Genomic DNA, 57,485 nt, shown 5'->3' on the forward strand with positions numbered 1-57,485 from the left:
ACCGCTGGCGGTGCTGCTGGTCGGTGCGCAGCCCTATGCGCGGGTCTACGTGCCCGAGCCGCTGCGGCCCGGTGTGCAAGTCGGCGATCGCGCCACCGTGCGCGTCGGTGCGGCAGGGGAGCGCGTCTACGCCGGGCGCGTGCGCATGGTGCGCAGCGAGCCGACGTTCACGCCTTACTACGCGCTCAGCGGCAAGGACGCCGCACGCCTGAGCTATCTGGCCGAGGTCGAGCTCGAAGACGCCGACGACCTGCCGGCGGGCCTGCCGCTGCGGGTGGAGTTCTGACGATGGGCGATGGACCTTCGACGGGCGCAATGCCATCTGCGGCAGCCAGCGATGCCGCGGTCCACGCCCGTGGCCTGGTCAAGCGCTTCGGCGGGCTGGTCGCAGTCGACCATGTCGATCTGACCGTGCCGCGCGCCAGCGTCTACGGGTTCCTCGGGCCGAACGGCTCGGGCAAGTCGACCACGATCCGCATGCTCTGCGGCCTGTTGACCCCGAGCGAGGGCGACATCGAGGTGCTCGGCCTGCGCATTCCCGACCAGGCCGACGCGCTGCGCCTGCGCATCGGGTACATGACCCAGAAATTCTCGCTGTTCGAGGACCTGACGGTGCGCGAGAACCTGGAGTTTCTCGCGGCGGTCTACGGCCTGCCGCGTGCGCAGGCGCGCGCCCGGGTCGACGAACTGGTCGAGCTCTACCATTTCGCCGACCGCCAGGGCCAACTCGCCGGCACGATGAGCGGTGGCCAGAAGCAGCGCCTGGCGCTGGCCGGCGCGGTGATCCACCGGCCGGAGTTGTTGTTTCTCGACGAGCCGACCAGCGCGGTCGATCCCGAGTCGCGGCGCGACTTCTGGGACAAGCTTTTCGAGCTGGCCGACAGCGGCACCACGCTGCTGGTCTCCACGCATTACATGGACGAGGCCGAGCGCTGCCACCGCATTGCGATTCTCGACCGCGGTGTGCTGGTCGCCGACGGTGCGCCGGGCGACCTGGCGGCGGAACTGTCGGGTCGCAGTGTCGAGGTGCGCGCCGCGCAGCCGCGGCGTGCGCAGCAGGTGCTCGCCCGTCTGCCCAACGTGCTCAGCGTCGCGCAGATCGGCAACAGCCTGCGCGTGCTCGCGCGCGACCGCGCAGGTGGAGACGGGGGCTTGGCCGAGGCGCTGCGTGGCGCCGGGCTCGAGGCCGAGGTGGGGCCGGCGACGCCGAACCTGGAGGACGTGTTCGTCGCCGCGACCCGCCGTGACGGGACGGAGGACGCGGCATGAACGCCCTGCGCCGGCTGTGGGCGGTGGTGATCAAGGAGCTGCGGCAGATCCGCCGGGACCGGATCAGCCTGGTGATGATCGTGATGATTCCGGTCGTCGACCTGCTGCTGTTCGGCTACGCGATCAACTACAACCCGCGCGGACTCGACGCGGCGATCGCCGACCAGGCGGTGACCGCGACCTCGCGCGCGGCGGTCATGGATCTCCAGGCGACCGGCGTCGTCGACACCATCGCGGTTGTCGACAGCCCGCAGCAACTGGTCGAGATGCTGCGGCGGGGCGCGATCAGCGTCGGGATCACCATCCCGCCGGATTTCGAGCGCCGCATCCTCGACGGCCGGCCGGCGATGCAGGTGATGGTCGACGGCACCGACACCGTCGTGCAGGCAGCTGCGAACCAGATCGCACAGCTGCCGCTCGAAGACCCTGGCGGCCATCGGGCCACGCGCGCTGCGCCGCCGATCGAGGTCGTGAGTTTCTACAACCCCGAGCGGCGCTCGGCGGTGAGCATCGTGCCCGGGCTGATCGGCATCATCCTCACGATGACCATGACCATGTTCACCGCGATGGCGATCGTGCGCGAGCGCGAGCGCGGCAACATGGAACTGCTAATCGCCACCCCGCTGGCGCGCGGCGAGCTGATGGTGGGCAAGGTGCTGCCGTATGCGGCGATCGGGCTGATCCAGACCACGCTGATCCTGGTGCTGGGCATCTGGTTCTTCGACGTGCCGCTGCGCGGCAGCCTGCTCGACGTCTATCTGGCCTCGCTGCTGTTGATCTTCGCCAACCTGGCGATGGGCCTGCTGATCTCCACGCATGCGCGCACCCAGTTCCAGGCGATCCAGGTGGCGATGCTGGTGTTCCTGCCGTCGATCCTGATCTCGGGCTTCATGTTCCCGTTCGCCGGCATGCCGGACGTGGTGCAGTGGGGCGCCGAGGCGTTGCCGATGACCCAGTTCCTGCGCCTGGTGCGCGGCATCATGCTGCGTGGTGCGAGCATCTGGGAGTTGTGGCCGTCGATCCTGGTGCTGTGCGCGTTCACCGCGGTCACGATGGCGCTGGCGATCGCGCGATTCCGCAAGCGCCTCGACTGACCCGCCGCCGCGGCGCAACAAGACGCACTACGCGGCTGCGGCGTCCTCGCTCAGTCGCACGCGGCCGCGCAGCGAGTTGCTGAGCGCGGCGGTGATCTCGACATCGACGAATTGGCCGATCAGGCGCGCCGGGGCGGGGAAGTTCACCGAGCGCATGTTCTCGGTCTTGCCGGTCAGTTCGTTGGGGTCCTTGCGCGACGGGCCCTCGACCAGCACGCGCTGCACGCTGCCGACCATCCGCTGCGAGATCCCGGCTGCGTACGCATTGATGTGCGCCTGCAGGCGCGTGAGCCGGGCATGCTTCTCGGCCTGGGTCGCCGTGTCTTCCAGATCGGCGGCCGGGGTGCCCGGGCGGCGCGAGTAGATGAAGGAGAACGACTGGTCGAAACCGACGTCCTCGATCAGCTTCATCGTCTTCTCGAAGTCCGCCTCGGTCTCGCCCGGGAAGCCGACGATGAAGTCCGAGGAGATCGAGATGTCCGGGCGCACGGCGCGCAGCTTGCGGATCTTCTGCTTGAACTCCAGCGCGGTATAGCCGCGTTTCATCGCCGACAGGATGCGGTCGCTGCCGGCCTGCACCGGCAGGTGCAGGTAGTTGGCCAACTGCGGCACGTCGCGATAGGCCTCGATCAGCGAGTCGGAGAACTCCAGCGGGTGCGAGGTCGTGAAGCGGATGCGCTCGATGCCGTCGATCTGCGCGATCGTGCGGATCAGCAGGCCGAGGTCGGCCACCTCGTCGTCGCCCATCGGCCCGCGGTAGGCGTTGACGTTCTGCCCCAGCAGGTTGATCTCGCGCACGCCCTGGCCGGCCAGTTGCACGACCTCGACCAGCACGTCCTCGAACGGCCGGCTGACCTCTTCGCCGCGGGTGTAGGGCACCACGCAGAACGAGCAGTACTTCGAGCAGCCTTCCATGATCGAGACGAATGCGCTCGGGCCTTCGGCGCGCGGCTCGGGCAGGCGGTCGAACTTCTCGATCTCCGGAAAGCTGATGTCCACCTGCGGCTGGCCGGTCGCGCGCTTGGCGCGGATCAGCTCGGGCAGGCGGTGCAGCGTCTGCGGGCCGAACACCAGGTCCACGTACGGCGCGCGTTTGACGATCGCCTCGCCCTCCTGGGACGCGACGCAGCCGCCGACGCCGATCAGCACCGGTTTGCCGCCCTGCTTGAGGGCCTTCCAGCGCCCGAGCTGGCTGAACACCTTCTCCTGCGCCTTCTCGCGGATCGAGCAGGTATTGACCAGCACCACGTCGGCTTCCTCGACATCGTCGGTGAGTTCCAGGCCCTCGGCAGCGGCGAGCACGTCGGCCATCTTGGCCGAGTCGTACTCGTTCATCTGGCACCCGTGGGTCTGGATGTAGAGCTTGCCGCGTGCAGGCAGCACCGCACCGGGCGCGGGTGCGCCGTCGGCGGGCAGGACGGGAAGGTCGAGGGTCGGCGCGACGGGCGCCTGGGATGCGGGCTGGGTCATGGCGTGTCCGGGGCGACGGCGCTGAGTCCGGGCCGGATGGCGGGTGGGGCGCAAAGTGTACCGGGCGCGTCGGGCGCTCGGGCCGCCCGTTCACAATCAAGCACTTGGCAACGCTGCCCGAAGACGCGACACTCCGCCGCGTGAAACGGGGATGGGGACGCATCGCGATGCTTGGTCTGCTGGTGGCCTGCCCGGCCGCCGGTAGCACGCTGTATCGCTGCGACAGCGGCGACGGCATCCCCCAGTACGTCAGCAAGCGGGTCTCGGGTGCGAGCTGCCGCGCGGTCGCCAGTGCGCCGGCCGCGCCGCGCCGGGCCGCCACGGCCAAGCCCCAGCCCGGACCTGCACCGGCCAGCGCCGATCGCGGCGCGCCGGCGACCTTCATGGGCGGTGCGACGCCCAAGCCGGTCGCCGCGGCCAGCCCGGCCCCGGCGCCCTCGGCGCCCCCGTTCCGTAGCGGGGGCCAGCGGCGGCTGCAGCAGGGCCAGGTCTATTCCTATGTCCGCGACGGCGTGCGCCATTACAGCAGCACCCGGCCGGCCGGCGGTGCGCAGGTGGCGTCGGTGCGCACCATCCGCTACAGCTTCTTCGAGACCTGCTACGCCTGCGGCGCGGCGCCGGGGGTCAACTTCGGCACTGTGCGGCTCAACCGCGAGGCCTATCGTGACGAGGTCGCGCGTGCGGCCAGCGAGTTCGGCGTCGAGGAAGCGATCGTGCGCGCGATCATGCATGCCGAGTCGGCGTTCAACCCCAATGCGCTCTCGCGCGCCGGTGCGCAGGGCCTGATGCAGCTCATGCCCGCGACCGCACGGCGCTTTGGCGTGGTCAATGCCTTCGACCCGGAGCAGAACATCCGCGGCGGCGTCGCGTACCTGGCCTGGCTGCTGCGGCGCTTCGATGGCGACCTGACCCTGGCCGCGGCCGGTTACAACGCCGGCGAAGGCGCGGTCGACCGCCACAAGGGCGTGCCGCCCTACAGCGAAACCCAGCGCTACGTGCAGCGTGTGGGCACGCTCGCAGAGCGCTATCGCGGGCAGGTCGCCAGCCGCTGAGTGCGGCGCGGGTGCGACATTTCGACCCAATTGTCGCTCGATTCAGGGTTCAGCTACACTGGCACACATCGATGCGGCCGCCCGCGGAACGGGGTGGTCCGTGGCAGCCAGCGCACAGTAGCTACCGAAGTTTTGCGGAGTACCGATGGTCGACGAAGCGGTGATCGGACCTGGCGGCGGGGATGAGCCAGTCAATGTGGGGCGGCGCAGGTTTCTGACCGCGAGCACCCTGGTCGTGGGCGCGGTGGGGGCGGGCATCACGGCCATTCCCTTCATCAAGTCCTGGAATCCCAGCGCACGTGCGCAGCTCGCCGGCGCGCCGGTGACTGTCGACATCAGCGCCCTCGAAGAAGGGCAGCGCCTGATCGCCGAATGGCGCGGCCAGCCGATCTGGATCGTCAAGCGCTCCAAGGCGATTCTCGACGCGCTGCCCACGCTCGACGACAGGCTCAAGGATCCCGAGTCGAGCAACGTCGACCAGCAGCCGGCGTACGTGCGCGAGGCGAACCCGGAACTGCGCTCGATCAAGCCCGACATCTCGGTGCTCGTCGGCCTGTGCACGCATCTGGGCTGCTCGCCGGAGATGGTCGCCGAGATCCGTCCGGCGCCGTTCGACGCCGACTGGAAGGGCGGCTACTTCTGCCCCTGTCACAAGTCGAAGTTCGACATGGCCGGCCGGGTCTACGACGGCGTGCCTGCGCCGACCAACCTGTTGGTGCCGCCGCACCACTACGTCGACGACAGCACGCTGGTCATCGGCGTCGATCCGAAGGGAGCCGCGTGATGGCCAATGTCCTCGTCCGCGGCGCCACCGGCGTCTTCAACTGGGTCAACGAGCGTGCACCGGCACTGATGCCGATGTACCGCAAGCACATGACCGAGTACTACGCGCCGAAGAACTTCAACATCTGGTACATCTTCGGCGTGCTGTCGCTGGTCGTGCTGGTCAACCAGATCCTGACTGGCATCTTCCTGACGATGCACTACAAGCCGAGCGCGGCGGAAGCCTTCGCCTCGGTCGAGTACATCATGCGCGACGTGGAGTGGGGCTGGCTGATCCGCTACATGCACAGCACCGGCGCCTCGCTGTTCTTCATCGTCGTCTACATCCACATGTTCCGCGGTCTGATGTACGGCTCCTACCAGAAGCCGCGCGAACTGGTGTGGATCCTGGGCATGCTGATCTACCTGGTGCTGATGGCCGAGGCGTTCCTGGGCTACGTGCTGCCGTGGGGCCAGATGTCGTTCTGGGGCGCGAAGGTGATCATCTCGCTGTTCGGCGCGATCCCGGTCATCGGCAACGGCCTGACCGAGTGGATCATGGGCGACTATCTGCCCAGCGACGCCACCCTCAACCGCTTCTTCGCGCTGCACGTGATCGCGCTGCCGCTGGTGCTGCTGTTGCTGGTCGTGCTGCACCTGGGCGCGCTGCACGAGGTGGGGTCCAACAACCCCGACGGCGTGGAGATCAAGAAGGGCCCCAAGGGCAACCGCTGGTCGAAGAGCGCGCCGGCCGACGGCATCCCGTTCCATCCGTACTACTCGGTCAAGGACGGCTTCTACGTCTGCTTCTTCCTGATCATCGCGGCGTTCATCATCTTCTTCGCCCCGGCGTTCGGCGGCTGGTTCCTCGAGCACGACAACTTCACCGCGGCCAACCACCTGGTCACGCCCGAGCACATCAAGCCGGTGTGGTACTACACGCCGTACTACGCGATGTTGCGGGTGGTGCCGCACAAGCTCAGTGGCGTGATCGTGATGTTCGCCGCGATCGCGATCCTGTTCCTGATCCCGTGGCTGGACCGCTGCAAGGTCAAGTCGCACCGCTACCGCGGCCCGCTGACCAAGATCATGCTGGCGCTGCTGGCCGTGTGCTTCGTCTGGCTGGGCAAGATCGGCGCCGGCCCGGGCACCGACCCGGTCGAGACGATCATCGGTCGCGTGCTGACGTTCCTCTACTTCGCTTTCTTCATCACGATGCCCCTGTGGACCAAGCTCGACAGGACCAAGGCCGTGCCCGATCGGGTGACGATGCATGACTAACCGACTCATTGCCCGCATCGCCGTCGCGGCGGCCGGCCTGCTGCTGTCGTTCGGCGCGCTGGCCGCGGCCGGCGGACCGGTCCAGCATGCCGGCACGGACCTGGGGGACCGCGCCTCGCTGCAGCGCGGCGCGCAGGCCTACATGAACTACTGCGCGGGCTGCCACTCGCTCAAGTTCATGCGCTACTCGCGCATGGCCCAGGATCTGGGGCTGACCGAGGACGAGGTGATGAACAACCTCAACCTCACCGGCGCGGCCTACGGCGAGCACATCCTGTCGTCGATGCCGGCCGAGCACGCGGCCAAGTGGTTCGGCCAGACCCCGCCGGACCTGAGCCTGATCGCCCGCGTGCGCGGTGCCGACTGGATCTTCACGTATCTCAAGTCGTTCTATCTCGACGAGACCCGGCCGCTGGGCTGGAACAACGCGTTGTTCCCCAACGCCTCGATGCCCAACCCGCTGTGGGAGATGCAGGGCCTGCAGCGTCCGGTTTACGCCGAGGCGACCGAGGGCGCCGATCCGGTGGTCGAGCATCTGGAGATCGCCACCCCGGGCACCCAGGACGCGCAGCAGTTCGACCAGACCGTCCGCGACATCACCACGTTCCTGGAATACGTCGGCGAGCCGGCCGCGCTCAAGCGTCAGCAGATGGGCGTCTGGGTCTTGCTGTTCCTGGTGTTTCTGACCTTCCTGGCCTGGTTGCTGAAGAAGGAATACTGGCGCGACGTCCACTGACGGCTGCCGGCCGGGTGGGTGCCGCCCGGCCCGGCATCGACCCGGTGCCATTGCCGGGCGGCTCACGGAAATGCGAGACTCGGGCACCGCGACAATCGTCTGCGAGGGGCAGGCGGCATCGCGAGGGCTGGCGGAGCCAGTCTTACGGACAGGCCGATGCAGGCCACGGGTGCATCCATGCGAAACGTGCTGACACTGTTTTCCTCGGTCGATGATGTGCTGTGCCATCGGGCACGCCTGGTGCTCGCGGCCAAGGGCGTTACCTACGACATGGTCGTGGTGGACCCGCGCAATCCGTCCGAGGACCTGATCGACCTCAATCCCTACCACTCGGTGCCGACCCTGGTCGAGCGCGAGCTGGTGCTCTACGCGGCCAGTGTGGTCAGCGAGTATCTCGACGAACGCTATCCGCATCCGCCGCTGATGCCGGTCGATCCGCTGTCGCGCGCGCGCCTGCGCCTGGCGATGCTGCGCATCGAGCACGACTGGGTGCCGCAGGTCCAGGCGATCCAGATGGGCAACAAGGCCCAGGCCGAAGCCGGTCGCAAGCGGCTCAAGGAACTGCTGACCGCGTCGGTGCCGCTGTTCAAGGCCAGCAAATTCTTTCTCAATCCGGAAATGAGCCTGGCCGACTGCGCGATGGCGCCGATCGTCTGGCGCCTGCAGGCACTGGAGATCCCGCTGCCCAAGGATGGCGTCAAGGCGATCGAGGACTACGGCAACCGCATCTTCCGCAGCCCCGGTTTTGTCCGCAGCCTGACTCCGCAGGAACGCGCGCTGCGCGCACTGCCCGAGTAGACGCGTGCCCGGCGCCGGCCACCTGCCGGTGCCGCATCTGTGCCCCCAGCCTGCACGAGCCGTTAGACTGTCGCGCATGACGGACCAAGCGCCTGCGATGACCAGCCACCGCCCGTACCTGCTGCGTGCGCTGTACGAGTGGATCGCCGACAACGGCATGACCCCCCATATCCTGGTCGATGCGCGCCGCGCCGGCGTGCGCGTGCCTGCGCATGCGGTGCAGGACGGGCGCATCGTGCTCAACATCGCCGACCGTGCGGTGGCGCGGCTGGAGATGGACAACGACAGCGTGCGCTTCTCCGCGCGCTTTGGCGGCGTCAGCCAGTCGGTCGTGGTGCCGATCGCCGCGGTGCTTGCGGTCTACGCCCGCGAGACCGGGCAGGGCATGGCACTGCCCGAGGACATCGTCGCGTCCGGCGATACGCGCGAGGTGCAGGCCGAGGACGCACCGGCGTCCGCGCGGCCGACCTTCGCATCGGTGGATGGCGGCGCGCCCGAGCGCGACGACGACACCGACGGTCCGCCGGACGACGACACCCCGCCCGAGCCGCGGCGTGGGCATTTGCGGGTCATCAAGTAGGTTTCGAGCACGCCCGGCGTTGCCGGTCGGGCCGCGGCAGCGCGTTCAGGGTAGCGCTGTGGCGTCGCGGCGCGTCGGCCCACTGAACGCGACCAGCCGCTCGCCGCGCAGCACCAGTTGGCCGACATGGCGCTCGATGCCGTCCTCGGAGTACTCGAAGCGGAAACTGCGCTCCACGCGCAGGCGCCCGCTGTCGTCGCGGCGCAGACGCATCGCATAGGCGTGCACGCTCTGGTCGAGCCACTGCACGCCAGCGCGCTCGCAGGCTTCGCGGCCGAGTTGGCCGGCGCGTTCGGCGGCGCCGCGTGCCGCGCTCCACCACAGGAACGCCGCGAAGGCGGCCAGCATCGCGAAGATCATCGTCGGGAAATCGGGCATGCGCGCAATGTGACGGCGCCGGGCGGCGCTTGCAAGCCGCGTGCACGCGGACGTCCGGCAGGGCGGATGGGGCGTGCTCGGGGCCGGCCGGAACAGGCCGGGCCGCTGGGAATCAGGCGTCCTGGAGCTTGAGCGACAGGTCGATCGCCTGCACGTGCTTGGTCAGCGCACCGACCGAGACATAGTCCACGCCGTCGGCGGCGATGGTGCGCAGGGCGTCGAGGTCGACGCTGCCCGATACCTCCAGCGGGATGCGGCCCTCGAATGGCGCAGCGTGTGCGATGGCGACGGCCGCGCGCCGCGTCGCGGCGTCGAAGTCATCGATCAGGATGCGCGTGCAGCCGGCGGCGAGCGCCTCGCGCAATTCGTCGAGCGTTTCGACCTCGACCACCAGCGGCAGGCCGGGGGCCCGGGCATGGGCATCGGCGATCGCGGCGGCGATGCCGCCGGCGGCGCGGATGTGGTTCTCCTTGAGCATCACCGTGTCGTAGAGCCCGATGCGGTGGTTTTGGCCACCGCCCACGCGCACCGCGTACTTCTGTGCCAGGCGCAGGCCCGGCAGCGTCTTGCGGGTGTCGAGCAGGCGCGTGCGGGTGCCGGCGAGTGCGGCGACATGGTGCGCGGTGGCGGTGGCCGTCGCGCTCAAGGTCTGCAGGAAGTTCAGCGAGGTGCGCTCGGCGGACACCAGTGCCCGGCTGCGCCCGGCGAGTGTGGCGAGCACGGTGCCTGCGACGACGTGGTCGCCCTCGGCGACGTGCCAGTCGATGCGCACGTCCGGGTCCAGCGCACGATGGCAGGCGTCGAACCACGGCCGGCCGCAGATCACCGCCTCCTGCTTGCACAACAGCCTGGCGGTGGCCGCGCGGTCGGGCAGCAGGGCCGCGGTCACATCGCCCGTGCCCAGGTCCTCGGCCAGCGCCGCGGCGACGTTGGCGGCGACCGTGTCCGGATCCGGCGGGGCGATGCGGTGCGAGGCGGTGGGCGGGGTCATGGGTCCTGTCCGATGGCGACGGTGGCCGGTCGTGGCGGGGGCGCGGCACCTGCGGCCGGGCCGGTCGTGGCCGGGCGCGCGATCACATGCGAACGCCCGCATCCATCAGGCGCGTGCGCCGTCCTTCGGGAAGTCGGCGATCTGTCCGGTCGCGATGCCGTCCTCGACCAGCAGCACCGGAATGCCGTCGTCGACGCGGTAGACGCGCTTGCGATCGTGGGTGATCAGCGCCTCGCGCAGCGGCGCGTTCTGCGCCGTGCCGTCCTCGCGCTGCACCGTGCCGGCGGCGATCGCCGCATTGAGCGCATCCAGGCCGGCGCGTTCGAGCAGCGACAGCGGCTGGCGGCTGGCGGGGCAGACGAGGATGTCGAGCAACTTGCGGTCCATGGTGCGGGGGTTCCGGGCATGTCGGGAATCGCGGAAGCGTACCACCTCGCATCGCCGACGCCGGCGCAAGCCCCACGCACGACGCCTTCAGGCGGCGCCGTCTTTCGAACTGCGATCCCGCGGCTGCGGAAAGGCCGGGCCCCAGAACCGGGGTCAGGGTGCAATTTCGTCTACCGAAACTGCACCCTGACCCCGGTTTGTTGTCTCGCGAAATTGCACCCTGACCCCTGTTTGTTGGGGGGCTTTGAAGCGCCGTTCCCGCCCATAGGGAAGAACCTCTAAAATGCCCGTTTGAGGCCGGAGCCCGCGCATGTCAGCCAACGTCCAGAGCAGCACGACCGCCCTCGCCGCGTCCGGCGAGCGGAGCACCTCGGGCAGAGCCCCGCTTGTGGGGATCGTGATGGGGTCGCGTTCGGACTGGGAGACGATGCAGCATGCCGCGCAGAAGCTCGAACAGCTCGGTGTCCCGCACGAAGTCCGCGTGGTCTCCGCGCATCGCACGCCGGATGTGCTGTTCGACTACGCCGCCTCGGCGCGCACGCGGGGCCTGCGCGCGATCATTGCCGGCGCCGGCGGCGCCGCGCATCTGCCGGGCATGCTCGCCGCCAAGACCGCGGTGCCCGTGCTCGGTGTGCCGGTGCAGTCCAAAGCCCTCAACGGGCTCGATTCGCTGCTGTCGATCGTGCAGATGCCGGCGGGGGTGCCGGTCGCCACCTTCGCGATCGGCAATGCCGGCGCGGCCAACGCCGCGCTGTTCGCCGCGGCGATGCTGGCCGCTGGCGACGAGGCGGTGGCGGACGCACTGGACGAGTTCCGGCAGCGGCAGACCGAGGAGGTCGCCGCCAATGACGATCCGCGTCGATGAGCGCGCTTGTAGCGTCGGAGCGCGCGCGGGCATGACGACGGTCGGGATTCTGGGCGGCGGCCAGCTGGCACGCATGCTGGCACTGGCGGGCCATCCGCTGGGAGTCAATGTCCTCGTTCTCGACGGCGCCGCAGACGCCTGCGCCGGACAGTGTGCGCCGCTGCTGCTGGGCGGCTACGACGATCCGGCGGCATTGGCCGACCTGGCCGCGCGGGTGGACGTGGCGACCTTCGATTTCGAGAACGTGCCCGCCGCTGGTGCGCGCCGGCTCGCCGCGGACGTGCCGGTGTTCCCCAATCCCGATGCGCTGGCGCTGACCCAGGACCGGCTCGCCGAGAAAACGCTGTTCCGCGAACTCGGCATCCCGGTGCCCGAGTTCGCCGACATCGTCACCCGCGCCGATCTCGACGCCGCGGTCGCGCGGCTGGGCATGCCCTGCATCCTCAAGACACGGCGGCTGGGCTACGACGGCAAGGGCCAATTCCGCATCCGCGAGGCGGCCGACATCGACGCCGCCTGGGACGCGCTCGGCGCCCAGGTGCAGGCGACCGGCCTGGTCCTCGAGGGCTTCGTGGCGTTCGAGCGGGAGCTCAGCGTGGTCGCGGTACGCGGGCGCGACGGCACGTTCCGCACCTGGCCGCTGACCGAGAACCGCCACGTCGATGGCGTGCTGTCGACGAGCCTGGCGCCGGCGTCCGCGGATGCGGCGACGGCGCGCACCGCGACTGCGCATGCCCGCGCGATCGCCGAACGGCTGGACTACGTCGGCGTGTTCGCGCTGGAACTGTTCTGCCGCGGCGATGAGCTGCTCGCCAACGAGCTGGCGCCGCGTGTGCACAACTCCGGGCACTGGACTATCGAAGGCGCCGAGACGTCGCAGTTCGAGAACCACCTGCGCGCCGTGCTCGGCCTGCCGCTGGGCGACACCGCGCCGCGCGGCATGTCGTGCATGCTCAACTGGCTCGGCGCGATGCCCGACGCCGCGGCCGCACTGGCCGTGCCCGGCGTGCACTGGCACGACTACGGCAAGCAACCGCGCGACGGCCGCAAGGTCGGTCATGCGACGGTCCGTGCCGACGATGCGCAGACGCTGGCTCAGCGCCTGTCCGACCTCGGCGAGGCCCTGGGGCGGCAATCACAGGTCGCGCCGGTCGTCGCGCGGCTGGGCGCACGGGCACACGCCGCCGGCTGAGCGCGCCCGCCACCTGCGGGCGAGACAACACGGGGCGACGCGATCGTGTGGTCGAGGGCGCCCCACGACGTCGCCTTGGCGGCTGCCGACGCACCGCTCCGGTGCGCATGACATGCGGTGCGTATCAGATGGGGTGATGGCCCCGGCAGGCGCGCGCGCCCGGCGCGCGTCTGCTCATCTGGGATCGTCGCTGACCACCAGCGGCACGCCGCGGGTCGGGTGTTCGAGCACCAGCACAGGCTGCCGGTACACCCCCTCGATGGTCTCGCGGGTCAGCACTTCGCGCGGGCTGCCGTCGGCGGCGACGCGGCCGTGCTGCAGCATGACGATGCGATCGGCATGGCCGGCGGCGAGGTTGAGGTCGTGCAGCACGACGATGACGCAGGCGCCGTCGTCGGCCAACTGGCGTGCGGTCCGCAGCACGGCCTCCTGGTGCTGCAGGTCGAGCGCGGCAGTGGGTTCGTCGAGGAACACCACCGGCGTGGTCTGCGCGAGCACCCGCGCGAACGCGGTACGCGAGGCTTCGCCGCCGGACAGCGTTTGCACGTCGCGACCGGCGAGGTGGACGATATCGGCCGTCGCCATCGCTGCCTCCGCGATGCGGGTGTCCTGCGCCGGGGCCGGCGGGTGCGGCAGCCGGCCCATCGCGACGACCTCGCGGACACTGAAGGCAAAGCGCACTGCATGGTCCTGGGGCAGCACGCTGCGCTCGCGCGCCAGCGCGCGCGCTTTCCATTCGCGCAGCGGTGCGCCCGCAAGCCGGACATGACCGGCAACGGGTACGAGGTCGCCGGAGGCGACGGCGAGCAGGGTCGACTTGCCGGCGCCGTTCGGGCCGACCAGCGCGGTCAGCGTGCCGCGCGCGAAGCGCAGATCGACGTCATCGAGGATCGCGCGGCCGTCGATGCGCACGCTCGCGCGCTCGATCGCCAGCACGTCGTCGGCGGCATCGGCTGCGCTCACGCGCCGCCCCGCTTGCGGCTGCGCAGTACCAACCACAGGAAGAACGGCGCACCGAGTGCGGCGGAGAACAGGCCCAACGGGATTTCAGAGGGCGGATCGAGGCTGCGCGCAGCGGTGTCGGCCAGCACCACCAGCAGGCCGCCGGTCGCGCCCGACAGCGGCAGCAGCCAGCGGTGGCCCGGGCCGGCGAGCAGGCGCACGAAATGCGGTACGACCAGGCCGACGAAGCCGACCACGCCGGCGAACGCGACCGCCGAGCCGACCAGCAGCGCGCAGACCGCAACCAGCAGCGCGCGCGTACGCCGCACGTCCAGGCCGATGTGCTGGGCCTGGCGTTCGCCCAGCGCGAGCATGTCCAGTGGCGTGGCCAGGCTCGCCAGCGCGACCGCGCCGATCGCGAACGCGGGCACCGCGGCCAGCAGGTCGCCCCAGTCGGCCATCGCCAGCGAGCCCATCTGCCAGAACACCAGCGACTGCAGTTCGTCGCTGCGCGCGATATAGGTGAAGAAGCCGATCGCCGCCGAGCAGCCTGCGGCGATCGCGATGCCCACCAGCAGCAACGTCGCGGTGCCGCCGCCGCGGTCGGGGCGGGCGAGCAAATAGATCAGCGTGGTCGTCACCGCGCCGCCAGCGAACGCCGCGACCGGGATCGTCCAGGCGCCGAGCACCGTAGCACCGAGCACGATCGCCGCCACTGCGCCGAGCGCCGCGCCGTGGGTCACGCCGACGATGCCCGGGTCGGCCAGTGGGTTGCCGAACAGGCCCTGCAGCCCGGCGCCGGCCATCGCCAGCGAGGCGCCGACGATGACCGCCAGCAGCGCACGCGGTACGCGCAGGTTCCAGACCACCGAGATGTCGCGTTGGCTCAGCGTGCCGGCATCGGCCAGGCCCAGCTGGTGCGCGATCACGTGCACCACGTCGCCGGGCGGAATCCGCAGCGGGCCGACGCCGAACGACAGTACGATCACCAGCGCCAGCAGCGCGAGCATGCCGACGAACAACAGGCCGCCGGGCGGCCGCCGGACCTGGCCGGTGCGCCGCGGACGCGCGCGGCCTTCGGCACTCATGCGCCGGGCTGGGCGTCGAGCTCGGCGGCCAGCTCGGCCAGCGCGGTCGCCAGTGCCAGGGCGCCGGTCCCGCTGGCGACGCTGGTCGCCTTGAGCTGCAGGTCGGGCATCACCCAGACGCGGTGGGCGATGCCCGCCGGCGTCTGGCGCAGGCTCGGGTAGGCCTTCCACAGGCCGTCGGGTCCGCCGAACACGCGCAGGTCGTCCTCGCTGACCAGGATCACCTCCGGGTCGGCGGCGATGATGCCCTCGTTGCTCAGCTGCGAATAGTTGGCCACGCGGGCCTCGTCACCGACGTTGATGCCGCCGGCCAGGCGGATGGCCTCGGCCGCCGCGGTGTCGGCGCCGCCGACCGTGGGCGCGCCACCGCCGCCGGTGGCCGAGACATGGATCACCCGCGGGCGGCGGGTGTGGCGCGCGGCGATGCCGGCGGCCTCGTCGAGCTGGGCCTGCACGCGCGCGGCCAGGTGTTCGCCCTCGTCGGCGTGGCCGAATGCGGCGGCGATCTTGCGCACTTTGTCCGGCGCGGGCTGCAGTTCGTCGACGATGATCATCGCGTGGCCGGCATCGCGCAGCGGTTGTGCGAGCTTGCCGTGCCGACGCAGGCTGTTGCCGACGAACAAGGTGCCGTCGAGGCTCAACACGCCTTCGACCCCGGTGGTGCGGTTGAACAGGAAATGGTGCGGCGCCTTGCGCCCGGTCTCGGTGACGCTGTTGACCGGCGCGGCGAACACCTGGTCCGACAGGCCGAGCGCGTCCATGACCATGACGATGTCGTCGTTGCCGACGATCGTGCGGCTGGTGTCGGTGATGGTGACCTCGACGCCGTCGTCGGAGCGGACGGTCGTTGGCAGGTCCTGGGTCGAGCGCGGCACCTGCGGGATGTCGGTGCCGGCGACGCGGCGCCAGCCGTCGGGCAGCGCCGTGTCCGCGACGTCGGGGGCGGCCTGCGGGGAGCCGGCGCCGTCGTCGCCGTTGCGGGCGCAGCCGGCGAGGGCACAGGCCAGGCTGGCGGCGAGCAGGGCCGCATGGCGGATCGTGAGGCGCTGGAACATCGGCCTGTCACCTTGTCGAATCGGATGAAGACGCAGCGGCCGGCGGGAGGCCGGCCGCTGCAAGACGACGATTTTAGCCCCTATCGTCCGTCGGGGACGTCGCGCACTGGCCGCAACGCCTGCGCCAGGGAGCGCAGCGCGGACGTGGCGGTGGGCGACGGCGCGCTGCGATCAGCGAGCCTTGGGTGCGATCCGGCGGATGTGGTCGCCCTTCGGATCCTCGGCGCCGCGCGCCTTGTTGACCGAGTAGACGACGCCGTCTGCGCCCTTGCTGACGTGGTTGGGGAAGCTGCCGCCGTCGAAGTTCGCCACGACCTGGCCGTTGTCGTCGACGACGGTGATCGTGTCGGCACCGCGATTGACGACGTAGGCCAGGCGCTGGCTCGGCTCGTAGGACACGTTCAACGCACCGGCGCCGACGTAGACGTCATGGTCGATCGTGCCGGTCTTGGGGTCGACGATGAGCAAATTGTCGCTGCCCTGCGACACCACCAGCAGGCGCTGGCCGACCGGATTCCAGGCCACGCCGATCGCGCTGCGGGCATTGACCAGCGGGACCACCTTGTCCACGGTGTTGTTGGCGGTATCGATGACCGCAGCTTCCGGCGTGGACATGCTCGCGGTGTAGAGCTTGCCGGTCGCAATGTCCAGATCGAGGCTGGTCGGCGCGAAGGATTCGCCGCGCACGCCGGACTCGATGACGATGTTGTCGAGCTGGGTCAGGCGCTTGGCGTCGAACACCGAGATGAAGTTCTCGCCCGATGCCGTGGCGTAGACGCGGCCACGCTGGGTGTCGACGACGACGTCGCGCGCGTGCGGTACGGCGCCGACCGGGAACTGCTTGACCAGCGACAGGTCGGACTGCCGGTAGACGGCGACCGTGTCCTGGCGGGTGTTGGTGACCCAGACGTTGCCGTTGGCATCGTCGACGCCCACGCCATACACGGCGAACACGCCCCCTGCCGGTGCCGCGCCGGGCGTGGCGCTCGCCACGACCTGCAGCGACTGCGGGTCGACCTTCTGCAGCGCCGATACCGTGACCGGCGGGCGGCCGACTGCGCTGGTCACGAACAGGGCGTCGTTCTTCGCGCTGTAGGCGACCTGGTACAGGCCCTGGGCGAGCTTGGCGCTGCGCACGTCGAAGCGCGCCTCGCCCGACACCGGCAACTGCTGGGAGACCTTCAGCTCGAGGATCGAGGCTGCGTCCGGGCCGCTGGTGCGTACGAGCACCGGGTGCACGCCGACGGCGGCATCGGCCGGGATCGCGACCCGGCCCTTGAAGGCGCCCTGGGCGTCGGCGACGAACGGCTGCGCGTTGAGGACGGTCTCGCCGCGCTGCAGCGTGACCTGCTGGCCGGGCTTGAAGCCGCTGCCGGTGAGCTCGACTTCGCTGCCGGGCAGCACGACCGGGCCGGCGGCGCGGACGGTGCCCTTGAAATCGACGTCGGGCTGGCTGAAGACCTGGGCGCCGGCGAGGCCGGTCACGGCCGACAGGGCGAGGGCGAGGGCGGCCAGCCGCAGGCGGCGGGAAGGCGAGGTTGTCATGACAGACTCCTGGAGCACTGAAAGGACCGGCGGGATGCGGGGCCGGAGGAGGGAAAACACGATGGCTGGGACGCCGGGCGTCGTGGCGATGGCGGACGCCGGCAGTGCCGGCGTCCGGGTCGGGCGGGGCGTGGGCACGGCCACGCCGGAATCATCGGCCGGGGTCCACGCCATCTGCGTGGCTCGGGGTGTCGCTGTGGTCGGCGATGCCGGTGACGACGTGCAGCGTCCACATCAGCGAGGCCCGGAACATCGGGCCGTGGGTCAGTTCGGGGAACTCGCGATAGGTCACCTGCAAGCCGTCGACGGCGGACAGGCGGTCGGCGAGGTTGCGCGCCGAATCCGGCGGTGCGGCTTCGATGCGGCGCAGGTGGACCTGCACGCGCGGGTCCGACAGGTCGCGGTGCGCCACCTGCCGTGTGCGCTCGCCTTCGCCCAGGCCGATCAGCACGCGCGCCCGGCGCCCGGCGTTGTTGGCCACGAACCGCTGCTCGGGCGCACCGAGCAGCGCGCCGTCGCCCCACCACAGCGACGGGCTGCCGGCAGCATAGGTGTCGAAGGCGCCGGTGCGCGTGTACAGCGTATGCAGCGCGAACAGGCCGGCCAACGAATGGCCCCACAGCGTCTGCCGCGCCGGATCGGTCTGCACCCGGCGCGCGACCTCGGGCCGGATCGTGCGCTCGAGGGTCTCGAGCATCGCATCGGCACCGCCGCCGCCGACGATCGTACCGCCGCCGCGAACCGGCCGTTCGCCTTCGAACGGGGTGTAGTCGCGCGTGCGCGACTGCGAATCGATGCGCAGGTCGTTGGGATAGCCGACGAACACCAGTGCGTGCGGGACCGGCTGCGCGGCGAGTTCGGCCAGCAGCGCATCGTCGAACTCGATCAGCGCAGCGTTGCCATCGAGCATCCACAGTGCCGGATAGCCGGCCGCCGGTGCCGGCGCCTTCGGCACCGCGACATGCACGCGCCACGTGCGCTGGCCGTCGCGGCTGGTGATGTCGAAGCGTTCGAAGACGTAGTGCTGCGAGACATGGTCGGCGACGGTCTGGCCGATCGCGCGCGTGGGATCGCGCTGCTGCGCGGCCGCGGTCGACGGCACGGCCTGCAGTGCCAGCAGCAGGCCGGCAGCTGCGGCCAGCGTCGCCAGGCGGATCGGGCGGTGAGCGGGGGGGCGACGGGTGTGCATGGGTGTACGCATCGAGGGCTCAGAACCCGATGTTGGTGCTGACGAACCAGGCGCGTCCAGGCTCGTTGTAGGTGTAGGCGCCCGCGCCGTGGATCTCGTTGGGCGTGCCGAGGTTGACGCCCGAGGCGTTGCCGCGGCGGAAGATGCGCTTGTCGAGCAGGTTGTCGACGCCCAGCGTGACGCTGACCCGGTCGGTGATGCGGTAGCGCCCGCTCAGGCCCACGAGCGCGTAGGGCGGCATGCGGTCGGCGGCGCTGCCGGCGACCGGCCGGCCCTGGTAATCGAGACGCTGCGGCACCTGCTCGCCGTAAAACGTCGCCTTGGCCAGCAGCGACAGGCGCGCGCTGGCGCGCCAGTCGAACGCGGTGTTGATCGTGTACTCGGGAATCGTCGACAGCGCATCGCCGGTGCTGCGGTTCTTCGACTCGAGCATCCAGGTCACATTGGTGTTCCAGCGCAACGTGTCGGCCAGCGGCAGCTCCACGCTGCCCTCCAGGCCCTCGATCACTGCCTTGGGAATGTTGTCCCAGCGGAACACGTCGACGTTGCCGACGCGATCGATCGCGACGTGGCCGGCCTCGACCTTGTCGCGGTAGTCGTTGCGGAACCAGGTCAGGCCGGCCTGCACGCGGCCGTCGGCGAACTGCACGCCCAGCTCCTTGTTGACGCTGGTCTCGGCGTCGAGCGCGTCGTTGCCGACCAGAAAGCACGGGCCGCCACCGCCCCAACAGCCGATGCCCGCGCTGTAGAGCGAATAGCCGGCATTGCTCTGATAGAGGTTGGGCGCCTTGTAGGCGCGGGCGATGCCGGCGCGCAGGGTCCAGGACGGCAGGAATTCGAACGCGGCGCTGACCGCCGGGCTGAGGTTGCCGCCCAGCCGATCATGGTGGTCGTAGCGCAGCGTCGGGGTCACGGTCAGCGCGTCGCCGATGTAGATGTTGTCCTCGACGAACACCGAGGCGATGCGCGCATCGGTGCGGCCGCTCCATTGGGTCGGCGGCACCGGCACGTTCGGCTGCGGATTGCGGTCCTTCAGCCCGGATGCACCGTCCTCGAGCCGGCTGTCGACCCATTCGGCGCCGACCGTCAGCACGTGATCGATGGTGTCGCCGGCCACGGTGTGGTTGACCTCGCCATGCAGGGTGAGCGTGCGCAGGTCGATGTCGCCGAAGCCGCCGTCGACGATGAAGATGCCTTCGGTGCCACCAGCCAGGCCTTCGAGCAGGCGGGTGTTGCGGGTCTTCTCGACGGCGGCGTAGGCCAGCGAGCGGGTGGCCTGACCGTACTCGCCGCGATGGCTGACGTCGAAGGTCCGGCGGTAGAGCCGATTGGTCTCCGCGCCGATCCACTTGAGCACTTCGGGATTGCGGTTGGTGTTCTGGGTGTCGCCGGCGTAGAGGTTGCCCTGGCGGCTGAAGCCGGCGCCCACATCGATCCGGTGGCCGGGCAACACGTCCCACAGCAGTTTGGCCGAGGCGTTGCGATTGCGCACGCCTTCGCGTCCGGCGGGAAAGGTGCCGGCATTGCTGCCGCTGCGTGCCGAGGCGTGATCTCGGTTGATGGCGAAGTCGTCGGATTCGGCCTTGCCGGCGCTGCCCGACAGGCGGAACGACAGCCGGTCGGTCAGCGGCCCGCTCATCTGCAAGCCGGCGCGCTGGCTGCCGCCGTCGACGCCGTGGGTGGGCACCAGCCCGTAGACATTCAGCGAACCGCCGAACTGCGGGCCCGGCGCACGGGTGACGATGTTGACCACGCCGCCGGCCGCGCCGCTGCCGTAGCGTGCCGCCGCCGGACCGCGCAGCACTTCGATGCGCTCGATCTGCTCGGGCGGCACCCAGCCGGTGTCGCCGCGCGAGTCGCGCTCGCCGCGCCAGCCGTAGCGCACCGCGTTGCGGCTCGACACCGGGATGCCGTCGACCAGGATCAGGGTGTTCTCCGGGCCCATGCCGCGGATGTCGATCTGGCGGTTGTTGCCGCGCTGGCCGCTGGTCGAATTGCCGGTCAGGTTGACGCCCGGCAGCGTGCGCAGGAACTCGGCGATGTCGTTGCGCGGCGGCTGGCGCTCGATGTCGTCGGCGAGCACGACCGAAGCGCCCAGCGCCTGGCGGGCGATCTGCTCGGCGGTGACCCGCACGGTGTCGAGCGTCGTCGCGTCCCCCGAGGTCTGGGACAGTGCCGTGAGCGGCAGCAGCGCGGCGATGGCGCAGGCCAGCAGGGCAGGGCGGACGGGCGGACGGGGGCGGGCGGGCATGGGGGATCCGGGAGACGGTGCAGGCGAGGCGCGTGAAGGCATCGTTATTTTATGGTTTATGAGATTGATTCTCAATCGTGACGTCCGGTGCATGGGGCGGACAGGCCGCCCCACGCACGGCGATGGCCGCTCAGAAGCGCGCGGTGGCGCCGACGAACCACGTGCGGCCGCCGCCGTCGTAGTTGCTGCCGTCTTCCAGCGTCGATACGTCGGTGACGTTGCGCACGCCTGCGCGCAGCGTCAGATGGGCGTTGACGTCGAAGCCACCGACCAGGTCCCAGGTGGTGTAGGCCTTGGCGAAGGTCGGGCTGGTGGCCGAGATCAATTGCTCGCCGACATGCTGGGCGCTCAGCGACAGCGCCCAGGCGTCGTCGATGCGCCAGTCCAGCGAGGTGTTGGCAGTGAGCTTGGGCACCACCAGCAGGCTGGCGCCGGTGGTGCGGTTCTTCGACTCGAGCATCCGGGTGGCATTGGTGGACCAGGTCAGGCGCTCGTGCAGCGGCACCACGACGCTGGCCTCGACGCCGCGGGTGCGCGCCTCTTGCAGGTTCTGCGCGACCGTCCACCAGAACCCGTTGACATAGCTGCTGTCGAAGCCGGGCAGGGCGCTGAGCGGCATCTGCTCGATCTTGTCCTCGAAGTCGGTGTGGAAGTAGGTCGCCGCCAGCGACCAGCCATTGCGGTCGAAGCCGGCGCCGATCTCGTAGTTGGTGCTCGTCTCCGGCTCGAGATTCGGATTGCCGGCCATGTAGCAGCCGCGGGTGCCGTCGGCGTTGGGGCGGTAGGTCGGCGAGGAGGTGTCGGTCGTCCAGCCCTCGGGCGAGAGGCTGCGGCAGCCGTTGCCGCCGGACTGGGTCGCCGCGCCGGCCGAGCCCTGCTTGAGGTTGGGCGCGCGGAAGCCGCGCGATACACCGCCGCGCACCGTCCAGTCGCGCGACGCATGCCAGACCGCATAGACGCGCGGGCTCAGGTTGTCGTCGTAGTTCTCGGTGTTGTCCCAGCGCAGGCCCAGGGTCAGCGTGAGGTTCTCGCGCAGCGACAGGTGGTCTTCGACGAACAGCGCCCAGGCGTCGGCCTCGTTCTTCGGGCTGATCCGGCCGCTGCCGGTCCAGGTCACCGGCACGGTGCCGATCGTGTTGACGTTCTGCAGGACCTCCCGCTTCCATTGGCCGCCGGCGTTGAGGGCATGCGGCACGCCCCAGTCGAAGCCGGTATTGAAGACGGCATCGAGCACGGTCTCCTTGGCGTGGTTGCCCACCGCGCTGCCTTTGTCTTCGTAGTCGTTCTGGACCAGGGTCGCCTTGGAGGTCGAGGCGTCGCCGTAGCGACCGTCATGGCTGAGCACGTAGCCGGTGTGCACCAGTTTCGACAGGCCGAAGGCGTTCAGCGCTTCGCCGCCCACGTTGCGCTGCACGCCGCGCGAGGCCTCGAATCCGATGGCGTGGTCGTCGTTGACGCGCCACTGGAGCAGCGCATTGGCGGTCTCGGCGCGCGTGCCGGGGGTCCGCCCGATGCCGGTCCCGGTGTCGGAATCGCGATCGGTCAGGTTGGCGCCGACCCGCAGGCCCAGGCGCTCGGTCAGCGGGCCGCTGAACCGGGCGCCAAGCTGGATCGTGTCGCCGCGGTCGGAGGCATCGGGCCGGCTGTGGTTGTAGGTGGCGGTGCCGCCCCAGGTGGGCGCGATCTTGCGGGTGATGATGTTGATCACGCCGCCCATGGCGTCGGAGCCGTACAGCGACGACATCGGGCCGCGAACCACCTCGATGCGTTCGATCATGTCCGGCGACAGCCAGTCGAGATCCTGTGCGCCCAGATTGTCGCGGTAGTTGACGCCGGACGAATTGCCCTGGCGGCTGCCGTCGATGAGGATCAGCGTGTACTGCTCGGGCAGACCGCGCAGCCGGATCTTGGCCTGCGCGCCCGACAGGGCATAGCCGCCGGTCACGCCGGGGATCGTGCTCAGCAACTGCCCGAGGCTGCCGACCGGCTTGCGTTCGATCTCCTCACGGGTGATCACGCTGATGCTCGCCGGTGCGTCCCGGATCCACTGCTGCACGCCGGTCGCGGTGACCACGACGGTGTCGAAGTCGGTCGCCGCCGGAGCCGACGCGGGGGACTGGGCGGCGGCGGGCTGCGCAAGGACGAGCGCGACCACGGCCGCGAGCGGGGAGAGGGCGAGACGGTGTGACATCGGAACTCCGAAGGGCGTCAGTACTGAATAGGCGGTCTTGCCGGCGCGCCAGCGGCGTCGCGCGCTGGCATGAATATGAATGATACCTGTTTGCGAACGATTCTCAATAACTCTGGCGGCTATGGGTCGTAAATGAGAGTTGGTATCATTTGAGGGCGTCGCGTCGCCCGCTTCTGGTGGTGCCGGCCGGCGCGAGGCGACGGATCCGTCGTCTCCGTCCCCTGTCGCCGGCCCCGCCGGCGGATCGAGATCTGTGCATGTCCGCTGTCCCCGCGTCGTCCCCCCGCGTGCCCGGCCTGTCGGCGCTGGTGTTCACCGCGTTCGCCGGGACGATGGCGATGATGGCCTTCGTTGCCGTCGTCGGACCGGTGGTGCGACTGCTGGGGCTGGCGGAGTGGCATGCCGGTCTGTCGGTGACCGCCGCCGGCGTGCTGTGGATGCTGTCCGCGCGGCGCTGGGGCGCGCTGAGCGACCGTATCGGACGCCGGCGCGTCCTGCTCGCCGGCCTGGTCGGCTATGCCCTGGTCTACATCGCGATGGCCGTCTTCGTCGACCTGGCGCTGCGGCATCCGCCGGCAGTGTTGTTGTCGGTGGTCGCACTGGTGGCGACGCGGGCGCTGGTCGGACTGTTCTATGCCGCGGTGCCGCCGACCGCCGCGGCGCTGGTCGCCGACGCAGTGCCGCCGGGCGGCCGCGGTGCGGTGATGGCGCGGCTGGGCAGCGCGAACGCGGTCGGCATGGTGCTGGGCCCGGCGGCGGCCGGCTGGATCGCCTACCGGAGCATCGCGCTGGCGCTGTACCTGGCGGCGGCGTTGCCGCTGCTGTCGCTGCTGGTGCTGTGGTGGCGGCTGCCCGCGACGCCGGTCGCATCGACGCCGCGGTCCGGCCCGCGTCCGGCGATGTCGGTCGCCGATCGCCGCCTGCGCCTGCCGGTCTACGCGGTGTTCGCGGCGATGGTCTCGGTGACGATCGCGCAGGTCGTCGTCGGCTTTTTCGCGATCGATCGGCTGGGCCTGTCGCCGACCGACGGTGCGCGCGCGGCCGGGCTGTCGTTGACTGCGGTCGGCCTGGGGCTGATGTGTGCCCAGGCGCTGGTGATGCGGCTGCGCGCAGTGCCGCCGGCGCGCTGGATCACGATCGGCGCGCTGATTTCGGCGGCGGGCTTCGCCTCATCGGCGCTGGTGGCCGTGCAATGGCAGTTGCTGCTGGCCTACAGCGTGGCGGCCTTCGGCATGGGCATGGTGTTTCCGTCGTTCCAGGCGCTGGCGGCCGATTCGGTCGAGGCGCACGAGCAGGGCGCGGCCGCCGGCACGATCGCCTCGGTCCAAGGCCTGGGCATGGTCGTCGGCCCGTTGCTGGGCACGCTGTTCTACCGCGTCTCGCCCAGTGCGCCCTATCTGCTGATCGGTGCCGTGCTGCTGGTGCTGTCGGCGGCTGCGGCGTTGCACCCGCGTGAGGCGGCGCGATGACCGAGGCGGCATACACCGCCGGGCCCGAGGCGATCGTCGGCGATGGCGATCAGACTGCGGCATCGACCTGGTTTCGCCTGCTCGGCCCAGCGCGGCGAATGGCCGCCGAAGGCCGGCTGGCATCGCTGCCTGCGGGGCCGACGTCGACGCTCGGCGCCCGGGTGGCTGCGTTCTTCGCCGACGATCGCGCCGGGCCGGCGCTGCTGGTCGGGGCGTTGCCGTTCGACCCGCACGGCGACGATGCGCTGTACCAGCCTGCACGCCTGTCGACGTCCGATGATGCGGTGGCGGCTGTGGCCTGGCCGCCACTGCTGTGCGGCCATGTGGCCGAACCGGCCGCCGAGGCCTACGCGACAGCGGTCGCGCGCTGTCTCGACCGCTTGCACGATGAGGACGCCGCTGCGCCGCTGCGCAAGGTCGTGCTCGCACGCAGCCTGCGCATCGATGCCGCATCAAAGATCGATCCCCTGGCCCTGGCGGCGCGCCTGGGCACCGATGCCAGCGTGACCGCGTATGTCGCGCCACTGCCGGTGGCGGTGGGCGAGGCGCCGGCCTGGCTGGTCGGGGCCACGCCCGAACTGCTGGTGTCGCGGCGCGGCCTGGAGGTCGTCTCGCATCCGTTGGCCGGCTCGGCGCGCCGCATGCGCGACCCGGCGCAGGACACGCGCGCCGCGCAGGCGCTGCTGGATTCGGCCAAGGACCACGACGAGCATCGCCATGTCGTCGAGGCGATCGTCGATGCACTCGCGCCGCTGTGCAGCCGGCTGCAGGCGCCGTCGACGCCGGCGCTGCATGCGACCGCGACGATGTGGCACCTGGGCACACGCATCGTTGGCACCTTGAAGGACCCGTCGCTGTCCTCGGCCGCGCTCGCGGGCCTTTTGCATCCCACGCCGGCGGTCTGCGGCACGCCGCGCGAGAGCGCACTGGCGGCGATCCGTGCACTTGAGCCAGTGGGTCGCGGCTTCTATGCGGGCGCGGTGGGCTGGACCGATGCGCAGGGCGACGGCGACTGGTACGTGTCGATCCGCTGCGCGCGCGTGCAGGCCCGCACGATGCGCCTGTTCGCCGGTGCGGGTATCGTGGCCGGCTCGCAGCCGGCGCTCGAGGTCGACGAGACCGCGGCCAAGTTCCGCGCGCTGCTCGATGCGCTGGACATCGACGACGTGCGCGCTGCCTGATTCGATCGAGGATGCCATGAGCGACACTTCCGCCCCGCAGCGCCTGCCGCTGCGCCAGGTCTGGCCCGATGAGCGGGTTGCGCACTACCGCGCGGCCGGTTACTGGCGCGGCGAGACCTTTCCCGGCTTCCTGCGCGCGCGCGTCGCGGCGCATCCCGATGCGATCGCTGTGGTCGGCGGTGCGGTGCACTGGACCTACGCGCAGCTGTGGGCCGAGGCCGAGCGCATCGCCGCCGGCTTGCTGGCGCAAGGCCTGGCACCGGGCGATCGGGTGGTCGTGCAGTTGGGCAACGTGCCCGAGTTCATTGCGGTGGTCTGCGCGCTGTTCCGCGCGCAGCTGGTGCCGGTGTATGCGTTGCCGGCGCACCGGTTGACCGAGGTCGCGCATTTCGCGCGCAAGGCCGAGGCCAGCGGCTACATCGCTGCGGAGACGTACGAGCAGTTCGATTACCGCACGCTGGCCCGCGACCTGCAGCGCGAGGTGCCGGCGGTACGTCACGTGTGCGTGGTCGGCGATGGCGCGGAGTTCGCGTCGGTCGCCGCGCTCGATGGTGATCGCACCGCGTTGCCGGGCGATCCCGATCCGCAGTCGGTCGCGTTCCTGCAGATCTCCGGCGGCAGCACCGGACTGTCGAAGCTGATCCCGCGCACGCACGACGATTACATCTACAGCTTCCGCGCCAGCAACGCCATTTGCGGGATCGATCGTGGCAGCGTGTACCTGGTCGCGCTGCCAGCAGCGCACAATTTCCCGATGAGCTCGCCGGGCTTCTTCGGCGCGCTGTACGCAGGCGCACGCGTGGTGTTGAGTCCGGGGCCGGGGCCGGATGTGGCCTTCCCGTTGATCGCGCGCGAGCGCGTGACCTGCGTCGGTCTGGTGCCGCCGTTGGCGCTGCTGTGGGCCGATGCGGCCGGCAAGACGGCGCACGATCTGTCGAGCCTGCACGTGGTGCAGGTCGGCGGTGCCAAGCTGGTGCCCGAGGCGGCGCGGCGGGTGATCGCGGGGTTGGGCTGCACGCTGCAGCAGGTGTTCGGCATGGCCGAGGGCCTGGTCAACTACACCCGGCTCGACGATCCACACGAGGTCGTGATCCACACGCAGGGGCGGCCGATCAGTCCCGACGACGAGGTGTTGATCGTCGACGATCACGGCGCGCCGGTGCCTGAGGGCAGTACGGGGCATCTGCTCACGCGCGGTCCGTATACGATCCGCGCCTATCACAATGATCCGGCGGCGAATGCGCGCTCGTTCACCGACGATGGGTGGTACCGCACGGGCGACATGGTCCTGCGCACGGCCGAGGGCAATCTGGTGGTGCAGGGGCGGGCGACCGATCACATCAATCGGGCGGGCGAGAAGATTTCGGCCGAGGAGATCGAGGATCATCTGCTTGCGCATCCGCAGGTGTTCGATGCGGCGGTGGTGTCCATCCCGGACGATTTCCTCGGTGAGCGCAGCTGTGCGTTCGTGATTCCGGGGCAGGCGCGGCCGCGGCCTGCCGAGTTGAAGGCTTGGGTGCGTGGGCGGGGCTTGGCGGGGTTCAAGGTGCCCGATCAGATCGTGTTCGTGGATGCGTTCGGCACGACGGCGGTGGGCAAGGTGAGCCGCCGTGAGTTGCGTGCGCAGTTGCGCGCGCGGTTTCTTGCGGAGCAGGGTGCGTGATCAGGGCGCGTATCACCGATGGTGTGCTTGGCGTGGCCGCCGGTCATCCGTTCGTTGTTGCCGCGTTAGTGGGGCCTCGGCCTGCTGGCCGGCAGCCGCTTTCCCCTCTGTCAGGGCGTCGTGTCCTGACTTGGGTGCGCACTGTCGGTCATCCGTTCGCGGTTGCCGCGTTGGTTGGGCATCGGCCTGCTGGCCGGCAGCCGCTTGTCCCTCGGTCAGGGCATCCTGCCCTGACTCGGGCGCGCACCGTCCCTGGCGCGCTTGGCGCGGCCACCGGCCACCAGTCCACTGCTGGCAACGTTTCGATCGTGCCTCCGGTGAGCGCGGCACTGTCTTTCGCTTCTGCGTTGGATGGGCCTCGGCCTGCTGGCCGGCAGCCGCTTTCCCCTCGGTCAGGGCGTCGTGTCCTGACTTGGGTGCGCACTATCGGTCATCCGTTCGCGGTTGCCGCGTTGGTTGGGCATCGGCTTGCTGGCCGGCAGCCGCTTGTCCCTCGGTCAGGGCACCGTGCCATGACTTGGGCGCACACCCGCTCCGCTTCGCGGATCGGTCCGGCCCGGCGCAGCACGCCGGGCGTTCGCCCGCTCGCGCGGCATGCGCCGCGCAGGCAGAGCGGGCTCACCCATGGCGCGCTTGGCGCGGCCACCGGCCATCAGTCCGCTGCCGGCGACGTGTCGATGGTGCCTTCGGTACGTGCTGATACCTGTGAAGCCGGAAGTGGCCTGACCGAACCGGCAAGCAGGTCCTTGGCCTGCGTGACACTGTCTTTCGAGGCGAATGTCGGGCGTGCACTGACGACTGCAGAAGGATTGAGCGAGTAGACATGGGCCTTCCGACGATTCCTACGTACCCGTTGCCGACGGCGGCCGAGTTGCCGGCCGCGCGTGGGCCGTGGCAACCCGAGACGGGGCGTCTTGCGTTGCTCGTGCATGACATGCAGCGTTACTTCCTGGCGGCCTACGAGGCGCAGGCGGCGCCGATCGCGCCGGCGATCGCCAACCTGGCGCGGTTGCTGGCGCATGCGCGCAGCCGGGGCATTCCGGTGTTCTACACCGCCCAGCGCGGCAATCAGGACCGGCGCGATCGCGGCTTGCAGGCCGACCTGTGGGGGCCGGGCATGCGTGCGACGCCCGAGCACGAGGCGATCGTCGACGCGCTCGCACCGGTCGAGGGCGACCATGTGTTGGTCAAGCATCGCTACAGCGCGTTCCAGCGCAGCAATCTCGAGACGCTGATGCGGGCGCGCGGTCGCGACCAGGTGTTGATCACGGGCGTCTACGCCCACATCGGTGTGCTTTCGACGGCGACCGAGGCGTTCCAGCGCGACATCCAGACGTTCGTCGCCGCCGATGCCGTCGCTGATTTCACCCGCGCCGACCACGATAGGGCGCTGCACTGGATCGCGCGGACCTGCGGCGTTCCGCTGACCACCGACCGGATTCTGGAGCTGTTGCCATGAGCGATCCGCTGACCCTGGCGCGCATGCGCGCCGACATCGCCCGGCAGTTGGGCGAGGCGCCGGAGGACATCGGCGATGACGACAATCTGATGGACCTGGGCCTGGACTCGATGCGCGTGCTCGGGTTGGTGATGAAGTGGGGCGAGTCCGGCCTGCCGCTGGAGTTCTCGCACCTGGCCGAGCACACCACGCTGGCCGGTTGGTGGCGCGTGGTGCAGGGCCTGCAGCAGAAGACCGTCTGATGGCCGAGGCGGTGGAGGCGTCCGTGGTGTCGGTGTCCGGCGATTGGCCGCTGACCCAGGCGCAGTCGGGCCTGTGGTACGCGCAGCGGTTGGCGCCGGACAACCCGGCGTTCAACACTGCGCATGCGCTGTGGATCGACGGGGCGCTGGACGTGGCCGCATTCGTGCGCGCGGCCGAGCAGGCGGCGGCCGAGGCGCCGGCGCTGTCGCTGCGCATGCGCGATACCGCCGACGGTCCGCGGATGGGCGTCGATCCCGCGCATCTGCCGCCATTGGAGGTCGTCGATCTGTCGCACCTGGATGCGCCCGACCGCGCTGCGCGGGCGGCGATGGTGCGCGACCGCGATACGCCGGTCGACCCGACGCGCGACCGGCTGGCGCTGCAGCGGCTGTACGTGCTCGGCGACGCGCGTTTCGTCTGGTATCTGCGCGTGCACCATCTGGCGATCGACGGCTACGGCATGGCGTTGCTGACTGAGCGTGCGCTGGCGCTGTACGGCGCCGCGTGCGGCGGAGATGACGCGGGCGCGCCGTTCGCGCCGTTCGCGGGCGCGATCGCCGAGGACGCGGCCTATGCCGCTTCGGACAAGTGCGGCCAGGACGCGGCCTACTGGCGCCAGACGCTCGCTGGCATGTCGGCGGTCTCCGGCCTCGGCGCGGGGTTCGCGCCGGCCGCGCACGGCTGCCATCGTCTGAGCGTCGGGCTCGACGCCGACCTGCGCGCCGGCCTGCTTGCGCTCGCGCAGCGGCTCGAGCAGCCCTGGCCGGACGTGCTGACCGCGCTGGCGGCCGAGTATTGCCGACGCATGGCCGGGCAGGCCGAGGCGGTGATCGGGGTGCCGTACATGGGCCGGCTGGGCAGCGCGAGCGCGCGGGTGCCGGCGATGGTCATGAACGTGCTGCCGTTGCGCGTGCCGACGATGCCCGGCGCCTCGCTGGCCGAGTTCGTGCAGGCGACTGCGCGTGCGCTGGTGCGCGGGCGACGCCACGGCCGCTACCGCGGCGAGCAGTTGCGCCGCGACCTCGGCCTGATCGGCGGCCAGCGCCGGCTGCACGGTCCGCTGGTCAACGTCCAGCCGTTCTACCGCCCGCCGCGGCTGCATGGCGCGCAGGTGCGACTGGAGATCCTGGGGACCGGGCCGATCGACGATGTGACGATCGGCTTCCGTGGCGATGGGGCGAGCGCGCTCGAGCTGGAGTTCGAGGCCAATCCGGACCTGTATCGCGCCGACGAGATCGCCGCGCACGCGCAGCGGCTGCAGGCGTTTCTCGCCGCGGCCTGCACGGCCGAGGGCATCGACGATATCCCGTTGGCGACGCCGGACGAGGCGCGACGCGCACTGGTGGATTTCAACGCGACCGCGCACCCGTTGCCCGACACGACGCTGGCCGCATTGCTCGAGGCGGCGATGGCGGCAACGCCGGACGCACCGGCGCTGGTCTTCGGCGACACGACGCTGACCTACGCCGAGCTCGATCGCCGGACCCGCGCCCTGGCGCGGGCACTGCGGGCGCGCGGGCTCGCACGGGACGGCGTCGTCGCCGTCGCGCTGCCGCGTTCGCTGGACCTCGTGATCGCCCTGGTCGCGGTGCTACGCGCCGGCGGCGCCTACCTGCCGCTCGACCTCGCGCATCCGGACGACCGGCTCGCCCGCATCCTGCGCTCGGCGCAGCCGCTCTGCGTCCTGGCTGCGCGCGACACCGCGCCCCGGTGGCCCGGCGACGTGTCGCTGTTTGCACCGGACGACTGGCCTGTCCTCCGGGTGACCGAGACGGGAACCGAACCCTTCCCCGCAGGCGGGGGAGGTGGGGCTTCCCGGATGCTGGCATCGACCGCGGCGATCGAGCCCTCCCCCGCAAGCGGGGGAGGTGGGGCTTCCCGGATGCTGGCACCGACCGCGGCGATCGAGCCCTCCCCCGCGAGCGGGGGAGGGTTGGGTGGGGGCGACCGCCTCGGCGCGTCCGGCCCCCACTCGTCGCCTTCGGCGCCGACCTCCCCCGCAGGCGGGGGAGGTGGGGCTTCCCGGATACTGGCACCGACCGCGGCGATCGAGCCCTCCCCCGCGAGCGGGGGAGGTGGGGCGGCCGACGCGCCATTCGTGTCGCCTGCACAGCCCGGCGATGCGGCCTACGTGATCTACACCTCGGGCTCGACCGGCGAGCCGAAGGGCGTGGTCGTCGAGCATCGCGCGATCGTCAACCGCCTGGAGTGGATGCGCACGCACTATCGTATCGACGCGTCCGATCGCATCCTGCAGAAGACGCCGGCGACCTTCGATGTCTCGGTCTGGGAGTTCTTCCTGCCGTTGATCGCGGGCGCGGTGCTCGATGTCGCGCCGCCGGACGCGCATCGCGATCCGGTCGCGCTGGCCCGGCTCATCCGCGAGCGCGGCATCACCACGCTGCATTTCGTGCCGTCGATGCTGGCCGCATTCCTGGCGGCGCCCGAGGCCGATGGCTTGGCCGTGCGCCGGGTGTTCTGCAGCGGCGAAGCGCTGGATGCCGAGCTGCGCGATCGCTTCCACCGCTGCGTACGCGCTGAACTGCACAACCTCTACGGGCCGACCGAGGCCGCGGTCGACGTGAGTTTCTGGCCGGCCTCGCCCGACGACACGTCGCGCCCGGTGCCGATCGGCTTTCCGGTCTGGAACACGCAGTTGGACGTGCTCGATGCGCGCATGCGTCCCCTGCCGCCCGGGGTGGTCGGCGACCTGTACCTGGGTGGCGTGCAGCTCGCGCGCGGCTATCTCGGCCGCGACGATCTGACCGCCGAGCGGTTCATCGCCGATCCGCATCGGCCCGGCGGGCGCCTGTACCGCACCGGCGATCTCGCGCGCTGGCGCGACGATGGCGCCATCGAGTTCCTCGGCCGCAGCGACCACCAGGTCAAGCTGCGCGGGCTGCGCATCGAACTGGGCGAGATCGAGGCGGCGATCGTCGCCAGCGGGCAGGCGGCGCAGACGGCGGTGATCGTGCGCGAAGACCGCGCCGGCGATCGACGCCTGGTGGGCTACCTGCAGCCGGTCGACGCCGGAGCGTTCGATGCGCAGGCGCTACGCACGGCTGTCGCCGCGCAGGTGCCCGACTACATGGTGCCGGCCGCTTTCGTCGCGCTGGACACCTGGCCGGTCACCGCCAACGGCAAGCTCGACCGCGATGCGCTACCGGCCCCGGCGTTCGACACCGGGGCATTCGTGGCGCCGCGCACGCCGACCGAGGTCGCGGTCGCCGGGTTGTTCGCGCAGGCGCTGGGCGTCGCGCGCGTCGGCGGCGATGGCGACTTCTTCGCGCTGGGCGGCGATTCGTTGTCGGCCGTGCACCTGCTGCTGGCGATCCAGCACCAGTTCGGTCGCGATCCGGGCCTGGGCGCGCTGTTCGCGACGCCGACGGTGGCCGGCATCGCCGCGCTGCTCGATGCCGACGCCGCCACGCCCGACCACGGCCTCGGCCCGACGATCGCGCTGGCACGTGGCGACGCGGCGCCCGCGCGCGCGCCCTTGTTCGTCGTGCATCCGGCCGGTGGCATCGCGTGGTGCTACCGGGAGCTGGCGCGCGCGCTGCGTCCGCGGCGCGACGTCCACGGCCTGCAGTCGCCGGCGCTGGACCTGGCGCAGCCGCTGCCGGGCAGCATCAACGCGCTGGCCGACGACTATGCCCACCGCGTGGCCGCGCTGCAGCCGGACGGTCCGCTGCACCTGCTTGGCTGGTCGGTCGGCGGCATCCTCGCCCAGGCGATGGCGGTGCGGCTGCAGGCGCTCGGTCGCAAGGTCGGTCTGCTCGCATTGCTCGACGCCTATCCCAGCGAGTGCTGGCGCGCCGAGCCCGAGCCTGACGCGGTCGATGCGCTGCGTGCGTTGCTGGCGATCGCCGGCTACGACCCGGACCGCCATCCCGACCTGCGCAGCCGCGAGGCGATCGTCGAGTTCCTGCGCCGCGGCGACAGCGCGCTCGGCAACCTGCCGGGCGATGTGCTCGACGGCGTCGTGCGTGCGGTCGTCGATACCAACCGGCTCGTGCGCCTGCACCACCACACACGCTATGACGGCACACTGCTGCACGTGCGCGCCGGCCTGGACCATGTCGACCGGCCGCAGTTGCAGTCGGCGCTGTGGCAGGCGCACGCGGCGCGGGTCGAGGCGGTCGAGTTGCCGTTCCGGCACGGCGAACTGACCGGGCGCGATGCGACGGCGGCGATCGCACCGCTGCTCGATGCGCGGCTGGCGGCATTCGACCCACGCCCCTGAGCGCGGCGTGCGATGTCCTGGCGCGATCGAAAGACCAGGACAAGGACATCGCACGCGCGCGTCCACGAACACTGATTGCGGAGACCTCCCATGCAACTCACAGGATTCGAAGGCCGGATCGCGTTGGTCACCGGCGCGGCCGGCGGCATTGGCAAGGCGGTCGTGGCGCTGCTGCGCGCCAGCGGCGCGACGGTGATCGCGACCGACGTGCGCGCGCCCGAACGCACCGAGGCGCCCGGCGTCGCGCCGATGCATGCGTTCGCGCTGGACGTGACCGACGCGGCTGCAGTCGATGCGCTGGTCGCGCAGGTGGAGGCCGAGGTCGGGCCGATCGACCTCGCCGCGCATGTCGCCGGCGTGCTGTCGACGACCCCGGTGCTCGAAACCAGCGATGCGGAGTGGCGGCGCACGTTCGCGGTCAATGCCGACGGCGTGTTTCATGTCGGCCGTGCACTCGCCCGGGTCATGGCGCCGCGTGGCCGCGGTGCGCTGGTCGTCGTTGGGTCCAATGCCGCGGGCATTCCGCGCCATGCGATGGCGGCCTACGCCGCGTCGAAGGCCGCGGCGACGATGTTCGTGCGCTGTCTGGGGCTGGAACTCGCGCCGCTTGGCATCCGCTGCAACCTCGTCGCGCCGGGCTCCACGCGCACGCCGATGCAGACCGGCATGTGGGCCGACGCCCACGGCGAGGCCAAGGTCATCGCTGGCAGCCTGGAGACGTTCAAGAGCGGCATCCCGCTCGGCAAGCTCGCCGAGCCGGTCGACATCGCACATGCCGCGATGTTCCTGCTGTCCGAGCAGGCCGGCCACATCGCGATGCAGGACCTGTACGTCGACGGCGGCGCCACACTGCGCGCCTGAGGCGTGGTGTCATTGCCCGCTGGTGGGCGATCGGGCTGCGTCGGCGGGCACGACGAAGACGAGCGCCGTGCGCGGCGGCACGGTGAAGCGGCCGCGTGCGGTATCGATTCTGGCCCGCTCGCGCGGCCGCGGATCGGCGGCCTCGGGTGCGCGGTGCACCGGGTGCAGCATCCACGCACGGTCGGCGAGTTCGGGCGCATCGAGGGTGCGTGCCTCGTCGGCGACGTTGATCGCGTAGAGCACGTCGGCAAAGCCGGCGTCGTCCAGGCCGTGGCCATCCAGATGCCCGGCGACGAGCGTCGGGTCGGCATCGGCGCCGGGGAAGCGCAGGCGGGCCTGGACCTGTGCGGCGTCGGGCAGCCGGAACAGCGGTGTACTGGCGCGGATGCGCAGCAGGTCCAGGCTCATGTCGCGCGTGCGCAGCACATCGCCCTGGCTGGGGCGGATGCGCATCGCATCAGCCAGCAGCGGGCGCATCAGCGGCCAGTTGGCGCGGTTGTCGGGGGCCGGCGGCAGGCCGGCGCCGAAGCCGTGGACGGCACCGGTCCAGTCGATGCGGTTGAACCAGTCGCCCGAGTCGAAGCTGTTGCGGTCCAGCGACTTGGAACGCAGCAGCTCGACGCCGGCGTGCAGGTAGGCGATGCCCTGGCTGAACGCGGTGGTGGCGATGGCCAGCACCTGCGCGTTGACGCGTGCCTCGATGTCGGCATCGGCCGGCAGGCGGAACACGTTGATGTCGAACAGCGTCTGGTTGTCGTGGTTCTCGACGTAGTTCACGACCTCGGTGGGCTGGGTCGCAAAGCCGGCCGGCTGGCCGGCATAGTCGACCTGCGCGAGCGTGCGGCCGTCGGGCAGGCGGTAGTCGCGCAGCGTACCGGCCAGACCGACGCGGACCAGCTCGGCCTGGCGCCGCAGCAGCGCAGCGTCGGCGTGACCGTGGATCCAGCCACGGTGGGCGTGCAAGGCCGCGCCGCTGTCCGAGGGCCCGCCGCCGCGTACCGCGTCGCGCGCCCGGTCGCTGAAACTGCCGATGCCGGTGCCGCCCAGCGACTGCTGCGAGGCCTGCACGAAGCGCGCGCCGTCGGCGACCTCGCCGAAGTTCCAGCCTTCGCCCAGCAACGGCACCGTACGTCCGGCGGCCGCGTCCACGCGCGCCTGCAGCGCGAGCATCGCCGCACGCGGCTGGTGGCCCATCAGGTCGAAGCGGAACGAATCGATGCGGTAGTGGCGCACCCACAGTTCGGCCGAATCGATCATGAGCTTGGCCATCATCGCGTGCTCGGTCGCGGTGTTGGCGCAGCAGGTCGAGTGTGCGACGCGGCCGTCGGCATCGTAGCGGTGGTAGTAGCCGGGCACGATGCGGTCGAGCACCGAGTGCCGGTCCTGGCCCCAGGCGCTGGTGTGGTTGTAGACCACGTCCATGCCCACGCGCAGGCCCAGCGCATGCAGCGCCTGGACCATCTGCCGGAACTCGACGATACGCGTGGCCGGGTCCGCCGCGTCGCTGGCCAAGCTGCCTTCGGGCGCGTTGAAGTGCAGCGGGTCGTAGCCCCAGTTGAAGCAGTCGTGCGCCGCGACCGCCATCACCGCGGCCTGCTGCGCCTCGCTGTCGGGCGCAGCGTTGGGCACGTCGGGCGAGCGGCAGCCGACCTCCGGCACCGTGGCCAGGTCGAAGACCGGCAGCAGATGCACATCGGTCACGCCGGCTGCGCGCAGCCGGCGCAGGTGGCGCACGCCGTGCGAATCGGGCTGCGCGAACGCGGCGTAGCGCCCGCGCTGGGCGGCCGGCACGCTGGCGTCGTCGCGCGAGAAGTCGCGCACGTGCAGCTCGTAGACCACCTGGTCGGTCGCGGCGCGCAGCGCGGGCGCGGCATGCGTGTCCCAGCCTTCGGGCTTGAGCGCGGGCGCGTCCAGGTCGAACACGACGCTGCGCCGCGAGTCGGCCGTGAGCGCGACCGAGTAGGGATCGGTGACGCGGTTGCGGACGATGCCGGTGCCTGGCACGAACACGTCGACCAGCCACAGGTAGGACCGGCCCGACAGATCGCCCGGGGCCACTGTCGACCAACTGCCGGTTGCGGCATCGCGCTCGAGCGTGCGGACCGCGGCGGCCGGCGCGTCGGCATCGTCGTAGAGGCACAGTGCGACCGACTGCGCCGTGGGCGCCCACAGCCGGAACGCGGTTCCCGTGGGGCCGGGGTGCACGCCGAGGTCCGGTAGCGTGGTCGCGGCGGCGTAGAGGTCGTCGAGGGCGCCGGCATGCTGGAGTGCGGTCGCGTCGAGGACGCGGCCGTGCACGTCTTCGTGCACCAGCAGGAGCTGGCCGCGATGCAGCGTCGACAGCGCGGCGGCGTCCGCATCGGTCTCCAACGTGACGCCCTCGCCGACGAACGCGAAGCGGTCGATCAACGCCGCAGGCACCGGAGCGGTGCGGACCGCGAGTTCGAGCGCGCCATCGTGGCCCCGCACGGTCGCGCCCGTCAGTGCGGCCAGCGTGGCGCCGGCGGCGTGATACAGCCGGAAGCGGGTCCCCGATGCGGCGACGGTGCCGGGCCAGCGCAGCAGATGGCGATCGAGCCAGTGGGCGCGGGCGTGATCGGGCAGCGCGCGGGCCTGGACGGGGTGCAGCGTGCGCGCGAAGTCCGGCGTGTCGCAGTCGGCCAGTCCGGCCGGGGCGGCGAGGGCGCCGCCGCAGGCCAGCAGACCGGCGGCGAGCATGCCGTACCGCGCGATGCGCGATGGGCGCACGTCCTCAGTCCACCGCAGCGAACAGGGCCGCGTGCGGCGGCAGGCGCAGGTGGCCGGCATCGACTGCACCGGCCGGCAGGCCATGGCCGTCGAGCACACGCAGGTGTGCGAGCTCGGCGGGTAGCGTCCACTCGACCGTAGCGCCCGACAGGTTGAACACCGCCAGCATCCGGTCGTCGCCGTCGCCGCGCACGAAGGCCAGCATCGGCTCCGGCGCATCGACGAAGTGCTGGGCGCCGGCGACCAGCGCCGGCTGGCCGCGGCGCCAGTGCAGGAAGCGGCGCACGGTGGCGAGCACCGAGCCGTCGTCGCGCGACTGCGCCTCGACGCTGCGCGCGCGATGCGCATCGGGGATCGGCAACCACGGCTGTCCGGTGGTGAAGCCGGCACCGGCGTCGGCGGTCCACGGCATCGGCGTGCGGCAGCCGTCGCGGCCCTTGAAGTTCGGCCAGAACGCGATGCCGTAGGGGTCGCGCAGTTGCTCGAACGGCACCTCGGCCTCCGGCAGCCCCAGTTCCTCGCCCTGGTACAGACAGACCGAACCGCGCAGCGCGCAGACCAGGCCGACCAGTTGCCGGGCGAAATCGTCGCTGGGCTGGGCACCGCCCCAGCGCGTGACCGCGCGCTGCACGTCGTGGTTGGAGATCGCCCAGCACGGCCAGCCGTCGGTCATCGCCGCTTCCAGGCGTTCGACCGTGTCGCGGATGTAGCCGGCGCTGAAATCGTCGACCAGCAGCTCGAAGCTGTAGCCCATGTGCAGGCGGCCGGGGCTGGTGTACTCGGCGGTGGTCGCCAACGAATCCTCGGCCGAGATCTCGCCCAGCGCAGCGACATCCCCGTACTCGTCCATCAGCGCACGCAGCCGCTCGAGGAAGCCGATGTTCTCCGGCTGGGTGTTGTTGTACCAGTGGTACTGGAAGGCGTACGGGTTATCGGGTGCGAAGCCACGGCCCACACGCAGCGCTTCGGGCTTGGGCGGGTTGTCGCGCAGTTGTGCGTCGTGGAAGCAGAAGTTGATCGAATCCAGGCGAAAGCCATCGACCCCGCGGTCGAGCCAGAACGTCACATAGTCCAGCGTGGCCTGCTGCACCTTGGGGTTGTGGAAGTTCAGGTCGGGCTGGCTCGACAGGAAGTTGTGCAGGTAGTACTGGCAGCGCCGCGGGTCCCAACGCCAGGCCGGGCCGCCGAAGATCGACAGCCAGTTGTTGGGCGGCGTGCCATCGGGTTTGGCATCGGCCCAGACGTACCAGTCGGCCTTGGGGTTGTCGCGCGATTGCCGGCTCTCCTCGAACCAGGCATGCGCATCGGACGTGTGGCTGAAGACCTGGTCGATCATGACCTTCAAGCCCAGCGCGTGCGCCTTGGTCAACAACGCATCGAAGTCGGCCAGGGTGCCGAACATCGGATCGACGTCGCACTGGTCGGCGATGTCGTAGCCGTAGTCGGCCATCGGCGAACGGAAGAACGGCGAGATCCAGATCGCATCCACGCCCAGGCTGGCGACATGCTCCAGACGGTCGATGATGCCGGGCAGATCGCCCACACCGTCGCCGTCGCTGTCCATGAAACTGCGCGGATAGATCTGGTAGATCACCGCGCCCCGCCACCACCTGCTGTCGCTCATCGCTCTCTGCCTTCTGTCGCCTTCTGTGGCGCGGTGGGACGGTAGACGATGCCGTGTCGCCTGCGAAAGCGCACGTCCCGAGCCTGCGCCATGAATACGTATGCAGGTCGCCGCCGCTGAGCGCGCGCTCGCTACCATGGCTTGGCCTGCGCAGCCTGCGTCGGCGCAGCGGACCTTGGGAGGGGCCTGCCAGCGATGGGCAACCGCAAACCGTCACTGTCGTTCTGGCAGATCTGGAACATGTGCTTCGGCTTTCTGGGCATCCAGTTCGGATTCGCCCTGCAGAACGCCAACGTCAGCCGCATCTTCCAGACGCTCGGCGCCGACATCGAGCAGGTGCCCGGCCTGTGGATCGCCGCCCCGTTGACCGGCCTGCTGGTGCAGCCGGTGATCGGCTACTTCTCCGACCGGACCTGGACGCGGCTGGGCCGCCGTCGCCCGTACTTCCTGTGGGGCGCGCTGTTCTCGACCGCCGCCTTGGTGGTGATGCCGACCTCGCCCGAGCTGTGGATCGCCGCCGGCACGCTGTGGGTGCTCGACGCGTCGCTGAACGTGTCGATGGAACCGTTCCGCGCCTTCGTCGGCGACCAGTTGGCGCCGCGCCAGCGTCCGACCGGCTACGCGATGCAGAGCTTTTTCATCGGCATCGGCTCGGTGATCGCCAGTGCGCTGCCGTTCGTGCTCGCCAAGGCGGGCGTCGCCAATACCGCCGCGGCGGGCGAGGTGCCCGATACGGTGCGCTATGCGTTCTGGTTCGGCGGTGCGGTGCTGCTGCTGGCCGTGTTGTGGACGGTGGTGCGCACGCGTGAGTACCCGCCCGACGTGTTGCGCACATTCGACGACGCGACGCCCGAAGGCGCGCTGCCGGCCGCCGACGCGTCGGTGCCGCCGGCCGGTGGCGGACTCGCCTGGCTGCTGGTCGGCGTGGCCGGCATCGTCGCGGTGGCCGCGCTCGGCCTGGACCGCATGCTCTATGTGCTGGCGGGCCTGCCGCTGGGCTACGGCCTGCTGCGGCTGGTCGCCGCGCGGCTCGCGCCGCAGCGGATGCTGACCACGATCGCTGCCGACCTGCATGCGATGCCCACGACGATGCGCCAGTTGGCGGTCGTGCAGTTCTTCTCGTGGTTCGGCCTGTTCGCGATGTGGATCTACACCACCGCGGCGGTGGCGCAGACCCACTACGGCAGCAGCGATCCGCAGTCGGCGGCCTATAACGATGGCGCCAACTGGGTCGGCGTGTTGTTCGCCGCCTACAACGGCTTCGCCGCGCTGGCCGCGATCGTGATCCCGTGGTTGGCACGTCGTGTGGGCCTGCGCGGCGCGCACCTGGTCAACCTCATGCTGGGTGCGCTGGGTCTGCTGTCGATCGCATTCGTCGACGATCCGCGCTGGTTGCTCGCCTCGATGGTCGGTGTCGGGTTTGCCTGGGCCTCGATCCTGTCGCTGCCCTATGCGCTGTTGTCCGACAGCCTGCCGGCCGAGAAGATGGGCGTGTACATGGGCATCTTCAATTTCTTCATCGTGATTCCGCAGCTGGTGGCGGTCAGTACGCTGGGCTTCCTGCTCGGGCGCGTGTTCGATGGCGAACCGATGCGGGTGCTGATGCTCGGCGGCGCCAGCCTGGCGCTCGCGGGCCTGTGCGTGCTGCGGGTCTCGCGCCCGCGTGGCGCGTGAGCCGCGCGGCCCGACCGGCCGATCTTTCCTCCCGTTCCCACGTCAGGAGCCGCGCGATGCCGCGAACGTCCCTCTTTCTGCTCGCCGCGCTGCTGTGCGCCGGCTGCAGCCATGTCGCGACGCGCGATGCACCCGGTGTCGCCGAGACGACAGGCGTCTACGGCACGCTTGAGCCGTTCGCCGAGCACGCGGTGTACTTCGTGGTCACCGACCGCTTCGTCAATGGCGATCCGAGCAACGACCGCCGCGAGCAGGGCGGGGCGCACCGCACGTTCGACATCCCGGTCCGGTGTCCGGACGGCATCGATGGCAACATCGGCTACCTGGGCGGCGACTTCCGCGGCGTGCTCGACAACGCCGGCTACATCCGCGCCATGGGCTTTGGCGCGGTGTGGATCACGCCGATCGTCGACAATCCCGACGAGGCGTTCACCGGCGGCGATCCGATCGCCTGCAACAGCACGCTGAGCGACCGCGGCAAGACCGGCTACCACGGCTACTGGGGCACGAACTTCTACAGGCTCGACGAACACCTGCCCAGCGCCGATCTCGATTTCCGCGGTTTCACCGACGGCATGCGCGCCGCGGGCCTGAAGACCGTGCTCGACATCGTCGGTAACCACGGCTCGCCGTCGTGGACGATGCCCAGCGCGCAGCCCGGGTTCGGCCAGATCTTCGATGCGCAGGGCAGGCTGGTCGCCGACCACCAGAACCTGCCGCCGCAGCAACTCGACCCGGCGGGCAACCCGCTGCACGCGTTCTACAGCAACGTCGGCCCGGTCGACGCGAAGACCGGTTCGATCTTCGACGGCAACCTCGCCCAGCTCGGCGATTTCGACGCCGCCAATCCTGCGGTCATGGACTATCTGGCTGGTGCCTACCTGCAGTGGATCGACCAGGGCGCGGATGCGTTCCGGGTCGACACCATCGCCTGGATGCCGCATGCGTTCTGGCGCGATTTCGCCGAGCGCATCCGCGCCCGGCATCCGGGCTTCTTCATGTTCGGCGAGGCGTTCGAGTTCGATGCCAACCGGATCGCCGAGCACACATGGCCCGGCAATGGCGGCATCAGCGTGCTGGATTTCCCGATGAAGCAGGCGATGGACGAGGTCTTCGCCAAGGGTGCGGGCTTCGAGCGCTTGGCGCCGTCGTTGCATCTGGAAAACGGGCCGTACGCGAACCCCTACGAGCTGACGACGTTCTACGACAACCACGACATGCCGCGCATGGACGCCAGCGATGCCGGCTTCATCGACGCGCACAATTGGCTGTTCACGGCGCGCGGCATCCCGGTGATCTATTACGGCTCGGAGACCGGCTTCATGCGCGGCCGCGCCGAGCATGCCGGCAATCGCGCCTACTTCGGCCAGGCGCGCGTCGATGCCGCCGCCGCGCATCCGATCCACGCCGCGCTGACAAGGGTCGCGAACCTGCGCCGCACGACCCCGGCCTTGCAGCGCGGGCTGCAGCTCGATCTCGGGCTCGTCGGCGACCATGCTGCGTTCTACCGCGTGCTCGATGTCGACGGTCGTGCGCAGATCGCGCTGGTGCTGCTCAACAAGGGCGAAGCGCCGTGGCAGGCCGAAGTGACCCGCTGGCTCGAGCCAGGAGCCTGGCGCGACGCGCTCGACGGCGGCACGCGTGCGGTGACCGACCGGCTGCAGGCCACCGTGCCCGCACACGGGCTGCGCGTGTTCGTGCTCGACGCGCCGCCGCGGCGCGCCGACCTGCGCGCCCGGCTTGCGCAGGCGATGGAGGGGCGGCTCGGACCTCGGCCCTGAGGCCTGTGCACGGGCGTCTTGCATCCGCCCGGCACCGCAGCGGACACCGGTTCGAGTCTTCGCGTGTGCCGCGGCGCACGCGCCCCGCGACTCGTTGTACCTGAATGCGCGTATCCGGTTGATCGGATTGACTTCAGTCAAGGCGGGAGCGACACCCTGTCGCGGATACTGGCCGCATGACCACCATCGCTTCCGCCTGTCCGCAGGACTGGCCCTTCGACCCGGACCTGCTGCGCCGCTACGACCGGCCCGGGCCCCGGTACACCTCGTACCCGACCGCGCCGCAGTTCCTGCCCGGTTTCGGCGAGGTCGACTTCCAGGCGCTTGCGAGGCGCGGCAACGACGACCCGATCCCACGCCAGCTGTCGCTGTACGTGCACGTGCCGTTCTGCCGCAGCCCCTGCTTCTACTGCGGCTGCAACCGCATCATCACCCGCGACGAGGCACGCGGGCAGGTCTACCTGGACCGCCTGCATCGCGAGATCGCGATGGTCGCGCCGCTGTTCGACGCCGATCGCGAGGTGGTGCAGCTGCACCTGGGCGGCGGCACACCGAACTTCCTCGGCTCCGACCAGATCGCCGAGCTGGTCGAAAGCCTCGGGTCGCACTTCCGCTTCAGCCAGGACCCGGCGCGCGATTTTTCGATCGAGCTCGACCCGCGCTTCGTCACCCCTGACGACATCGGCCGCCTGGCCGAGATCGGCTTCAACCGCGCCAGCCTCGGTGTGCAGGATTTCGACCCGGCCGTGCAGGCTGCGGTGAACCGCATCCAGAGCGTCGAGCAGACGTTGGAGATCATCGAGGCCAGCCGTCGCTACGGCATGCGCTCACTCAACGTCGATCTGATCTACGGCCTGCCCAAGCAGACGCTCGAGGGCTTCGGCCGCACGCTCGACACCGTGATGCAGGTGCGTCCCGACCGGCTCGCGATCTATGGCTATGCGCACCTGCCGGATGTGTTCCGGCCGCAGCGCCAGATCGACGCCGCCACGCTGCCAGCACCCGAGGAGAAACTCGCGCTGCTGGGCCTGGCGGTCGAGAAACTGGCGGCGGCGGGCTACCGCTACGTCGGCATGGACCACTTCGCACTGCCCGACGACGAACTGGCGCGGGCCCAGCGCGAGGGCGGGCTGCACCGTAATTTCATGGGCTACACCACGCACGCGCAGACCGATCTGGTGGGGCTGGGCGTGAGTGCGATCAGCCATGTCGGCGACAGCTTCTCGCAGAACCACCGTGGCCTGAGCGAGTGGGAAGCGGCGATCGACGCCGGCACGCTGCCGATCTGGCGCGGCCTGGTGCTCGGCCACGACGACGTGCTGCGCGCCGACCTGATCCAGCGGCTGATGTGCCAGGGCGAGATCGACATCGGCGCGATCGAGCGCGCCTACGAACTCGACTTTGCAGCCTATTTCGCCGGTGAGCTGGCGGCGCTGGCGCCGTTGCAGGCCGATGCGCTGGTCGAGTGCACGCCCACGACGATCCGGGCCACGTCCAGAGGACGTCCGTTGCTGCGTATCATCGCGATGTGTTTCGACCGGTACCTGCAGAAGCCGAGTGAGCAGCCCCGCTATTCCCGCACGATCTGACGCCGCGCGTCCGGAGTTCGCCCATGGCCGGCCTTGAGCCGCGAGCGCGGCCCAGCCCGATGGCCGACGACGGCGACGAGATCCGCTTCTGCAGCACCTGTGCGTTCTCCTCGGCGTGCCTGGCCGAGGGCTACGACAAGTCCGATCTGCGTGACCTGCATGTGCTGGTCGAACACGTCGGCCCGTTCCGCGAGGGCGACTACGTGTTCCGGGAGGGGGCGCCGTTCAACGCGATCGCCGCGGTGCGCGCCGGGACCATCAAGACCTACGTCATCGACGGCAATGGCCGCGAGCAGGTGCTGGGCTTCTTTCTGCCCGGCGAGGTCATCGGCCTCAACGCCATTCACAGCGCCCGCTACCCCTGCAATGCGGTCGCGCTGGATACGGTGATGCTGTGCAGGTTCTCGTTCCCGATGATGGCCACGCTCGCCGGGCGCATGCCCGGGCTGCAGCGGCACCTGTTCAACCTGCTGAGCCAGGACATCGGCAAGGCCTCGCTGTTGACCGGTAACTTCAGCGCCGAGGAGCGGCTGGCCGCGTTCCTGGTCACGCTGTCGCGCCGTTTCGCGGCGCGTGGCTTTTCGGCCACCCGGCTGCGGTTGATGATGCCGCGCACCGACATCGCCAACTACCTGCGCCTGGCGCCGGAGACGGTCAGCCGCGTGCTGCGGCGGATGCAGGACGACGGCATGCTGCGCGTGGACCGCCGCGACCTGGAGATTCTGCAGCCGGTGGCGCTGGAGGCCCTGGCCCACCACGTGCTGCGCGACTGAGTGCCGGTCGGCCGTGGATGCGGGCGCACAGGCAGCCCCCGGCGACGGGATGGTGTCCCCGCTTCGTTGATGTGCACCAACCGCAGGTCGCGGTCGGGCTGCGATGCGGCCCCGGTCCTTCTGTGCGTGCCGGGGTGAGGATGTCCCATCCACGACGCCTGCTGGTTCAGAGCGATCGCGCTGCAGACGCTGGACGCGAGTGCGACCGTGGACCGGAACACCCGACGCGGACGTTCGAGGCGCCGTCGCGCGGTGGGTTGACCCATGTCAACGACGTTCCGGTGGCGCAGGGCCGAAGATGCCCGCATGAAAATACCTGCATTCCGTCTTTCTCCGCAGTGGTTGACCGTGGCGCCGCACCGGCTGATGTTTTTCATCGGTGCGGGCAATCTGCTGCTGGCCATGCTGTGGTGGGCGGCCTGGCTCGTGTCCCAGCGCGGGTCGCTGGGCGCCGCGATGCCGCAGGCCGCGACCTATCCGGGCTGGCTGCATGCGTTCGTGATGCAGTACCAGGTGCTGCCGAGCTTCTTCTTCGGCTTCCTGCTGACCACGTTCCCTCGCTGGATGGGCCTGCGCGAGGTGCCGCGCTGGCAGTACCTGCCGGTCGGCATCGGGCTGATGGGCGGCCAGGGGCTGTTGCTGTGCGCGGCGATGGGGCTGGAGGTCGCGCTGACGATCGGCCTGCTCATGACACTGGCTGGCTGGGGCGCCGGGTTGTGGCTGCTGACGCGGCTGGTGCTGGCCGAGCGCGGTCGCACCTGGCATGCCTGGTCGTGCCTGGCCGCGTTGTGGTTGGGCATGGCCGGGCTGGTGTGCTTCGCCGGGTTCGTTGCGACCGGCTCGCCCTGGCTGGTGTTCGTCAGCATCAAGCTCGGTACCTTCGGCTTGCTGGCGCCTGTATACCTCACCGTCGCGCACCGGATGTTTCCGTTCTTCGCCGGCAATGCCGTGCCTGGTTACGTCGCTTGGCGGCCGATGTGGTGGCTCGGCGCGATGTGGGCACTGCTGGCCGCGCATCTGGCGCTCGAGCTCGTACACGCCTACGCCTGGTTGTGGCTGGTCGATCTGCCGATGCTCGCTCTGGCTCTGTATACCCTGTGGCGCTGGTGGCCGCGGGGCGCTGCGCCTGGGCTGCTGACGACACTGTTCTTCGGGCTGCTGTGGTGGCCGGTGACGTTCGGACTGCATGCCGCGCAGAGCCTGCTGTATCTGCAGACCGGCACGTTCCTGCTCGGTCGTGCGCCGGCCCACGCCTTGTTCATCGGCCTGTTCGGCAGCGTGCTGGTGGCGATGGTGACGCGCGTCACCCAAGGCCATTCCGGGCGCCCGCTGCGCATGACCGGCACCGCGTGGTGGGCGTTCGTTGGCATCCAGGTCGTCGCCGCGCTGCGGATCTCGGCCGAGGTGCTGCCCGACACGATGCTGTGGCTGGCGGTGTCCGCGCTTGGATGGCTGGTCGTGCTCGGTCCGTGGGTCGCCCGTATCGGCGCCATCTATCTGTCGCCGCGCGCCGACGGCAAGCCCGGATGACGGTCGCAGGGGCGTCGGGCATGCTGCTGCTTTCATCGCCGGCCGTGTCGCGACCTTGGCGCGCTGGCCGGCTTCGCGTCGAGGGTCCGTTTCGATGATCGAGTTCTATCCCCAGATCAAGCACGCGCACATGGGGCTGGCGTTGACCAGCGGCGCGCTGTTCGCGCTGCGGGGTGCGGCGCTGCTTGCCGGCATGCGCTGGCCGAAGGCGGCCGTCGTGCGTTACGCCAGCTATACGATCGACACCGCGCTGCTGACCGCAGCGATGATGCTGTTGACCATCCTGCCTGGCGCGCTTTATGCCAACGGCTGGCTGGCGACCAAGCTGGTGCTGATCGTGGTCTACGTCGTGCTGGGCATTCTGGCCTTCGGCGACAAGCGGTCGCGGCGTACGCGCATCGTGCTCTATGTCGTCGCGTTGCTGACGTTCGGGCAGATCTATTGCATCGCCCGTGCGCATCACCCATTGGGGCTCTTCTACCTGCTCTGAGCGTGCGCCGCCACGGGCGAGACAGGAGCGCTCAAAATCGATGCCACGGCGATGGCCTGCGTGTCTTCGACGATACGCAGACGTCGAGGTCGTCGCGCAAGTCGAGCCATGGGTGGATCGCCGCACCGATGCGCGTGCGCTGTGTCACTGCCGCGCGCGCCTGTCGCGACGGTCAGCATGCGGTCGTGCACGCCCGGTGCGCATCGCCGGCAGAGCGCCTTCGGCAATGAATCCCCGGATTCCCGCGCGCTGCGCATGGGGTCGCGAGCCGGCCTCTTGTCTCACCTTCCCGGCGCGCGGGGGAGGGCGGTGCTATCGGCATGGGTGGGCATGCATTCGGGGCGTGTGGCTTCCGGTGTGTCCGGTCGTGCGGCCACGCCGCCGATCCGACGCAGGCCGCAACAAGACAGGCCACCCCTGCAATGCAGAGGTGGCCCAGGGCGCTGGAGAGAGCGCGTGACTTACTTGTCGGCAGGCAGCGCCAGGCTGGTGCTGGCCTTGATCGGGCCGGCCGGGGCCGGCGTGGTCATCAGGTCGTGATTCCACGTGTCGCCGTCGACCTTGATGTGTGCGGCCGCACCGAGCAGGACGGCCTCGATCAGGTTGTGGTTGAGGTACACATACAGGCCCGGCTGACGGAAGGTGTAGAGCGCGGCACCGGCCGAGCCGCCGCGGATGAACCAGGTCTCCAGATCCTTGGCCGGCGCGTTGTTGAACTTGCCTTCTTCCCAGACGTAGTCGCCGTGGCCCCCGATCAGGTGCGGGCGGCTGTCGCGGTTGGCCTGGGAATGCACCAGCAGCACCGTTTCGCCGACTTTGCTGGTCATTGCGTGCTCACCCGTCAGTGCACCGACGGCACCGTTGAACACGATGTGCGAGGGCGTAAGGCTCTTCATCGTGGCCAACGTGTCGGGCAGCGCCTCGGCATGCGAGCCATAGGTCTTGAAGTTGCCGTCGGCATCGCGCGGGACGTAGAAGTCCGTCTCGCCGACGTAGTAGGCGCGGTCGTAGTGCAGCGGCTTGCCGTCACCGTCCTTCAGGCCGTCGCGGGGCAGCACCATTACCGTGCCTTGCATGCCCGAGACCACGTGCCAGGGCGTCATCGGGCCGCCGGGCGCGCAGTGGTAGACGAACGTGCCCGGACGCGTGGCCTTCCAGCGCAGCACCACTTCCTCACCGGGCTGGATGACCGTCAGGTCGCCGCCGCCCAGCGCGCCGGTGGCCGCATGGAAATCGATGTTGTGCACCATCGAGTTGGTGGCGGGGTTGACCAGCGTGAGTTCGACATAATCGCCTTCGTGCACGACCATCAGCGGACCCGGCACCGAGCCGCCGAACGTCATCGCATGCATCGTGGTGCCCTGGCCGTCGATGACGATTTCCTTCTCGACGATTGGCAGCGTGAACTGGATGACCTTGGGGCCGCCCTTGGCCACCTGGTCGTGGTCGTGGACGAACGGCGGGCGCTTGAGTTCGACATGCTGGCGCGGCAGGTTGGCCAGATCCGGCGCATCGCGCAGCGTCGCGTTGACGAGGTCCTTGGCGTCGACCGCCTGGGCCGGACTGGACAGCAGAGGGGAGGCTGCGAGTGCGATCGCGGCGGCGAGCAGGCTGGTCTTCAGGACATTCATCTGGGGTGTCTCCTTTGTTTCCGTTCGCTTGTTATTGGCGTGGAAACACTATGTGTCCTGGGATTATCTGCCGCCTTGATCGGGATCAAGAATATGTGAGCAAATAATCCATTGTTGATTGTTCAAGTCGAATCAATTGATTTCGATCAGGGGTGGTGTTGATTCAAATCAATCGATTTGGAACGCGATGCCGAGAAGTTGATCTTGGCCGGTCTGGCAGCCCAGTGATCGTGCGGTCCAGGTCTTCGAAGTCGCCGTCATCGAAGCGAAACAGCGAAGAAAGACCGGGGTCGAGAAACCGGGGTCAGAGTGCAATTTAGCCGCGCGAAATTGGACGCTGACCCCGGTTCTTGCGGGGGCGCAGCCATGCGAAGTGGTGCCCAGGGCCGCATTGCGGCGGAGACAAAAAAAAGGCGCCACCCGAAGGTGGCGCCTGGTGTCGCGATTCGGGCCAGGGGCCCGGAGTGAGCGGTCAGGGCTGGACGACCAGCTTGCCGCGCATGATCGCCGAGTGGCCCGGGAACGAGCAGAAGTAGGTGTAGTCGCCACCGGCCTTGAGCGCCGAGCCGGGCAGGGTGATCGTGGCCGTCTGGCCGCCACCGATCAGCTTGGTGTGCGCCAGCACGCGCTTGTCGCCGGCCTGGATGTAGTCGGCGGCAGCGCCAGCCTTGATGCCATCGCGGGCGACTGCATCGGCGTCCGGGGTCGCGGTCAGGACCACGTTGTGGCCCATGGCCGTGACCGGCAGGTTGCCGACGTGGGCGAGTTCGATCGTGACCGTGCGGCAGCTCGCCGACACCGTGGCGGTCCTCTGGTCGAACTGCATCTGGTCATTGCCTTTCAGGCTGACCTTGCAGTTCGGGGTGGCGTGGGCCATGCCGGCGGCACCGAGGAGGGCGAGGCCGAGCAGCATCGTACGGGTGTTCATGGAGCGTCTCCGTTGGGGTCTGGTCTTCTTGCGTGGGGCATCTTCCCGCGTTGTCGACCGCCGCGCCTTGATCTGGATCATTCCTGGCCTTCCAGGTCGCGCCACGGGATGATGCGCTTTCCTGCCGTTCATCCCGGGCGCTTACGGCCCGGCGCACCGCTCATGCCCGACAGTTCGATAGCCGCACCCGGTCCTGCCCTGTGCACCGAGGAGGAGGTGGTCCGGCTGGTCCACGTCTTTTACGCACGGGTCCGCGCGGACGCGCGGCTGGGGCCGGTGTTCGAGGCGCATGTCGAGGATTGGCCGGCCCACCTGGCGCTGCTGATCGACTTCTGGTCGGCGATGTTGCGCGGGACGCGCCGGTTCCGCGGGGCGCCGGTCCAGCGGCACATGCGACTGGACGGGCTCGACGAGGCGATGTTTGCGCGCTGGCTGGCGTTGTTCCGCCAGACCACCGCCGAGTTGGGCCATGCGTCGATGCAGCAGTTGGCCGACGAGATGGCCGAGCGGGTCGCCGCGACGTTCCTGGCGCGCTACCGCGACGCACGCGGCTGAGCGGGCGGCGGCGCGCCGGTCGAGCCGCGCAGCACCAGCCGGCCGGGAATCGTCCGGCTTTCGACCGGCGCCCCTTCGATCTGCGCGATCAGCGTGTCGACCAGCAGCGTGCCGGCCTGGCGCGTGTCCTGCTGCACGGTCGACAGCCCCGGGGTCACGAACGCGGCCAGCGGAATGTCGTCGAAGCCGGCGACTGCGACATCGTCGGGCACCCGCAGGCCCTGCTCGTGCAGCGCCTTCATTGCGCCGATCGCGATCAGGTCGCTGCCGGCAAAGATCGCGTCGAACGGCGTGCCGCGGTCGAGCAGGGCGCGGGCGGCCTCGAAGCCGGACTGCTCGCTGGTGACCGCATCGACCTGCAAGGCAGGCCCGGTGGTCAGCCCGGCCTCGGCCAGCGCCGCGGCCAGGCCGCGGTGGCGCTCCTGGAACTCCGGATAGCGCGCGGAGGCATCGCCGAGGAACGCGATGCGCCGGCGCCCCTGCGCGAGCAGGTGCTCGGCCATTGCCCGGCCGCCCTGGAAGTTGTCGCTGCCGATCGACACCCCCGGTTGGCCCGGCAGCGCCGCACCCCAGCGCACGAAGCGGGTGCCCTGTTCGACCAGTTGCTGCAGCCGGTCGCGGGCCTGGAGGTAATCGCCGTAGCCCAGCAGCAGCAGGCCATCGGCTTTGTGGGAGTCCTCGTAATCGGCGTGCCAGTCGCTGGACAGCTGCTGGAACGAGATCAGCAGGTCGTAGCCGCGCAGCGCGCAGGCCCGGGTGATCGCGCCGAGCATCGACAGGAAGAACGGATTGATCGCGTCGTCCGCCGGTTCTTCGAAGAACAGCAACGCCAGTGTGCCGGACTGCTGGCAGCGCAGGTTGGAGGCGTTTTTGTCGACCTTGTAGTTGAGCTCGCGGGCGATCGTGAGGATACGTTCGCGCGTGTCCCGGCTCACCGACGGGTGGCCGCGCAATGCGCGCGAGACGGTCGGCTGGGACACGCCGGCCAGGTGGGCGATATCGAGGGAGGTGGGCTTGCCTTTGATCGTCATCGCACGCGGTTGCGGCGCTGGGGCCGACCGCATGATGCCACGGCCGCCGCGCGCGCAGCGCCGGTCGAGCGTTCTGGGCTAGAATCGGTTACTGGCGTCCCTCCAGCCGACAGGTGGCCCGCGTTTGCGCCGGCCGAGCGTGCGACATGAGCACTACCCCCTTCCAGCACTGATCGTTCCCGCGGGTCCTTGACGGCGCCCTCGCGGCGCTTTTTTTGTGCGCCGCGCATCGCGTCGGGAACGGCGGTCGCCAGTCTGCGATCGGCCCGCTTTCGCCACCACCACCTCTCTCAGACCCTTTACGTCCATGATCACCATCACGCTTCCCGACGGCAGTCGCCGCGAGTTCGAACACCCCGTCACGGTCATGCAGGTCGCTCAGTCGATCGGCCCGGGCCTGGCCAAGGCCACGGTCGCCGGCAAGGTCGACGGCCGTCAGGTCGACGCGTCCGATCTGATCGACCACGACGCCTCGCTGCAGATCCTCACCCCCAAGGACCCGGAGGGCGTGGAGATCATCCGTCACTCCTGTGCGCACTTGGTCGGGCATGCGGTCAAGCAGCTCTACCCCGAGGTCAAGATGGTCATCGGCCCGGTGATCGACGAGGGCTTCTACTACGACGTCTACAGCGAGCGGCCGTTCACGCCCGAGGACCTGGCGGCGATCGAGAAGCGCATGGGCGAGCTGATCGACACCGAGTACGACGTGATCAAGAAGATGACCCCGCGTGCGGAGGTCATCGAGACGTTCCGGGCGCGCGGCGAGGACTACAAGCTGCGGCTGATCGACGACATGGGCCCGGACATCACCGAGATGGGGCTGTACTTCCACCAGGAGTACGTCGACATGTGCCGCGGCCCGCACGTGCCCAACACGCGCTTCCTCAAGGCGTTCAAGCTCACGCGCATCTCCGGTGCGTACTGGCGTGGCGACTCCAAGAACGAGCAGCTCCAGCGCATCTACGGCACCGCCTGGGCCGACGCCAAGCAGCTCAAGGCCTATATCCAGCGCATCGAGGAGGCCGAGAAGCGCGACCACCGTCGCATCGGCAAGGCGCAGGACCTGTTCCACCTGCAGGAAGAAGCGCCGGGCCTGGTGTTCTGGCACCCCAAGGGCTGGGCGCTGTGGCAGGTCGTCGAGCAATACATGCGCCGCGTCTATCGCGACAGCGGCTACGGCGAGGTGCGGTGTCCGCAGATCCTCGATGTCTCGCTGTGGCAGAAGTCCGGCCACTGGGACAACTACAAGGACAACATGTTCTTCACCGAGTCCGAGAAGCGGACCTATGCGGTGAAGCCGATGAACTGTCCCGGCCACGTGCAGGTCTTCAACCAGGGCCTGCACAGCTACCGCGACCTGCCGATCCGCTACGGCGAGTTCGGCTCGTGCCATCGCAACGAACCGTCCGGCGCGCTGCACGGGATCCTGCGCGTGCGCGGCTTCACCCAGGACGACGGCCATGTGTTCTGCACCGAGGCGCAGATCGAGTCGGAGGTGACCGCATTCCATCAGCAGGCGCTGGCGGTCTACGCGCATTTCGGTTTCCAGGACATCCAGATCAAGATCGCGCTGCGGCCCGAGTCGCGGCTCGGCGATGACGCGACCTGGGACAAGGCCGAGGCCGCGCTGCGCAATGCGCTGTCGGCCTGCGGCGTGGCCTGGGAGGAACTGCCGGGCGAGGGCGCGTTCTACGGCCCGAAGATCGAGTACCACCTCAAGGACGCCATCGGCCGGACCTGGCAACTGGGCACGATGCAGGTCGATTTCATGATGCCCGGGCGCCTGGGCGCGGAGTACGTCGATGAGCAGAGCCAGCGCCGCACCCCGGTCATGCTGCACCGGGCAATCGTCGGTTCGATGGAGCGTTTCATCGGCATCCTGATCGAGCACCATGCCGGGCAGTTCCCCGCCTGGCTGGCCCCGGTGCAGGCGGTGGTGATGAACATCACCGACGCCCAGGCCGACTTCGTCGAGGCGGTGCGGAAATCCCTTGCGAATCAAGGTGTCCGGGTCGAGGCGGATTTGCGGAACGAGAAAATCGGCTATAAGATCCGCGAGCACACGCTGCAGCGGGTGCCGTATCTGCTCGTGGTCGGGGACCGCGAGAAGGAAAACGGCGCAATCGCGGTTCGGACGCGGTCCGGGGAAGATCTGGGCACAATGCCGGTCGGCGATTTCGTTTCGCGCCTCCGCGCGGAGCCGGTGTCAGCATGAGTTCTTCACCGGCGCGGCGCCATCATCGGCCGCGCCGGTCGCCCCGTTGGTTGACGAGCCGGCGGCATGTTCCATTTCGGAGATTGCAGTATTAGCACCCCTGACAAGCAGAATCGGCGTAACCAGGATATCCGCGTACCCCGTGTGCGCGTGATCGGTTCGGACGGAGAAATGATCGGCGTGCTCTCGCGCGACGATGCATTGCGCGCCGCCGAGGAGGAGGGGCTCGACCTCGTCGAGATCCAGCCCAATGCGGACCCGCCGGTCTGCAAGATCATGGACTTCGGCAAGTTCAAGTTCGAAGCCCAGAAGAAGGCCAACGAGGCCAAGAAGAAGACCAAGCAGGTCGAGATCAAGGAACTGAAGTTCCGGCCGGTCACCGACGAGGGCGACTACCAGATCAAGCTGCGCAAGATGCGGGGCTTCCTGGAAGAAGGCGACAAGATCAAGGTCAACATCCGCTTCCGTGGCCGCGAGATGAGCCACCAGGAGCTGGGCCGCGAGATGGCGGCGCGGATCGAGGCCGACCTGGGCGAGGACATCGTCATCGAGTCGCGGCCGCGCCTGGAGGGCCGGCAGATGGTGATGATGATCGCGCCGAAGAAGCGCTGACCGGTCGCGCTCTCGGGCGCGACGCAGGATCCGGCTTGCCTGTCCCGGCCACGGGGCAGGCTCCGAAAGAGGCGCCGCAAGGCGCCTTTTTTGCGTCCCTGGAACGCCACCGCCTGGCCGCTCGGCCTCTGGGCGATCTCATGTCCGTGGCCCAGGCGCACGCGGGCGCCTGCTGCAGCAAGGCCAAGCCGATGATTTGCAAGCCAAAGCGGCGCGCGGCATAATGCGCGGCTCCCGGCCTGTCCGGGTGGTTTGAGCGGTATCAGGACCGGCCGGAATCCCGCGGGGATCGAGGCCTGAACACCGGCATGGGCATGGATGGAAAGCGTGGCGAAGGCCACCGCCCGGTCAGTACTCGTATCCCACAAGGACTCTCGCAATGCCCAAGATCAAGACGCACCGGGGCGCTTCCAAGCGTTTCCGGAAGACGGCTTCCGGCAAGTACAAGGCCGGCCACGCCAATCGCAGCCACATCCTCACCAAGAAGGCGACCAAGCGGAAGCGCAATCTCCGCCAGACGAACCACATTCCGGCGTGCGACAGCGGTCGTCTCGACCGCATGCTGCCGTATCTCTGAGGAGGACTGAACCATGGCACGAGTCAAGCGTGGCGTCCAAGCGCGTCGCCGTCACAAGAAGGTCCTCGGCCGCGCGAAGGGCTACTACAACGCCCGTCGCAAGGTCTTCCGCGTCGCCAAGCAGGCCGTCATCAAGGCCGGCCAGTACGCCTACATCGGTCGCAAGCAGAAGAAGCGCGACTACCGTTCGCTGTGGATCACGCGCATCAACGCGGCGGCCCGTCTGAACGGCATCAGCTACAGCCGCTTCATGAACGGCCTGCTCAAGGCCGGCATCACGCTGGACCGCAAGGTCCTGGCCGATATCGCAGTGCACGATGCCACCGGCTTTACCGCGCTCGCCGAGAAGGCGAAGGGCGCGCTGGCGGCCTAAAGGCCGTCGTCTCCACCGTAAAGCGGTACTGCCGCCGGATCCGTCCGGCGGCCACGTGGGGAAGGGCGCAAGTCCTTCCCCATCGTTTTTTGCGGCATCCGAACGTGCGCCGCCCCGGTTCCGGGCGTCTGCGCGACGCGGACCTTTCATCACTGACGGGCCTGTAGATGAGCGAAATCGAATCCCTGTCGAGCCAGGCGCTGGCCGACATCGACGCGGCGGCCACGCCCGAGGCGCTCGAAGCGCTGCGGGTGTCGCTGCTGGGCAAGAGCGGCAGCATCACCGCCCAGCTCAAGGCGCTCGGCGCGCTGCCCGGCGACCAGCGCAAGGCCGCTGGCGAGGCGATCAACCGCGCGCGCGATGCGATCGGCGCGGCGCTGGCCCGGCGCAAGACCGCGCTCGAGGACGCCGCGCTCGATGCGCGCCTGGCCTCGCAGACGATCGACGTGACCCTGCCCGGACGCGACGCCGGTCGCGGCGGCGTGCATCCGATCAGCCGCACCCTCGAGCGCATCGCCGACATCTTCGGCCGGCTGGGCTACGAACTGGCCGACGGTCCGGAGATCGAGGACGATTGGCACAACTTCGAGGCGCTGAACTTCCCGCCGCACCATCCGGCGCGCGCGATGCACGACACGTTCTACTTCGCGCCTGACGCGGCCGGCGTCGCGCGCCTGCTGCGCACGCACACCTCCGGCGTGCAGGTGCGCTACATGGGCGAGCACCGCCCGCCGCTGCGGATGATCGCCGCCGGCAAGGTCTATCGCTCCGATAGCGACCAGACCCACTCGCCGATGTTCCATCAGGTCGAAGGCCTGCTGGTCGACGAGCACGCGACGTTCGCCGACCTCAAGGGCACGCTCAGCGAATTCGTGCGCGCCTTCTTCGAGCGCGATTTCGAAATGCGCTTCCGCCCCAGTTACTTCCCGTTCGTCGAGCCCGGCGCCGAGGTCGACATCGCCTGGCAGCAGGCCGACGGCAGCACCCGCTGGCTGGAGGTGCTGGGCTGCGGCATGGTCCACCCCAATGTGCTCAAGGCCGTCGGCATCGACCCCGAGCGCTATACCGGGTTCGCGTTCGGGATGGGCGTGGAGCGCTTCGCCATGCTGCGCTACGGCGTCGACGACCTGCGCGCGTTCTTCGAAAACGACGTGCGGTTTCTCAGGCAGTTCGCCTGAGGGCCGGGATCGGCGATGCGTGATCCGTGATCGACACAGACGGATCACGCACGCCGCGCCATCGGGCCACGCCACCTTTTCGAATCACGACTCACTTATGACGAATCACGGAATTTCAGCATGAAATTTTCCGAAAGCTGGCTTCGCCAGCACGTGCGCACCGAGGCATCGCGCGAGGATCTGGCCGCGACGCTGACCGCGATCGGCCTGGAGGTCGAGGACATCGTGCCCTTGGGCGGCGCGCTCGAGGGCGTGGTCGTGGCGCGCATCGTCTCGGCCGACAAGCACCCCGAAGCCGACCGGCTGCAGGTGTGCCAGGTCGACGTCGGCGGCGCGGCGCCGCTGCAGATCGTCTGCGGTGCGCCGAATGCGCGCCCGGGCCTGGTTGCGCCGCTGGCGACGATCGGCACGCGTGTAGGCGAACTGACGATCCAGGCGGCGAAGCTGCGCGGCGTCGCGTCCAACGGCATGCTGTGCTCGGCCAAGGAACTGGGGCTCGATGCGGATGCCTCGGGGCTGCTCGAACTGCCTGACGACGCGCCGGTCGGCCGTCCGCTGGCCGACTATCTCGGCCTGCCGGACGCCACGATCGAGCTCAAACTGACCCCCAACCGCGCCGACTGCTTCAGCGTGCGCGGCATCGCGTTCGACGTCGCCGCCGCCTTCGGCAGCCAGGTCGCGCCGTTGCAGGCGCCGCCCGTGGACATCGCATCGGACGCCGCGTTGCCGGTGACCCTCGATGCCGGCAGCGACGCGCCACGGTACCTGGGCCGGGTGATCGAGGGCGTCGACGCGACGCGTCCGACCCCGGTGTGGATGGCCGAGCGATTGCGCCGCAGCGGCATCCGCCCGGTCAGCTTCCTCGTCGACGTCACCCAGTACGTGATGCTCGAACTCGGCCAGCCGATGCACGCCTTCGACCGCGACCTGCTGGCCGGTCCGGTCGGCGTGCGCCGTGCGCGCCAGGGCGAGACGCTCAAGCTCCTCGACGGCCGCGACGCGACGCTCGACCCGCAGTTTCTGGCGATCACCGACAACGACCGCGTCGTCGCGCTCGCCGGCCTGATGGGCGGCTTCGATACGCGGGTGACCGATGCCACGCGCAACGTGTTCCTGGAATCGGCGCACTTCGCCCCCGACGCGATCATCGGTCGCAGCCGACGCCTGGGCCTGCACACCGATGCCGCGCATCGCTTCGAACGCGGTGTGGACCCCGAGCTGCCGCGCACCGCACTCGAGTACGCGACGCGGCTGATCCTGGATGTCGCCGGTGGCCGGGCGGGCCCGGTGACGGCCGCCGAGCTCGATGCGCATCTCGCGCAGCCGCGCACGATCGCGCTGCGCCGCGCACGGCTGGCGCGCGTGCTCGGGCTGACCGTCGACGACGCCGAGGTCGAGCGCATCCTGCGCGCGCTCGGGCTGGCGGTCGTCCCCGATGCCGAGGGCTGGCAGGTCACTGCGCCGACGCGGCGCTTCGACCTGGCGATCGAGGAGGACCTGATCGAAGAGGTCGTGCGCATCCACGGCTACGACCGCGTGCCCACGACGTTGCCCGGCGGCGCGACGCGCATCGCCGCCCCCAGCGAGACCCGGGTCGCCGAGGCCGAACTGCGTCGCCAACTGGTGGCCCGTGACTGCCTGGAGACGGTCAATTTCGCCTTCGTCGACGCCGCACTGCTTGCGGCCTGGCAGGCCGACGACGGCGCCGTGCCGCTGGCCAACCCGCTCAGCGCGGAACTGGGCGTCATGCGGACCGCGCTGCTGCCGGGGCTGGTCGCGACGCTGGCGCGCAACCTCGCCCGCCAGCAGACGCGCGTGCGGCTGTTCGAACTCGGCAAGGTGTTCGAAAGCGCGGATCGGGCATCGGGAACGGCGGGCGCGCCGGTGGAGACGCTCCGGGTCGCAGCGGCCGTGGCCGGCGATGCGCAGGCCGAGCAGTGG

General features: G+C 69.9%; 47 protein-coding genes (2 of these 47 running past the window's edge). 31 read left to right on the plus strand and 16 right to left on the minus strand.

Translation table 11 applies throughout. From position 1 onward, the window contains the following. The 3 genes in view from ABE487_RS00270 to ABE487_RS00280 are tightly spaced (at most 2 nt apart) and all read left to right on the plus strand, a layout consistent with a single transcriptional unit that may run on beyond the window. Window positions 1–286: the 3' end of an HlyD family efflux transporter periplasmic adaptor subunit gene (locus ABE487_RS00270; RefSeq protein ID WP_346451990.1), read on the plus strand. 662 nt of this gene lie to the left of the window's left edge; the window shows 286 of its 948 coding nt (coding positions 663–948); its start codon lies beyond the left edge, outside the window; its stop codon occupies window positions 284–286. Between the two features lie 2 nt (window positions 287–288). Then, window positions 289–1,269 (plus strand): ABC transporter ATP-binding protein, encoded by a 981-nt coding sequence (locus ABE487_RS00275; RefSeq protein ID WP_346443442.1) that lies wholly within the window; start codon window positions 289–291, stop codon window positions 1,267–1,269. Further along, the gene (locus ABE487_RS00280; RefSeq protein ID WP_346451991.1) at window positions 1,266–2,363 is read left to right on the plus strand and encodes an ABC transporter permease; all 1,098 of its coding nucleotides are present in this window, start codon (window positions 1,266–1,268) and stop codon (window positions 2,361–2,363) included. Before ABE487_RS00275 ends, ABE487_RS00280 begins: the two co-directional genes overlap by 4 nt. A 27-nt stretch (window positions 2,364–2,390) precedes the next feature. On the opposite strand, the gene miaB is transcribed toward ABE487_RS00280, so the two are convergent. After that, window positions 2,391–3,833 (minus strand): tRNA (N6-isopentenyl adenosine(37)-C2)-methylthiotransferase MiaB, encoded by a 1,443-nt coding sequence (gene miaB, locus ABE487_RS00285; RefSeq protein ID WP_346443445.1) that lies wholly within the window; start codon window positions 3,831–3,833, stop codon window positions 2,391–2,393. Between the two features lie 167 nt (window positions 3,834–4,000). On the opposite strand from miaB, the gene ABE487_RS00290 reads away from it, so the two are divergent. From ABE487_RS00290 to ABE487_RS00315, 6 genes are all read left to right on the plus strand, one after another. Continuing rightward, complete coding sequence (locus ABE487_RS00290) at window positions 4,001–4,885, plus strand: lytic transglycosylase domain-containing protein (protein WP_346447820.1); 885 nt, start codon at window positions 4,001–4,003, stop codon at window positions 4,883–4,885. Window positions 4,886–5,030: 145 nt separating this feature from the next. Further along, window positions 5,031–5,669 carry a ubiquinol-cytochrome c reductase iron-sulfur subunit gene (gene petA, locus ABE487_RS00295; protein WP_346443449.1) on the plus strand — a complete coding sequence of 213 codons (639 nt, stop codon included), beginning with the start codon at window positions 5,031–5,033 and terminating at the stop codon, window positions 5,667–5,669. Beyond that, the gene (locus ABE487_RS00300; protein ID WP_346443451.1) at window positions 5,669–6,928 is read left to right on the plus strand and encodes a cytochrome bc complex cytochrome b subunit; all 1,260 of its coding nucleotides are present in this window, start codon (window positions 5,669–5,671) and stop codon (window positions 6,926–6,928) included. The genes petA and ABE487_RS00300 overlap by 1 nt, the downstream gene beginning before the upstream one ends. Further along, entirely contained in the window at window positions 6,921–7,664 is a 744-nt protein-coding gene (locus ABE487_RS00305; protein ID WP_346443453.1) for a cytochrome c1, read from the plus strand. Before ABE487_RS00300 ends, ABE487_RS00305 begins: the two co-directional genes overlap by 8 nt. Before the next feature lie 177 nt (window positions 7,665–7,841). Further along, window positions 7,842–8,462 (plus strand): glutathione S-transferase N-terminal domain-containing protein, encoded by a 621-nt coding sequence (locus tag ABE487_RS00310; protein WP_241943943.1) that lies wholly within the window; start codon window positions 7,842–7,844, stop codon window positions 8,460–8,462. Window positions 8,463–8,538: 76 nt separating this feature from the next. Further along, window positions 8,539–9,042 carry a ClpXP protease specificity-enhancing factor gene (locus ABE487_RS00315; protein ID WP_346451992.1) on the plus strand — a complete coding sequence of 168 codons (504 nt, stop codon included), beginning with the start codon at window positions 8,539–8,541 and terminating at the stop codon, window positions 9,040–9,042. A 45-nt stretch (window positions 9,043–9,087) separates the two neighbouring features. On the opposite strand, the gene ABE487_RS00320 is transcribed toward ABE487_RS00315, so the two are convergent. The 3 genes from ABE487_RS00320 to ABE487_RS00330 all read right to left on the minus strand — a co-directional run bounded on the left by ABE487_RS00320 (window position 9,088) and on the right by ABE487_RS00330 (window position 10,798). After that, window positions 9,088–9,420: a DUF3301 domain-containing protein gene (locus ABE487_RS00320; RefSeq protein WP_346451993.1), complete on the minus strand. Its 333-nt coding sequence runs from the start codon at window positions 9,418–9,420 to the stop codon at window positions 9,088–9,090. A gap of 112 nt (window positions 9,421–9,532) precedes the next feature. Then, a complete protein-coding gene (nadC, locus tag ABE487_RS00325; RefSeq protein WP_346443459.1) occupies window positions 9,533–10,411 on the minus strand; it encodes a carboxylating nicotinate-nucleotide diphosphorylase in 879 nt (292 codons plus the stop codon). Window positions 10,412–10,516: 105 nt separating this feature from the next. Further along, window positions 10,517–10,798, minus strand: a complete 282-nt coding sequence (locus ABE487_RS00330) for a Trm112 family protein (protein WP_346451994.1) — start codon at window positions 10,796–10,798, stop codon at window positions 10,517–10,519. A gap of 400 nt (window positions 10,799–11,198) precedes the next feature. Between ABE487_RS00330 and purE the strand changes: the two genes are divergently transcribed. Next, a complete protein-coding gene (purE, locus tag ABE487_RS00335; RefSeq protein WP_346452016.1) occupies window positions 11,199–11,663 on the plus strand; it encodes a 5-(carboxyamino)imidazole ribonucleotide mutase in 465 nt (154 codons plus the stop codon). Between the two features lie 31 nt (window positions 11,664–11,694). Continuing rightward, window positions 11,695–12,855 carry a 5-(carboxyamino)imidazole ribonucleotide synthase gene (locus ABE487_RS00340; RefSeq protein WP_346451995.1) on the plus strand — a complete coding sequence of 387 codons (1,161 nt, stop codon included), beginning with the start codon at window positions 11,695–11,697 and terminating at the stop codon, window positions 12,853–12,855. Between the two features lie 174 nt (window positions 12,856–13,029). On the opposite strand, the gene ABE487_RS00345 is transcribed toward ABE487_RS00340, so the two are convergent. The 7 genes from ABE487_RS00345 to ABE487_RS00375 all read right to left on the minus strand — a co-directional run bounded on the left by ABE487_RS00345 (window position 13,030) and on the right by ABE487_RS00375 (window position 23,116). Beyond that, window positions 13,030–13,818 (minus strand): heme ABC transporter ATP-binding protein, encoded by a 789-nt coding sequence (locus ABE487_RS00345; RefSeq protein ID WP_346451996.1) that lies wholly within the window; start codon window positions 13,816–13,818, stop codon window positions 13,030–13,032. Continuing rightward, entirely contained in the window at window positions 13,815–14,807 is a 993-nt protein-coding gene (locus ABE487_RS00350) for an iron ABC transporter permease (protein WP_346443533.1), read from the minus strand. Before ABE487_RS00350 ends, ABE487_RS00345 begins: the two co-directional genes overlap by 4 nt. A 74-nt stretch (window positions 14,808–14,881) precedes the next feature. Next, complete coding sequence (locus ABE487_RS00355; protein ID WP_346443466.1) at window positions 14,882–15,940, minus strand: ABC transporter substrate-binding protein; 1,059 nt, start codon at window positions 15,938–15,940, stop codon at window positions 14,882–14,884. A 171-nt stretch (window positions 15,941–16,111) separates the two neighbouring features. Further along, window positions 16,112–17,485, minus strand: a complete 1,374-nt coding sequence (locus tag ABE487_RS00360) for a YncE family protein (RefSeq protein WP_346451997.1) — start codon at window positions 17,483–17,485, stop codon at window positions 16,112–16,114. A gap of 151 nt (window positions 17,486–17,636) precedes the next feature. Next, a complete protein-coding gene (locus ABE487_RS00365) occupies window positions 17,637–18,686 on the minus strand; it encodes an alpha/beta hydrolase-fold protein (protein ID WP_346452851.1) in 1,050 nt (349 codons plus the stop codon). 7 nt (window positions 18,687–18,693) lie between these two features. After that, window positions 18,694–20,925, minus strand: a complete 2,232-nt coding sequence (locus ABE487_RS00370) for a FepA family TonB-dependent siderophore receptor (RefSeq protein ID WP_346451999.1) — start codon at window positions 20,923–20,925, stop codon at window positions 18,694–18,696. Between the two features lie 130 nt (window positions 20,926–21,055). Further along, window positions 21,056–23,116: a TonB-dependent receptor gene (locus tag ABE487_RS00375; protein ID WP_346452000.1), complete on the minus strand. Its 2,061-nt coding sequence runs from the start codon at window positions 23,114–23,116 to the stop codon at window positions 21,056–21,058. 257 nt (window positions 23,117–23,373) lie between these two features. Between ABE487_RS00375 and ABE487_RS00380 the strand changes: the two genes are divergently transcribed. The 7 genes from ABE487_RS00380 (at window position 23,374) to ABE487_RS00410 (ending at window position 34,235) form a co-directional block, all read left to right on the plus strand. Further along, window positions 23,374–24,585 (plus strand): MFS transporter, encoded by a 1,212-nt coding sequence (locus ABE487_RS00380; protein WP_346452001.1) that lies wholly within the window; start codon window positions 23,374–23,376, stop codon window positions 24,583–24,585. Continuing rightward, window positions 24,582–25,766 (plus strand): isochorismate synthase, encoded by a 1,185-nt coding sequence (locus ABE487_RS00385; protein WP_346452002.1) that lies wholly within the window; start codon window positions 24,582–24,584, stop codon window positions 25,764–25,766. Before ABE487_RS00380 ends, ABE487_RS00385 begins: the two co-directional genes overlap by 4 nt. A gap of 16 nt (window positions 25,767–25,782) precedes the next feature. Beyond that, window positions 25,783–27,429 carry an AMP-binding protein gene (locus ABE487_RS00390; RefSeq protein WP_346452003.1) on the plus strand — a complete coding sequence of 549 codons (1,647 nt, stop codon included), beginning with the start codon at window positions 25,783–25,785 and terminating at the stop codon, window positions 27,427–27,429. An 823-nt stretch (window positions 27,430–28,252) separates the two neighbouring features. Next, entirely contained in the window at window positions 28,253–28,888 is a 636-nt protein-coding gene (locus tag ABE487_RS00395; RefSeq protein ID WP_346452004.1) for an isochorismatase family protein, read from the plus strand. Then, the gene (locus ABE487_RS00400; protein WP_346443484.1) at window positions 28,885–29,130 is read left to right on the plus strand and encodes a phosphopantetheine-binding protein; all 246 of its coding nucleotides are present in this window, start codon (window positions 28,885–28,887) and stop codon (window positions 29,128–29,130) included. Before ABE487_RS00395 ends, ABE487_RS00400 begins: the two co-directional genes overlap by 4 nt. Further along, window positions 29,130–33,374 carry an amino acid adenylation domain-containing protein gene (locus tag ABE487_RS00405; RefSeq protein WP_346452852.1) on the plus strand — a complete coding sequence of 1,415 codons (4,245 nt, stop codon included), beginning with the start codon at window positions 29,130–29,132 and terminating at the stop codon, window positions 33,372–33,374. Before ABE487_RS00400 ends, ABE487_RS00405 begins: the two co-directional genes overlap by 1 nt. 90 nt (window positions 33,375–33,464) lie before the next feature. Further along, the gene (locus tag ABE487_RS00410; RefSeq protein WP_346452006.1) at window positions 33,465–34,235 is read left to right on the plus strand and encodes a 2,3-dihydro-2,3-dihydroxybenzoate dehydrogenase; all 771 of its coding nucleotides are present in this window, start codon (window positions 33,465–33,467) and stop codon (window positions 34,233–34,235) included. A gap of 9 nt (window positions 34,236–34,244) precedes the next feature. Here the strand turns inward: ABE487_RS00410 and ABE487_RS00415 are convergent, their stop codons facing one another. Beyond that, complete coding sequence (locus tag ABE487_RS00415; protein WP_346452007.1) at window positions 34,245–36,983, minus strand: alpha-1,6-glucosidase domain-containing protein; 2,739 nt, start codon at window positions 36,981–36,983, stop codon at window positions 34,245–34,247. Between the two features lie 4 nt (window positions 36,984–36,987). Further along, a complete protein-coding gene (locus ABE487_RS00420) occupies window positions 36,988–38,607 on the minus strand; it encodes an alpha-glucosidase (RefSeq protein ID WP_346452008.1) in 1,620 nt (539 codons plus the stop codon). A gap of 195 nt (window positions 38,608–38,802) precedes the next feature. On the opposite strand from ABE487_RS00420, the gene ABE487_RS00425 reads away from it, so the two are divergent. The 6 genes from ABE487_RS00425 to ABE487_RS00450 all read left to right on the plus strand — a co-directional run bounded on the left by ABE487_RS00425 (window position 38,803) and on the right by ABE487_RS00450 (window position 46,444). Further along, window positions 38,803–40,281 carry an MFS transporter gene (locus ABE487_RS00425; RefSeq protein WP_346452009.1) on the plus strand — a complete coding sequence of 493 codons (1,479 nt, stop codon included), beginning with the start codon at window positions 38,803–38,805 and terminating at the stop codon, window positions 40,279–40,281. A 56-nt stretch (window positions 40,282–40,337) separates the two neighbouring features. Beyond that, entirely contained in the window at window positions 40,338–42,062 is a 1,725-nt protein-coding gene (locus ABE487_RS00430; RefSeq protein WP_346452010.1) for an alpha-amylase family glycosyl hydrolase, read from the plus strand. A 176-nt stretch (window positions 42,063–42,238) separates the two neighbouring features. Then, window positions 42,239–43,651, plus strand: coding sequence for an oxygen-independent coproporphyrinogen III oxidase (hemN, locus tag ABE487_RS00435; protein ID WP_346452011.1), 1,413 nt, complete (start codon window positions 42,239–42,241; stop codon window positions 43,649–43,651). A gap of 23 nt (window positions 43,652–43,674) precedes the next feature. Beyond that, window positions 43,675–44,424 (plus strand): helix-turn-helix domain-containing protein, encoded by a 750-nt coding sequence (locus ABE487_RS00440; protein WP_346452012.1) that lies wholly within the window; start codon window positions 43,675–43,677, stop codon window positions 44,422–44,424. Window positions 44,425–44,730: 306 nt separating this feature from the next. After that, a complete protein-coding gene (locus tag ABE487_RS00445) occupies window positions 44,731–45,954 on the plus strand; it encodes an NnrS family protein (protein ID WP_346452013.1) in 1,224 nt (407 codons plus the stop codon). Window positions 45,955–46,048: 94 nt separating this feature from the next. Further along, on the plus strand, window positions 46,049–46,444 hold the full coding sequence (locus ABE487_RS00450) for a SirB2 family protein (RefSeq protein WP_346447800.1): 396 nt from the start codon (window positions 46,049–46,051) through the stop codon (window positions 46,442–46,444). Between the two features lie 461 nt (window positions 46,445–46,905). On the opposite strand, the gene nirK is transcribed toward ABE487_RS00450, so the two are convergent. Beyond that, window positions 46,906–48,075, minus strand: a complete 1,170-nt coding sequence (gene nirK / locus ABE487_RS00455) for a copper-containing nitrite reductase (RefSeq protein ID WP_346443501.1) — start codon at window positions 48,073–48,075, stop codon at window positions 46,906–46,908. A 472-nt stretch (window positions 48,076–48,547) separates the two neighbouring features. Beyond that, complete coding sequence (gene azu / locus ABE487_RS00460; protein ID WP_346443503.1) at window positions 48,548–49,003, minus strand: azurin; 456 nt, start codon at window positions 49,001–49,003, stop codon at window positions 48,548–48,550. Between the two features lie 162 nt (window positions 49,004–49,165). Between azu and ABE487_RS00465 the strand changes: the two genes are divergently transcribed. Further along, a complete protein-coding gene (locus ABE487_RS00465; RefSeq protein WP_346450853.1) occupies window positions 49,166–49,558 on the plus strand; it encodes a group III truncated hemoglobin in 393 nt (130 codons plus the stop codon). Here the strand turns inward: ABE487_RS00465 and ABE487_RS00470 are convergent. Then, window positions 49,537–50,589, minus strand: a complete 1,053-nt coding sequence (locus tag ABE487_RS00470) for a LacI family DNA-binding transcriptional regulator (RefSeq protein WP_346450854.1) — start codon at window positions 50,587–50,589, stop codon at window positions 49,537–49,539. The two genes, ABE487_RS00465 and ABE487_RS00470, sit on opposite strands and share 22 nt — an antisense overlap. Window positions 50,590–50,896: 307 nt before the next feature. Between ABE487_RS00470 and thrS the strand changes: the two genes are divergently transcribed. The 6 genes from thrS to pheT all read left to right on the plus strand — a co-directional run. Then, window positions 50,897–52,804: a threonine--tRNA ligase gene (gene thrS, locus ABE487_RS00475; protein ID WP_346450856.1), complete on the plus strand. Its 1,908-nt coding sequence runs from the start codon at window positions 50,897–50,899 to the stop codon at window positions 52,802–52,804. Between the two features lie 66 nt (window positions 52,805–52,870). Then, the gene (infC, locus tag ABE487_RS00480; protein WP_241943914.1) at window positions 52,871–53,416 is read left to right on the plus strand and encodes a translation initiation factor IF-3; all 546 of its coding nucleotides are present in this window, start codon (window positions 52,871–52,873) and stop codon (window positions 53,414–53,416) included. A gap of 379 nt (window positions 53,417–53,795) precedes the next feature. Then, a complete protein-coding gene (gene rpmI / locus ABE487_RS00485) occupies window positions 53,796–53,993 on the plus strand; it encodes a 50S ribosomal protein L35 (RefSeq protein WP_047136497.1) in 198 nt (65 codons plus the stop codon). Window positions 53,994–54,006: 13 nt separating this feature from the next. Further along, window positions 54,007–54,366 (plus strand): 50S ribosomal protein L20, encoded by a 360-nt coding sequence (gene rplT, locus ABE487_RS00490; protein WP_047136498.1) that lies wholly within the window; start codon window positions 54,007–54,009, stop codon window positions 54,364–54,366. A gap of 167 nt (window positions 54,367–54,533) precedes the next feature. Beyond that, window positions 54,534–55,544, plus strand: a complete 1,011-nt coding sequence (gene pheS, locus ABE487_RS00495; RefSeq protein WP_346443511.1) for a phenylalanine--tRNA ligase subunit alpha — start codon at window positions 54,534–54,536, stop codon at window positions 55,542–55,544. Between the two features lie 120 nt (window positions 55,545–55,664). Beyond that, window positions 55,665–57,485, plus strand: partial view of a phenylalanine--tRNA ligase subunit beta gene (gene pheT, locus ABE487_RS00500; RefSeq protein ID WP_346450857.1) — the 5' portion only. The gene runs 567 nt beyond the window's last position; the window shows 1,821 of its 2,388 coding nt (coding positions 1–1,821); its start codon is at window positions 55,665–55,667; its stop codon lies off the right edge, out of view.

The sequence above is a fragment of the Luteimonas sp. TWI596 genome (assembly GCF_039674105.1).
Classification (GTDB): Bacteria; Pseudomonadota; Gammaproteobacteria; order Xanthomonadales; family Xanthomonadaceae; genus Luteimonas.

Coding starts and splice junctions, on each gene's coding strand:
- rpmI (WP_047136497.1), top strand. CDS start 53,796: ATGCCCAAGATCAAGACGCACCGGGGCGCTTCCAAGCGTTTCCGGAAG.
- petA (WP_346443449.1), top strand. CDS start 5,031: ATGGTCGACGAAGCGGTGATCGGACCTGGCGGCGGGGATGAGCCAGTC.
- ABE487_RS00280 (WP_346451991.1), top strand. CDS start 1,266: ATGAACGCCCTGCGCCGGCTGTGGGCGGTGGTGATCAAGGAGCTGCGG.
- hemN (WP_346452011.1), top strand. CDS start 42,239: ATGACCACCATCGCTTCCGCCTGTCCGCAGGACTGGCCCTTCGACCCG.
- ABE487_RS00385 (WP_346452002.1), top strand. CDS start 24,582: ATGACCGAGGCGGCATACACCGCCGGGCCCGAGGCGATCGTCGGCGAT.
- ABE487_RS00445 (WP_346452013.1), top strand. CDS start 44,731: ATGAAAATACCTGCATTCCGTCTTTCTCCGCAGTGGTTGACCGTGGCG.
- ABE487_RS00300 (WP_346443451.1), top strand. CDS start 5,669: ATGGCCAATGTCCTCGTCCGCGGCGCCACCGGCGTCTTCAACTGGGTC.
- nadC (WP_346443459.1), bottom strand. CDS start 10,411: ATGACCCCGCCCACCGCCTCGCACCGCATCGCCCCGCCGGATCCGGAC.
- ABE487_RS00350 (WP_346443533.1), bottom strand. CDS start 14,807: ATGCTCGCGCTGCTGGCGCTGGTGATCGTACTGTCGTTCGGCGTCGGC.
- purE (WP_346452016.1), top strand. CDS start 11,199: ATGGGGTCGCGTTCGGACTGGGAGACGATGCAGCATGCCGCGCAGAAG.
- ABE487_RS00340 (WP_346451995.1), top strand. CDS start 11,695: ATGACGACGGTCGGGATTCTGGGCGGCGGCCAGCTGGCACGCATGCTG.
- ABE487_RS00420 (WP_346452008.1), bottom strand. CDS start 38,607: ATGAGCGACAGCAGGTGGTGGCGGGGCGCGGTGATCTACCAGATCTAT.
- thrS (WP_346450856.1), top strand. CDS start 50,897: ATGATCACCATCACGCTTCCCGACGGCAGTCGCCGCGAGTTCGAACAC.
- ABE487_RS00395 (WP_346452004.1), top strand. CDS start 28,253: ATGGGCCTTCCGACGATTCCTACGTACCCGTTGCCGACGGCGGCCGAG.
- infC (WP_241943914.1), top strand. CDS start 52,871: ATGTTCCATTTCGGAGATTGCAGTATTAGCACCCCTGACAAGCAGAAT.
- ABE487_RS00330 (WP_346451994.1), bottom strand. CDS start 10,798: ATGGACCGCAAGTTGCTCGACATCCTCGTCTGCCCCGCCAGCCGCCAG.
- ABE487_RS00315 (WP_346451992.1), top strand. CDS start 8,539: ATGACGGACCAAGCGCCTGCGATGACCAGCCACCGCCCGTACCTGCTG.
- pheS (WP_346443511.1), top strand. CDS start 54,534: ATGAGCGAAATCGAATCCCTGTCGAGCCAGGCGCTGGCCGACATCGAC.
- ABE487_RS00380 (WP_346452001.1), top strand. CDS start 23,374: ATGTCCGCTGTCCCCGCGTCGTCCCCCCGCGTGCCCGGCCTGTCGGCG.
- ABE487_RS00360 (WP_346451997.1), bottom strand. CDS start 17,485: ATGACAACCTCGCCTTCCCGCCGCCTGCGGCTGGCCGCCCTCGCCCTC.
- ABE487_RS00305 (WP_346443453.1), top strand. CDS start 6,921: ATGACTAACCGACTCATTGCCCGCATCGCCGTCGCGGCGGCCGGCCTG.
- ABE487_RS00465 (WP_346450853.1), top strand. CDS start 49,166: ATGCCCGACAGTTCGATAGCCGCACCCGGTCCTGCCCTGTGCACCGAG.
- ABE487_RS00370 (WP_346451999.1), bottom strand. CDS start 20,925: ATGCCCGCCCGCCCCCGTCCGCCCGTCCGCCCTGCCCTGCTGGCCTGC.
- azu (WP_346443503.1), bottom strand. CDS start 49,003: ATGAACACCCGTACGATGCTGCTCGGCCTCGCCCTCCTCGGTGCCGCC.
- ABE487_RS00400 (WP_346443484.1), top strand. CDS start 28,885: ATGAGCGATCCGCTGACCCTGGCGCGCATGCGCGCCGACATCGCCCGG.
- ABE487_RS00275 (WP_346443442.1), top strand. CDS start 289: ATGGGCGATGGACCTTCGACGGGCGCAATGCCATCTGCGGCAGCCAGC.
- rplT (WP_047136498.1), top strand. CDS start 54,007: ATGGCACGAGTCAAGCGTGGCGTCCAAGCGCGTCGCCGTCACAAGAAG.
- ABE487_RS00290 (WP_346447820.1), top strand. CDS start 4,001: ATGCTTGGTCTGCTGGTGGCCTGCCCGGCCGCCGGTAGCACGCTGTAT.
- nirK (WP_346443501.1), bottom strand. CDS start 48,075: ATGAATGTCCTGAAGACCAGCCTGCTCGCCGCCGCGATCGCACTCGCA.
- ABE487_RS00390 (WP_346452003.1), top strand. CDS start 25,783: ATGAGCGACACTTCCGCCCCGCAGCGCCTGCCGCTGCGCCAGGTCTGG.
- ABE487_RS00375 (WP_346452000.1), bottom strand. CDS start 23,116: ATGTCACACCGTCTCGCCCTCTCCCCGCTCGCGGCCGTGGTCGCGCTC.
- ABE487_RS00405 (WP_346452852.1), top strand. CDS start 29,130: ATGGCCGAGGCGGTGGAGGCGTCCGTGGTGTCGGTGTCCGGCGATTGG.
- ABE487_RS00310 (WP_241943943.1), top strand. CDS start 7,842: ATGCGAAACGTGCTGACACTGTTTTCCTCGGTCGATGATGTGCTGTGC.
- ABE487_RS00355 (WP_346443466.1), bottom strand. CDS start 15,940: ATGTTCCAGCGCCTCACGATCCGCCATGCGGCCCTGCTCGCCGCCAGC.
- ABE487_RS00365 (WP_346452851.1), bottom strand. CDS start 18,686: ATGCGTACACCCATGCACACCCGTCGCCCCCCCGCTCACCGCCCGATC.
- ABE487_RS00320 (WP_346451993.1), bottom strand. CDS start 9,420: ATGCCCGATTTCCCGACGATGATCTTCGCGATGCTGGCCGCCTTCGCG.
- ABE487_RS00450 (WP_346447800.1), top strand. CDS start 46,049: ATGATCGAGTTCTATCCCCAGATCAAGCACGCGCACATGGGGCTGGCG.
- ABE487_RS00470 (WP_346450854.1), bottom strand. CDS start 50,589: ATGACGATCAAAGGCAAGCCCACCTCCCTCGATATCGCCCACCTGGCC.
- ABE487_RS00430 (WP_346452010.1), top strand. CDS start 40,338: ATGCCGCGAACGTCCCTCTTTCTGCTCGCCGCGCTGCTGTGCGCCGGC.
- miaB (WP_346443445.1), bottom strand. CDS start 3,833: ATGACCCAGCCCGCATCCCAGGCGCCCGTCGCGCCGACCCTCGACCTT.
- ABE487_RS00410 (WP_346452006.1), top strand. CDS start 33,465: ATGCAACTCACAGGATTCGAAGGCCGGATCGCGTTGGTCACCGGCGCG.
- ABE487_RS00440 (WP_346452012.1), top strand. CDS start 43,675: ATGGCCGGCCTTGAGCCGCGAGCGCGGCCCAGCCCGATGGCCGACGAC.
- ABE487_RS00425 (WP_346452009.1), top strand. CDS start 38,803: ATGGGCAACCGCAAACCGTCACTGTCGTTCTGGCAGATCTGGAACATG.